The sequence below is a fragment of the Roseateles flavus genome (assembly GCF_039872765.1).
GTDB lineage: Bacteria > Pseudomonadota > Gammaproteobacteria > Burkholderiales > Burkholderiaceae_C > Roseateles_B > Roseateles_B flavus.
In genome coordinates, this window is sequence record NZ_JBDPZC010000004.1 from 56,865 (window position 1) to 111,667 (window position 54,803).

General features: G+C 70.3%; 55 protein-coding genes (2 of these 55 cut by a window edge). 23 read left to right on the top strand and 32 right to left on the bottom strand.

Annotation, left to right across the window (positions count from 1 at the left end):
* Positions 1-259 carry the start of a hypothetical protein gene (locus tag ABDJ40_RS10125; RefSeq protein ID WP_347609283.1) on the bottom strand. It extends 419 nt beyond the left edge of the window, so 259 of the gene's 678 nt are visible here — the first part of the coding sequence; its start codon is at positions 257-259; its stop codon lies beyond the left edge, outside the window.
* A gap of 100 nt (positions 260-359) precedes the next feature.
* On the opposite strand from ABDJ40_RS10125, the gene ABDJ40_RS10130 reads away from it, so the two are divergent.
* The 3 genes from ABDJ40_RS10130 (at position 360) to ABDJ40_RS10140 (ending at position 3,412) form a co-directional block, all read left to right on the top strand.
* Positions 360-1,028 carry a TetR/AcrR family transcriptional regulator gene (locus ABDJ40_RS10130; protein WP_347609285.1) on the top strand — a complete coding sequence of 223 codons (669 nt, stop codon included), beginning with the start codon at positions 360-362 and terminating at the stop codon, positions 1,026-1,028.
* 190 nt (positions 1,029-1,218) lie between these two features.
* Positions 1,219-2,550, top strand: a complete 1,332-nt coding sequence (locus ABDJ40_RS10135; protein WP_347609287.1) for an alpha/beta hydrolase — start codon at positions 1,219-1,221, stop codon at positions 2,548-2,550.
* Between the two features lie 103 nt (positions 2,551-2,653).
* Entirely contained in the window at positions 2,654-3,412 is a 759-nt protein-coding gene (locus ABDJ40_RS10140) for a hypothetical protein (RefSeq protein WP_347609289.1), read from the top strand.
* A 142-nt stretch (positions 3,413-3,554) separates the two neighbouring features.
* On the opposite strand, the gene gshA is transcribed toward ABDJ40_RS10140, so the two are convergent.
* From gshA to ABDJ40_RS10170, 6 genes are all read right to left on the bottom strand, one after another.
* Positions 3,555-5,096, bottom strand: coding sequence for a glutamate--cysteine ligase (gshA, locus tag ABDJ40_RS10145; RefSeq protein ID WP_347609291.1), 1,542 nt, complete (start codon positions 5,094-5,096; stop codon positions 3,555-3,557).
* Between the two features lie 101 nt (positions 5,097-5,197).
* Positions 5,198-6,181, bottom strand: coding sequence for a GlxA family transcriptional regulator (locus ABDJ40_RS10150; protein ID WP_347609293.1), 984 nt, complete (start codon positions 6,179-6,181; stop codon positions 5,198-5,200).
* A 22-nt stretch (positions 6,182-6,203) separates the two neighbouring features.
* A complete protein-coding gene (locus tag ABDJ40_RS10155) occupies positions 6,204-6,770 on the bottom strand; it encodes a cysteine hydrolase family protein (RefSeq protein WP_269630269.1) in 567 nt (188 codons plus the stop codon).
* 130 nt (positions 6,771-6,900) lie between these two features.
* The gene (locus tag ABDJ40_RS10160) at positions 6,901-7,449 is read right to left on the bottom strand and encodes a DUF1415 domain-containing protein (protein ID WP_347609294.1); all 549 of its coding nucleotides are present in this window, start codon (positions 7,447-7,449) and stop codon (positions 6,901-6,903) included.
* 8 nt (positions 7,450-7,457) lie between these two features.
* A complete protein-coding gene (locus ABDJ40_RS10165; RefSeq protein WP_269630267.1) occupies positions 7,458-8,645 on the bottom strand; it encodes a M20 aminoacylase family protein in 1,188 nt (395 codons plus the stop codon).
* 69 nt (positions 8,646-8,714) lie between these two features.
* A complete protein-coding gene (locus tag ABDJ40_RS10170; RefSeq protein WP_347609296.1) occupies positions 8,715-9,839 on the bottom strand; it encodes an ABC transporter substrate-binding protein in 1,125 nt (374 codons plus the stop codon).
* Positions 9,840-9,963: 124 nt separating this feature from the next.
* Here ABDJ40_RS10170 and ABDJ40_RS10175 point away from each other — a divergent pair, with 124 nt between their 5' ends.
* Genes ABDJ40_RS10175 through ABDJ40_RS10185 form a run of 3 tightly spaced genes read left to right on the top strand, consistent with a single transcriptional unit; the run spans position 9,964 to position 13,445 of the window.
* Positions 9,964-12,021, top strand: a complete 2,058-nt coding sequence (locus ABDJ40_RS10175) for a molybdopterin-containing oxidoreductase family protein (RefSeq protein WP_347609298.1) — start codon at positions 9,964-9,966, stop codon at positions 12,019-12,021.
* Positions 12,021-13,094 (top strand): aminopeptidase, encoded by a 1,074-nt coding sequence (locus tag ABDJ40_RS10180; RefSeq protein WP_347609300.1) that lies wholly within the window; start codon positions 12,021-12,023, stop codon positions 13,092-13,094. Before ABDJ40_RS10175 ends, ABDJ40_RS10180 begins: the two co-directional genes overlap by 1 nt.
* A gap of 21 nt (positions 13,095-13,115) precedes the next feature.
* Positions 13,116-13,445 carry a polyhydroxyalkanoic acid system family protein gene (locus tag ABDJ40_RS10185; protein ID WP_347609302.1) on the top strand — a complete coding sequence of 110 codons (330 nt, stop codon included), beginning with the start codon at positions 13,116-13,118 and terminating at the stop codon, positions 13,443-13,445.
* A gap of 251 nt (positions 13,446-13,696) precedes the next feature.
* Here ABDJ40_RS10185 and ABDJ40_RS10190 read toward each other — a convergent pair whose 3' ends face one another.
* Complete coding sequence (locus ABDJ40_RS10190; protein ID WP_347609304.1) at positions 13,697-13,948, bottom strand: acyl-CoA-binding protein; 252 nt, start codon at positions 13,946-13,948, stop codon at positions 13,697-13,699.
* A gap of 127 nt (positions 13,949-14,075) precedes the next feature.
* On the opposite strand from ABDJ40_RS10190, the gene ABDJ40_RS10195 reads away from it, so the two are divergent.
* Entirely contained in the window at positions 14,076-15,506 is a 1,431-nt protein-coding gene (locus ABDJ40_RS10195; RefSeq protein WP_347609306.1) for a wax ester/triacylglycerol synthase family O-acyltransferase, read from the top strand.
* A gap of 91 nt (positions 15,507-15,597) precedes the next feature.
* Here ABDJ40_RS10195 and ABDJ40_RS10200 read toward each other — a convergent pair whose 3' ends face one another.
* From ABDJ40_RS10200 to ABDJ40_RS10210, 3 genes are all read right to left on the bottom strand, one after another.
* Positions 15,598-15,924 carry a hypothetical protein gene (locus ABDJ40_RS10200; protein ID WP_347609308.1) on the bottom strand — a complete coding sequence of 109 codons (327 nt, stop codon included), beginning with the start codon at positions 15,922-15,924 and terminating at the stop codon, positions 15,598-15,600.
* A gap of 226 nt (positions 15,925-16,150) precedes the next feature.
* Positions 16,151-16,924, bottom strand: coding sequence for a tetratricopeptide repeat protein (locus tag ABDJ40_RS10205; RefSeq protein ID WP_347609310.1), 774 nt, complete (start codon positions 16,922-16,924; stop codon positions 16,151-16,153).
* Positions 16,925-16,986: 62 nt separating this feature from the next.
* A complete protein-coding gene (locus ABDJ40_RS10210; protein ID WP_269630257.1) occupies positions 16,987-17,640 on the bottom strand; it encodes a TetR/AcrR family transcriptional regulator in 654 nt (217 codons plus the stop codon).
* A 113-nt stretch (positions 17,641-17,753) separates the two neighbouring features.
* Here ABDJ40_RS10210 and ABDJ40_RS10215 point away from each other — a divergent pair, with 113 nt between their 5' ends.
* The 16 genes from ABDJ40_RS10215 (at position 17,754) to ABDJ40_RS10290 (ending at position 29,925) form a co-directional block, all read left to right on the top strand.
* Positions 17,754-18,701, top strand: a complete 948-nt coding sequence (locus tag ABDJ40_RS10215) for an ABC transporter ATP-binding protein (protein WP_347609313.1) — start codon at positions 17,754-17,756, stop codon at positions 18,699-18,701.
* Positions 18,698-19,468 carry an ABC transporter permease gene (locus ABDJ40_RS10220; protein ID WP_347609315.1) on the top strand — a complete coding sequence of 257 codons (771 nt, stop codon included), beginning with the start codon at positions 18,698-18,700 and terminating at the stop codon, positions 19,466-19,468. The genes ABDJ40_RS10215 and ABDJ40_RS10220 overlap by 4 nt, the downstream gene beginning before the upstream one ends.
* Positions 19,469-19,564: 96 nt before the next feature.
* A complete protein-coding gene (locus ABDJ40_RS10225; RefSeq protein ID WP_269630254.1) occupies positions 19,565-19,834 on the top strand; it encodes a BolA family protein in 270 nt (89 codons plus the stop codon).
* Positions 19,835-19,936: 102 nt separating this feature from the next.
* Positions 19,937-20,578, top strand: a complete 642-nt coding sequence (hisG, locus tag ABDJ40_RS10230; RefSeq protein ID WP_347609317.1) for an ATP phosphoribosyltransferase — start codon at positions 19,937-19,939, stop codon at positions 20,576-20,578.
* 10 nt (positions 20,579-20,588) lie between these two features.
* Entirely contained in the window at positions 20,589-21,899 is a 1,311-nt protein-coding gene (gene hisD / locus ABDJ40_RS10235) for a histidinol dehydrogenase (RefSeq protein WP_347609319.1), read from the top strand.
* 139 nt (positions 21,900-22,038) lie between these two features.
* Positions 22,039-23,586 carry a methyl-accepting chemotaxis protein gene (locus ABDJ40_RS10240; protein ID WP_347609321.1) on the top strand — a complete coding sequence of 516 codons (1,548 nt, stop codon included), beginning with the start codon at positions 22,039-22,041 and terminating at the stop codon, positions 23,584-23,586.
* A 96-nt stretch (positions 23,587-23,682) separates the two neighbouring features.
* A complete protein-coding gene (locus ABDJ40_RS10245; protein WP_269630250.1) occupies positions 23,683-23,901 on the top strand; it encodes a CopG family transcriptional regulator in 219 nt (72 codons plus the stop codon).
* The gene (locus ABDJ40_RS10250; protein ID WP_347609324.1) at positions 23,898-24,359 is read left to right on the top strand and encodes a PIN domain-containing protein; all 462 of its coding nucleotides are present in this window, start codon (positions 23,898-23,900) and stop codon (positions 24,357-24,359) included. The genes ABDJ40_RS10245 and ABDJ40_RS10250 overlap by 4 nt, the downstream gene beginning before the upstream one ends.
* Before the next feature lie 13 nt (positions 24,360-24,372).
* A complete protein-coding gene (hisC, locus tag ABDJ40_RS10255; protein WP_347609326.1) occupies positions 24,373-25,476 on the top strand; it encodes a histidinol-phosphate transaminase in 1,104 nt (367 codons plus the stop codon).
* A 19-nt stretch (positions 25,477-25,495) separates the two neighbouring features.
* Positions 25,496-26,095, top strand: a complete 600-nt coding sequence (gene hisB / locus ABDJ40_RS10260; protein WP_347609328.1) for an imidazoleglycerol-phosphate dehydratase HisB — start codon at positions 25,496-25,498, stop codon at positions 26,093-26,095.
* Complete coding sequence (gene hisH / locus ABDJ40_RS10265) at positions 26,095-26,745, top strand: imidazole glycerol phosphate synthase subunit HisH (protein ID WP_347609330.1); 651 nt, start codon at positions 26,095-26,097, stop codon at positions 26,743-26,745. The genes hisB and hisH overlap by 1 nt, the downstream gene beginning before the upstream one ends.
* Before the next feature lie 91 nt (positions 26,746-26,836).
* Positions 26,837-27,586: a 1-(5-phosphoribosyl)-5-[(5-phosphoribosylamino)methylideneamino]imidazole-4-carboxamide isomerase gene (hisA, locus tag ABDJ40_RS10270; protein WP_347609332.1), complete on the top strand. Its 750-nt coding sequence runs from the start codon at positions 26,837-26,839 to the stop codon at positions 27,584-27,586.
* A 63-nt stretch (positions 27,587-27,649) separates the two neighbouring features.
* Complete coding sequence (hisF, locus tag ABDJ40_RS10275; RefSeq protein ID WP_347609334.1) at positions 27,650-28,429, top strand: imidazole glycerol phosphate synthase subunit HisF; 780 nt, start codon at positions 27,650-27,652, stop codon at positions 28,427-28,429.
* On the top strand, positions 28,426-29,043 hold the full coding sequence (gene rsmD / locus ABDJ40_RS10280) for a 16S rRNA (guanine(966)-N(2))-methyltransferase RsmD (protein ID WP_430765629.1): 618 nt from the start codon (positions 28,426-28,428) through the stop codon (positions 29,041-29,043). The genes hisF and rsmD overlap by 4 nt, the downstream gene beginning before the upstream one ends.
* 107 nt (positions 29,044-29,150) lie before the next feature.
* The gene (coaD, locus tag ABDJ40_RS10285) at positions 29,151-29,651 is read left to right on the top strand and encodes a pantetheine-phosphate adenylyltransferase (protein ID WP_269630244.1); all 501 of its coding nucleotides are present in this window, start codon (positions 29,151-29,153) and stop codon (positions 29,649-29,651) included.
* Positions 29,652-29,673: 22 nt separating this feature from the next.
* Positions 29,674-29,925, top strand: a complete 252-nt coding sequence (locus ABDJ40_RS10290) for a YfhL family 4Fe-4S dicluster ferredoxin (protein ID WP_269630243.1) — start codon at positions 29,674-29,676, stop codon at positions 29,923-29,925.
* Position 29,926: 1 nt separating this feature from the next.
* On the opposite strand, the gene ABDJ40_RS10295 is transcribed toward ABDJ40_RS10290, so the two are convergent.
* The 21 genes from ABDJ40_RS10295 to ABDJ40_RS10395 all read right to left on the bottom strand — a co-directional run.
* Positions 29,927-30,469 (bottom strand): histidine phosphatase family protein, encoded by a 543-nt coding sequence (locus ABDJ40_RS10295; RefSeq protein WP_347609337.1) that lies wholly within the window; start codon positions 30,467-30,469, stop codon positions 29,927-29,929.
* Between the two features lie 4 nt (positions 30,470-30,473).
* Positions 30,474-31,295: an adenosylcobinamide-GDP ribazoletransferase gene (cobS, locus tag ABDJ40_RS10300; RefSeq protein WP_347609339.1), complete on the bottom strand. Its 822-nt coding sequence runs from the start codon at positions 31,293-31,295 to the stop codon at positions 30,474-30,476.
* Positions 31,296-31,335: 40 nt separating this feature from the next.
* Positions 31,336-32,643 carry an ATP-binding protein gene (locus ABDJ40_RS10305; RefSeq protein WP_347609341.1) on the bottom strand — a complete coding sequence of 436 codons (1,308 nt, stop codon included), beginning with the start codon at positions 32,641-32,643 and terminating at the stop codon, positions 31,336-31,338.
* Between the two features lie 9 nt (positions 32,644-32,652).
* A complete protein-coding gene (locus tag ABDJ40_RS10310; protein WP_347609344.1) occupies positions 32,653-34,203 on the bottom strand; it encodes a DUF3369 domain-containing protein in 1,551 nt (516 codons plus the stop codon).
* A 224-nt stretch (positions 34,204-34,427) separates the two neighbouring features.
* Positions 34,428-35,468 carry a nicotinate-nucleotide--dimethylbenzimidazole phosphoribosyltransferase gene (gene cobT / locus ABDJ40_RS10315; protein WP_347609346.1) on the bottom strand — a complete coding sequence of 347 codons (1,041 nt, stop codon included), beginning with the start codon at positions 35,466-35,468 and terminating at the stop codon, positions 34,428-34,430.
* 4 nt (positions 35,469-35,472) lie between these two features.
* Positions 35,473-36,312, bottom strand: a complete 840-nt coding sequence (locus ABDJ40_RS10320; RefSeq protein WP_347609348.1) for an ABC transporter substrate-binding protein — start codon at positions 36,310-36,312, stop codon at positions 35,473-35,475.
* Entirely contained in the window at positions 36,309-37,790 is a 1,482-nt protein-coding gene (locus tag ABDJ40_RS10325) for a cobyric acid synthase (RefSeq protein WP_347609350.1), read from the bottom strand. Before ABDJ40_RS10325 ends, ABDJ40_RS10320 begins: the two co-directional genes overlap by 4 nt.
* Entirely contained in the window at positions 37,781-38,848 is a 1,068-nt protein-coding gene (locus tag ABDJ40_RS10330; protein ID WP_347609352.1) for an aminotransferase class I/II-fold pyridoxal phosphate-dependent enzyme, read from the bottom strand. Before ABDJ40_RS10330 ends, ABDJ40_RS10325 begins: the two co-directional genes overlap by 10 nt.
* Positions 38,842-39,783 carry an adenosylcobinamide-phosphate synthase CbiB gene (cbiB, locus tag ABDJ40_RS10335; protein WP_347609354.1) on the bottom strand — a complete coding sequence of 314 codons (942 nt, stop codon included), beginning with the start codon at positions 39,781-39,783 and terminating at the stop codon, positions 38,842-38,844. Before cbiB ends, ABDJ40_RS10330 begins: the two co-directional genes overlap by 7 nt.
* A 21-nt stretch (positions 39,784-39,804) precedes the next feature.
* Complete coding sequence (gene cobO / locus ABDJ40_RS10340) at positions 39,805-40,374, bottom strand: cob(I)yrinic acid a,c-diamide adenosyltransferase (RefSeq protein WP_269630233.1); 570 nt, start codon at positions 40,372-40,374, stop codon at positions 39,805-39,807.
* A complete protein-coding gene (gene bluB / locus ABDJ40_RS10345; protein ID WP_347609357.1) occupies positions 40,364-41,017 on the bottom strand; it encodes a 5,6-dimethylbenzimidazole synthase in 654 nt (217 codons plus the stop codon). The genes cobO and bluB overlap by 11 nt, the downstream gene beginning before the upstream one ends.
* Positions 41,018-41,024: 7 nt before the next feature.
* Positions 41,025-43,121, bottom strand: coding sequence for a TonB-dependent receptor (locus ABDJ40_RS10350; protein ID WP_347609359.1), 2,097 nt, complete (start codon positions 43,119-43,121; stop codon positions 41,025-41,027).
* On the bottom strand, positions 43,118-47,134 hold the full coding sequence (gene cobN, locus ABDJ40_RS10355) for a cobaltochelatase subunit CobN (RefSeq protein ID WP_347609361.1): 4,017 nt from the start codon (positions 47,132-47,134) through the stop codon (positions 43,118-43,120). Before cobN ends, ABDJ40_RS10350 begins: the two co-directional genes overlap by 4 nt.
* The gene (locus ABDJ40_RS10360) at positions 47,124-47,453 is read right to left on the bottom strand and encodes a DUF2149 domain-containing protein (protein ID WP_347609363.1); all 330 of its coding nucleotides are present in this window, start codon (positions 47,451-47,453) and stop codon (positions 47,124-47,126) included. The genes cobN and ABDJ40_RS10360 overlap by 11 nt, the downstream gene beginning before the upstream one ends.
* Positions 47,450-47,908, bottom strand: a complete 459-nt coding sequence (locus tag ABDJ40_RS10365; protein WP_269630228.1) for a hypothetical protein — start codon at positions 47,906-47,908, stop codon at positions 47,450-47,452. Before ABDJ40_RS10365 ends, ABDJ40_RS10360 begins: the two co-directional genes overlap by 4 nt.
* Positions 47,909-47,925: 17 nt before the next feature.
* A complete protein-coding gene (locus tag ABDJ40_RS10370; protein WP_347609365.1) occupies positions 47,926-49,227 on the bottom strand; it encodes a cobyrinic acid a,c-diamide synthase CobB in 1,302 nt (433 codons plus the stop codon).
* 26 nt (positions 49,228-49,253) lie between these two features.
* The gene (locus tag ABDJ40_RS10375) at positions 49,254-50,105 is read right to left on the bottom strand and encodes an ABC transporter ATP-binding protein (RefSeq protein ID WP_347609367.1); all 852 of its coding nucleotides are present in this window, start codon (positions 50,103-50,105) and stop codon (positions 49,254-49,256) included.
* Positions 50,102-51,094 carry a FecCD family ABC transporter permease gene (locus ABDJ40_RS10380; protein WP_347609369.1) on the bottom strand — a complete coding sequence of 331 codons (993 nt, stop codon included), beginning with the start codon at positions 51,092-51,094 and terminating at the stop codon, positions 50,102-50,104. The genes ABDJ40_RS10375 and ABDJ40_RS10380 overlap by 4 nt, the downstream gene beginning before the upstream one ends.
* Before the next feature lie 163 nt (positions 51,095-51,257).
* Positions 51,258-52,205, bottom strand: coding sequence for an ABC transporter substrate-binding protein (locus ABDJ40_RS10385; RefSeq protein ID WP_347609371.1), 948 nt, complete (start codon positions 52,203-52,205; stop codon positions 51,258-51,260).
* 1 nt (position 52,206) lies between these two features.
* The gene (cobU, locus tag ABDJ40_RS10390; protein WP_347609373.1) at positions 52,207-52,770 is read right to left on the bottom strand and encodes a bifunctional adenosylcobinamide kinase/adenosylcobinamide-phosphate guanylyltransferase; all 564 of its coding nucleotides are present in this window, start codon (positions 52,768-52,770) and stop codon (positions 52,207-52,209) included.
* A gap of 154 nt (positions 52,771-52,924) precedes the next feature.
* On the bottom strand, positions 52,925-54,803 hold the 3' portion of the coding sequence (locus tag ABDJ40_RS10395; RefSeq protein ID WP_347609375.1) for a TonB-dependent receptor domain-containing protein. It continues 65 nt past the right edge of the window; the window shows 1,879 of its 1,944 coding nt (coding positions 66-1,944); its start codon lies off the right edge, out of view — the gene reads right to left on this strand; the stop codon is at positions 52,925-52,927.

Below are 54,803 nucleotides of genomic sequence, written 5' to 3' on the forward strand. Positions count from 1 at the left end.
GGATCCGCCACGACGAGGCGACATAGGCCAGCAGGAAGAAGCACAGCGAGCTGCGGGCGGTGGCGCGGATCTGCAGCCGCACGCTGTCGACATCGGGTGACAGGCCCAGCGTCCAGGCGCACAGCAGGAGCAGGGCGGCCGTGCCCAGTCCCCAGGTGCCCCAGGCCGAGCCCGGGCCGAAGCGGCGGCCGGGGCGTTGAGCGCGGGGATCAAGAGGACCTGCGGGCAGGGCGGCGGTGGAGGGGCTCGGGCGTGGCATGGCGTCTGGTCCGGGAGTCGAGGTGGGCGGATGCTAGGAAGCCGACTTCCCGCGCACCATTCAAAATGCGCAGTGCTTACATTGGCCGGAGCCCGACACCGTGACATCGCCCCAGCGCCCCTACCACCATGGCCGCTTGCGCCGGGCCGTCATCGACATGGCCCTGCAGATCGCGGGCGAGACGGGCGAGGACCGCGTCAGCCTGCGCGAGATCGCCCGGCGCCTGGGCGTGTCCTCCGGTGCGCCTTTCCGGCATTTCGCCAGTCACGAGGCCCTGATGCAGGCCATCGCCGAGGAGGCGCTGGAGAGCCTGCGCCTGCAGCTGGAGCGCGAGCAGCACGGGCTGGGTCCCGGGGCACTCGCGCCGCTGAAGGCGCTGGGCGCCGCCTTTCTGGACTGGGCCCTGAGCCACCCGACAGCCTTTCGCCTGACCTCGGCCCGGCGCCTCTACCGCTTTGACCGTTCGGAGCGCCTGCGTGCGCAGTTCGCCGCCCTGCGCAGCCACACCTTGCAGCGCGTGCATCAGGCCCAGGCGGCCGGCTACTTCGCGGGTCTCGTTCCCGAGCAGGTGGCACTTGGGCTGCGGGCCATGGCCTATGGCCTGGCGCGCATGCAGATCGATGGGCAGTTGCCGCAATGGGAGGTGGCGGCGGCGCAGGTGCGCCCCACCCTGCAAGCCACCCTGGCCCAGCTGATCGACAACCTCGCCGGTGCGCCACCGCCTCCGCCGCTGCGCAAAAAAGAGGCAAAGTCTGCCGGCGCCTTCTGAATCAAGGGCTTGGCGCGGCCCTCACCGGGCCACCCACACACTTGTCCACAGCCGGCGTGGATGAACTGGCACAAGGCCGGCCCGCGGATACGCCTGCTTGCGACTGTGTCCGCGCGCTCAACGTCCGCGCAAAGTTCCCGCAAATGGGCCCCTGGAGCATGCGGTCTCCCATTCAACGAGGAGACTGAGGATGACAAGAGGCAAGACCTGGCCCCATCGCCTGATGGCCGGCCTTCTGTGCATGACGGCGGGCGGCGCCTTCGCAGGCACCGCCTGCACTCAGGTGCCGCTGCAGGCCAACGGCCACTATGACTTCGCGTCCCATCTGAAGGCGGCGCCGGGCGCCTATGGCAGCACGATGTGGCAGTCGCGCGGCCTGTGCTATGCCGACGGCACGCCCTGGATCGAACGCAAGTACGGCACCGACCAGGACGCGCCCTATGACCAGCGCTATGAGATGTACCGCAGCAATGCCCTGCCCAAGCGGCAGGCGCTGCCGCTGATCATCTGGGCGCATCCCAGCGGCCCCTCGCAGGTGATGATCGAGGGCAATGCCCGGCCGGACGAGACCTCGCCGCTGATGGAGAAGCTGGTGGTGCCGGCCGTCCATGCCGGCTTCGCCTTCATGTCCATCCAGTTCCGGCACCCGAGGGCCAGCCAGTCGGTGAAGCCGGAGAACTTCAATCCCCGGGTGCCCCACACGGACATCGCCCAGGCAGTGCAATGGGTGCGCTCGCGGGCGGCGGACCTGGGCGTGGACGGGGACAACATCTTCCTGCTCGGGCAGTCCCGCGGCTCGCTGGCCCTGCTCAATGCTTTCATGCCGGACCTGCAGAACCGCAGCAGTCCCGACTGGCATGCGCAGTCCTCACGGCCGAGCGCCGTGTTCGTGGTGCAGGCCCAGACCAGCTATGAGCACGCCGAGCTGCGCGACGATTTCATCCTGCCGCGCGCCACCGTGCCCGTGCCGCCCCTCACGCAGCCGGGCTTCGACTACCGGGCCTACCTGGATCGCAACGACCCGCCCTTCATCGCCCCCGGCAGCGCCCTCGCGGCCCTGGACCTGACGGACCCGCCCTTCTGGATGCGCTACGAGCGTGCCCCGACGGACCATGGCAACCTCGCCGTGGTACCGCTGGGCTCGCGCGTGGCACCGGAGGGCCAGGACCCGATGAAGGGCGGTGTCTGCTACGAACCGCCGGCGACCGACTACCCGGCCGTGGCAGACAGCGGCTGCTTCGACGAGCACCACCCCAACTTTGGCGCGGCGCTGGCGGCGCGTTTCCTGTCCCTGAATCCCTCGCCGCAGCAGCGGGCGGCGGTGGGCATCCAGTACGGTCCGCGCCGTGTGGGCCGGGCCCAGCTCGACAAGGTCTCCAACCACTTCTACGACGACTACACCTGCTTCTTCATCCAGAACCTGACCCCCGCGGGCGCCGTGCTGCGCGCCCAGGCGGTGCCGGCCTCGCAGTCGCCGGCCTGCCGGATCACAGACCACCCGTGGCCGCCGGCCTCGCTCTGAAGACAGGGCAGAACGCGGCGCTGGCCCGCCCCGTCCGGGCGTAGCATGCGCAGGCCCGCAGCCGCCGAGGCGCAGCGGCGGGACCTTTGGAGGAGCCCCCGACATGTCGATGACCAACGATGCACGCCGCCGCCCGCAGGGGCTGGCCGCGGGCCTGCTGGCCTGCCTGGCGCTGATGGCCGCGACCGGCGCCCGCGCGGATGCCGAGCCAGCCCCGGCCTTCAAACTGACACTGGGCCACTACCACTACCACTACCACTACAGCGACCAGGGCGCCGGCACCGACTTCAACCTGCGCTGGCGCAAGGGCGACAACAGCCTCTGGCTCGGCCACTACCGCGACCCGGTCTTCGGTGGTCAGGCCCGCATCGGCGGCGACGCCTCGCTGGACCTGGGCGGGGGCTGGTCCCTGCAGCCCTCGCTTCAGGCGGCCACCGGCGGCTTCGTCGGCGGCAGCGTGAACCTGCAGTGGGGCAGCCAATGGTTCGGGTTGGTGGGCTGGGGGCGCACCAATCTGCGGCCCTACTACAACCTCAATTTCGATCCCAATGACGCCATCACCCTGGGCGCCGGCCTGCATGACGAACACGGCGGGCTCTGGTCCGCTACCTGGATCGCCGACGACCGCCTGCACACCGGGCAGCGCCACCTGCACCTGAGCGGGCGCTGGACCGTGGCCGGCCAGCGCGTGCTCGTGGACCTGCTGCGCAAGACCGGGCAGGGCGACACCGGCCCCGTGCGCGCCTGGGGCTGGACCCTGGGCCTGGACGGCCAGACCCTGTTCCTGCGCCTGGCGCGCGACCCCAAGCAGAACTTCTCCGGCAGCGACGCCACGCGCGTCTCACTGGGCCTGCGCTTCTGAGCGCTTCCGAGACTTTCGCACCGCTGCCGAGGAGGGCGGCATGGACATCGATCCCGAGGGCCTGGCCATGGGGCTGGCCGGGCTCATGGGCGGCAGCCTGCACCCGGATGTCCTGATCCGCCTGCTGTCCTGACGCCGGGGCTCAGGCCTGCAATTGGGCCGGGGCCAGGTACTGCTGCCGGAACTCTTCGAAGGACAGGGTGTCCGCGGCCTCGACCGCGGCCTGTTCGGCCAGGGACTGGCGGGCCATTTCCGCGAAGGCGGCCTGCCGTTCGGCGCTCAGGGGCTGGGCCCGCAGATGGGCGCGCGCCTGCTGCGAGCAGTGGCCGATGAAGCGGATGTGGGAATGGCCGAACTCGCGGGCCATGGTCTCCAGCACGCGGGCGGAAGGCAGCTGCTCGGGATGCTGGAAGCGCTCCCGGGCCACGGTCAGGGCCTGGGCATAGGCCTCGCCGCCCAGCTGACGGTCCAGGTGGGCGCTCAGCGGGCCCAGCTCCTCCAGGAGCTCGGCGGCCCAGTCGCGCAGCAGCACGGGCTGGCCGGCGCGCTCCAGCTGCAGGCCGGGCTCGCGGCCGCGCGAGGCCGTCAGTTGCTGGTTGCGGGCCAGGGCGGCGATCTCGGCGGGCGTGTCCGGCGGGCTGTCCGACAGCAGGCAGTGCAGCAGGAAGAGGTCGATGAAGCGCATGGTCGATGCGCTGATGCCGACGGGCTCGAAGGGGTCCAGGTCCATGCAGCGGACCTCCACGTACTCCACGCCCCGCTCGCGCAGCGCATGCAGGGGGCGCTCGCCGCTGCGGATCACCCGCTTGGGGCGGATGGTGCCGTAGAACTCGTTCTCGATCTGCAGCAGGCTGGTCGAGAGCTGGTTGTACTCGCCGCCCGGGTTCATGATGCCGATGGCCTCGTAGGCCGGATAGGGCCGCAGCAGGGCGTCCTGCAGCGAGGCGGCATAGCCCTCCAGGCTGTTGTAGCTGACGGCCAGCGTGGACTGCGCATCGCTCTGGTAGCCCAGACGGCCCATGCGCAGCGAGGTGGCGTAGGGCAGGTGCAGGGTGCCGCAGGGCGCCTTGCCCTGGGCCGGCGCGGGGAAGGGCTGCAGGCCGTGGTCCCGGCCTTCGACGAAGCTCGAACACAGGGCCGGCGAGGCCCCGAACAGCAACAGAAGCAGGAAGCTGTGGCGGCGGAAATTGCGGATCAGGTCGAAGTACTGCTCGCTCGTGATGCCGGGCAGGGACCAGTTGTAGTGGATGCCCGAGATGGTCTGCATGCGCCGGCCATAGCGGTGGCCCAGACCCATGCGATAGACGCTCTTGGCCCGCCCGATGTTGGAGTAGCCGTAGCGGCCGATGGGGATGGTCTCGTCGGCGGGCAGGAAGCAGGGCATGCTGGAGGCCCACATGGTTTCCTCGCCCAGCAGGGTGTCGACCGCCTGGTGGATTTCCGTCAGCTCGGCCTCGCAGGCCTCGGCCGTGGCGTGCACGCTGGTGATGAGCTCCAGCTGGCTTTCGCTGAAGTCGGTGGTGACATGCGGATGCGTCAGCGCCGAGCCCAGGCCCAGCGGATGCGGCGTTGCGGCCAGGGAACCCTCCGGCGCGGTGCGCAGGCTTTCCTTTTCCACGCCGCGACGCATGCCTTGCAGTCGCTCGCGGTCCAGTGCTTCCAGTCGCTGCGGCCAGTTGTTCAAGGGGGGCTCCTCTGATTGTTGTGGTTCGCCAAGTTAACAGATGGCAATGGCGCCTGCTTGACTACGGACATGGCACTTTGTGCTAGTTGACCCGAGGGGCGTCAATGCGCCAGCGCATGACGGGTGCGGCGCCATTGCTGCTCCGAGCTGAATCCGGCCAGGCGTGCGGCCTCCGAGAGGCTGGCACCCTTCTGGCGGGCCCGCTCGGCCAGTTCCAGGCGGATGGACTGCAGGTAGCGCAGGGGGGTGGTGCCCGCATGCTCGCCGAACAGCCGTCCGAGGTGGCGCGGGGTCACATGGGCCACGGCGGCCATGCGGTCCAGGTTCCAGTCCTCGGCGGGACGGGCGCTGATGGCGTCCTGCACCCGGTGCAGGGCCGGATGCAGGTGGTGCCGGTGGGCCAGCAAGGGAGAAAGCTCGGGGTCCTGGGGATTGCGCCGCAGGTAGACCACCATGGTCTGGGCCACGCTGGCAGCGATGGCATCCCCGCAGCGGGCCTGGATCAGGTGCAGTGTGAGGTCGATGCCGGCGGTGATGCCGGCGCTGGTGGCCAGGGGGCCGTCCAGCACGAAGACGCGGTTGTCCACCACCTCGGCGGCCGGGGCGCGCTCGCGCAGCTCGTCCAGCAGCTCGTGGTGGGTGGTGCAGCGCCGCTGCTGCAGCAGGCCGGCCTCGGCCGCCAGCAGCGCGCCGGAGCAGATGCTGATCACGCGGCCGGCCCCCGCCTCCAGCAGCGTGCCGCCCACCTCGTGCAGCCAGCGCAGGGTGCGCAGCTGGTCGGCACGCTCGGCGCTGCCCGCCGCTGGCTCGCCAGGCTGCATGTGGCGGCAGCCGAGCAGGAAGAGCCAGCTGTCCGGCGTCAGGGTCGAGGGCAGGGGCTCGAGGCCGCCCACCATCAGCCCCACCGAGCTCGCGGCCTGCGGCTGCGCGGCCACGTAGCGCAGGCGGAAGGCTGGCGCCAGGCCCTGGCGCTGCAGGGCCTGGTTGGCCAGGCGCAGGGCCTCGGCCGGGCCTGCCAGGTCCAGCAGCAGGGCGCGGGGCTGGACCAGGAAGACGGCGTCGATGAGGGTGTCGGGCGGGCGCATGGCGCTGAGTATGCCTGTCAGATCAGGACATGGCCTTGGCGCGCTGCAGGGCCTGCTCCACCGTGCAGATGTGGGCGAAGCGGTCCTTCAGCACGGTTTCGGTGCGCAGCTTGATGTCCGCCGGGCTCAGCACCGCGCCGCTGTCGTGCTGCATGGCGAAGGTCAGCGTGGCCTCGGTGACGTAGTCCACCAGCCAGCCTTCGTCGCTGGCATGGCGGGTGGTGGTCTCGCAGCACTGCTCGGTGCGGATGCCGGCGACGATCAGGCGCTGGATGCCCTGCTGGTGCAGCCAGATGGCCAGGCCCGTGCCCACCAGGGCGCTGTGGCGGTGCTTGATGAACTCCACCGCCGCTTCGTAGGGCACCAGGCCGTCCAGCGGGCGCACATGGCCGGACTTCAGCGCGAAGGCGTTGTCGGCGGTCTCGGGGCCGTCGTTGTGCAGGATGCGCACGATGGGGATGCCCGCTGCCTGCGCGCCCTGGAGCAGGGCGTTGCTGCGCTCCAGGTAGGCGGGCAGCTCGGCCTCGTTCCAGTAGGGGCGGTGGCGGAAGGATTCCTGGACGTCGATGAAGATCAGGGCGGTGTTCATGAGTGCATTCCTTGCGGTGGTTGGGAATGTGCTCATGGTGCCGGGGCGGCGTCCGGGCGTCGCGCCGCATGCGGACCGCTTTCGGTCAGATCCGGACATCCATCGCCGGTGTCCGGATCTGACCCCGGCCTCAGCCGTGCGTCTTCAGGCCCAGGGCCTTCCAGCCTTCGAGGCCCAGCTTCTCCAGAGTGGCGATATTGGCCTCGTAGATGGCGTCGGTGTCCGGCATGGACTCCACGGCGCGCTCGATGCTCTCCTCGCGCAGCAGGTGCAGGGTGGGGTAGGGCGAGCGGTTGGTGAAGTTGCTGATGTCGTCCAGCTCGGTGCCTTCGAACTGGAAGTCCGGGTGGAAGCTCGCGACCTGCAGGAGGCCGTCCAGCTCCAGGTCCTCGACCAGCGCGTCGGCCGCGCCCTGGAAGTCGTTGAAGTCCAGGAAGTCGGTCAGCACCAGGGGGTGGATGAGGACCGTGGTCTCGGTCTCTTCCGGATCCGTGCGGCGCAGCAGCAGCAGCTCGTGCGCCAGCTCCTTCAGCAGCTCCTCGGGCGTGGTGGCCTCGCTGACCACGTAGCGCAGCTGCTTCTTCACCTCGACCGCCTTGGCGAAGGGGCAGAGGTTCAGGCCGATGACGGCCTTCTGGACCCAGGCGCGGGTCTGGTTGATCACTTGGTCTTTGTCCATATCAGGGCTCAAGGCTTGAACCAGCTTTCCACCAGACGCACCCACATGGAGCCGCCCAGCGGGATCAGTTCGTCGTTGAAGTCGTAGCTGGGGTTGTGCAGCGTGCAGGGACCCAGGCCGTGGCCGCCCACGCGGTGGGTGCCGTCGCCGTTGCCGATCAGGAAGTAGCAGCCGGGGATCTTCTGCAGGTAGTAGCTGAAGTCCTCGGCGCCCATGGTGGGCTCGAACTCCTGCACGTTCGCGGGGCCCACCAGGTCTTCCAGCACGCCGCGCACGAAGGCGGTCTCGGCCGGGTGGTTGATGGTGGGCGGGTAGTTGCGGCGGAAATGGAACTCGACCTCGCAGTCGAAGGCCTCGGCCGTGGCGCGGGCCACCTTCTCCATGCGCTGCTCGATCAGGTCCAGCAGCTCCAGCGTGAAGGTGCGCACCGTGCCCTGCAGCTCGGCGTGGTCGGGCACGACATTGGTGGCCTCGCCGGCCCGCAGCATGGTCACCGAGATCACGCCGGCGTCCAGCGGCTTCTTGTTGCGGCTGATGATGGCCTGGAAGGCATTGACCATCTGGCAGGCCACGGGCACCGGGTCGATCCCGAGATGCGGCATGGCGGCGTGGCAGCCCTTGCCGCGGATGGTGATCCTGAACTCGTTGCTGGATGCGAAGACCGGCCCGCTCTTGAGCGCAAACTCGCCGGCCTTCATCCCCGGCCAGTTGTGGATGCCGAAGATGGCCTCCATCGGGAACTGCTCGAAGAGGCCGTCCTTGATCATCTCGCGCGCGCCGCCGCCGCCTTCCTCGGCGGGCTGGAAGACCAGGTAGACGGTGCCGTCGAAGTTGCGGTGGCGGGCCAGATGCTGGGCCGCGGCCAGCAGCATGGCCGTGTGGCCGTCATGGCCGCAGGCATGCATCTTCCCCGCATGCTGGCTGGCATGGGCGAAGGTGTTGTGCTCGGTCATGGGCAGGGCGTCGATGTCCGCCCGCAGGCCCAGGGTGCGCGTGCTGCTGCCGTTCTTCAGGATGCCCACGACGCCGGTCTTGCCCAGGCCGCGGTGCACGGGGATGCCCCAGGCCGTCAGCTGCCGGGCGATGAGTTCCGAGGTGCGTTCTTCCTGGAAGCAGAGTTCGGGGTGGGCGTGGATGTCGCGGCGCAGGGCGGTGAGGGCCGCGGCGTCCGCGAGGATGTCGGGGATGAGTTTCATGGACAGGCTCCAGGCGCCGGTGCGGGACCGGTCCCGGGGCAGTGTACCCGTCGAGCCCCGACCGACCGCTCAGCGCTTGACCTTGCCGTCACCGGTCAGCATGGAGAGCTCGACGAAGTTGGAGGCTACGCGCCGGCCGGGGCCGAACTTCACCGGGAAGCCGCCGGCGTTGTAGTTCTGCAGGCTCTCCAGGGCGCTGACCAGGGCCTCGCGGCTGCCCTTGCCATTGATGCGGCGCAGGCCTTCGCTGATGACCTTGGCGGCCAGGAAGCCCTCCATGGCGGTGTAGTTCAGCACGTGGCTGCCACCCGCCTTCTGCGCGGCGGCCTGGTATTCGGCCACGACTCCGGACGCCATGCCGAAGGGATAGGGCATGACCTGGCTGACCACGATGCCGTTGGCCTCCCGGCCCAGCTCGTCCAGCAGGGCCTGGGTGCCCACGAAGCTCACGTTGAAGAACTGGCCCGAGTAGCCGGCCCGGCGCGATTCGCGGATGAAGGCCGCGCAGCTCTTGTAGGCGCTGACCAGCACCACCGCCTCGGGCTGGGAGGCCGCCAGCTTGCGGGCCGCCTCGGCCACGTCCACGCTGTTGCGCTGCACGGTGGCGGTGGCATGCACAGTCAGCTTGCGCTGCATCAGGGCGCGCACCACGCCGTCCAGGCCGGCCTTGCCGTAGGCGTCGTCCTGGTGGAAGACGGCGATCTTGCTGAGCCCCAGCTGGGTCAGCTGCCGGACGATCAGGGCCGTCTCGTCGTTGTAGGACGCGCGCAGGTGGAACACCCACGGATTGGCCGGATCGCGCAGGGCCTCTGCGCCAGTCAGGGGTGCGAAGAAGGGGATCTTGGCCTGCTGCACCAGGGGCAGGGCGGCCAGGCAGGTGGGCGTGCCCACATAGCCGAAGAGGGCGAAGGCATGGCCGGCGATCAGCTGCTCGGTATTGGCCTTGCAGCGCTCGGGCTCGTAGCCGTCGTCCAGGGTGCGCAGCTCCACGGGCAGGCCGCCGATGCCGCCGCTGGCGTTGACGCCGTCGAAGTAGAGCTTCGCCCCGGCCTGCATCTGCAGGCCCAGCTGGGCCGCGGGGCCGCTCAGCGGTGCCGACTGGCCCAGCACGATCTTCTTCTGGTCCTGGGCCTGGCTCCACAGGGGCAGGGCGGACAGGCTGGCGAGTTGGGCAAGGGCGAGGCGGCGGTTCATGGGCGGGGACGGGACTGCAAAAAGCCGCGGAGCGTATCGCAAATCTAGGGTTTACCCTGTAACTAATTGCCGAACTTCGCCCTTGCGAAAGGCTCGGGCAGGGCGCTTGTGCAATAGTGCTCGGATGAACGCCCCCGAGCCCGCCATCGCCAGCCGTGTCGTCCACGGCGCCTGCCCGCACGACTGCCCCGACACCTGCGCCCTCAAGATCACCGTCGAGAACGAGCGGGTGGTCAAGGTCCAGGGAAGGGCGGAACACCCGTCCACCCACGGCGCCCTGTGCACCAAGGTGTCCCGCTACCCGGAGCGCACCTACCATCCCGAACGCCTGCTGCAGCCCATGAAGCGGGTCAGCGCCAAGCATGAGGCGCCGCGCTTCGAGCCGGTCAGCTGGGACGAGGCCCTGGACGACATCGCCCGCCGCCTGCGCGCCATCGCCGCGCGCGACCCCCAGGCCATCCAGCCCTACAGCTATGCCGGCACCATGGGCCTGATCCAGGGCGAGAGCATGGCCGCGCGCTTCTTCAACGCGCTCGGCGCCGCGCGGCTGGACCGCACCATCTGCGCCTCCGCCGGGGCCGAGGCGCTCAATGCGACCTACGGCAGCCGCGTGGGCATGCACCTGCGCTTCTTCGCCGAGAGCCGGCTGATCCTGATCTGGGGCAGCAACTCCATCGCCTCGAACCTGCATTTCTGGACCTACGCCAACCAGGCCAAGCGCAATGGCGCGAAGCTGGTCTGCATCGATCCCCGCAAGACCGAGACGGCCGACAAGTGCCACCAGCACATCGCCCTGCTGCCCGGCACCGACGGCGCCCTGGCCCTGGGCCTCATGCACGAGCTGATCGTGAATGGCTGGCTGGACCAGGACTACCTGGACCGCCATGTTGACGACTGGCCCGCGATGCGCGAGCGGGCGTTGCAGTGGCCGCCGCAGCGCGCGGCCGAGGTCTGCGGCATCACGGCGGACGAAGTGCGCCAGCTGGCCCGCGAGTACGGCACCACGGCCCCTGCGGCCATCCGCCTCAACTACGGCATGCAGCGCGTGCACGGCGGCGGCAATGCAGTGCGACTGATCGCGCTGCTGCCCTGCCTGACCGGCGCCTGGAGGCACCGTGCCGGCGGCCTGCTGCTGTCGGCCTCGGGCTGGGCGGCACGGGTCAAGAACAGCCAGGCCCTGGAGCGCCCGGACCTGCTGGCGGGCCGCCAGCCGCGCATGGTCAACATGAGCGCCATCGGCGAGGCCCTGCTGCGCGAGGCCTCGCCCGAGTTCGGGCCGCGCATCGAGGCCCTGATCGTCTACAACAGCAATCCCGTGGCCGTGGCGCCTGACACCGCCCAGGTCCTGCGCGGTTTCCAGCGCCCGGACCTCTTCACCGTGGTGCTGGAGCACTTCATGACCGATACGGCCGACCAGGCCGACTACGTGCTGCCTGCCACCACGCAGCTGGAGCACCTGGACGTGCACACCAGCTACGGCCACACCGATGTGCTGCGCAACGAGCCGGCCGTCGCGCCACTGGGTCAGGCCAAGCCCAACACGCAGATCTTCCGCGAGCTGGCCGCCCGCATGGGCCTGGACGACCCCTGCTTGCGCGAGACCGACGAGCAGCTCGCCGCCCAGGCCTTCACCGACGCCATCGACCAGGACCAGCTCAAGGCCCAGGGCTTCGTGAGCCTGGATGTGCCCGAGGCGCCCTTTGCCGAGGGCGGCTGGCCCACGCCCACGGGGCGGGTGCAGTGCGTCTCGCCGCGCTACGGCCTGCCGGACCACGTACCCAATCGCGAGAGCCGGCTGAGCAGCCCGGAGCTCGCGGCGCGCTACCCGCTGGCCATGATCTCGCCGCCGGCGCGCAACTTCCTCAACAGCAGCTTCGTCAACGTGAAGAGCCTGCGCGACATCGAGGGCGAGCCCCTGGTCGAGATGCATGCCGACGACGCCGCGGCGCGCCGGCTCGAGCATGGCCGCATGGTGCGCATCTTCAATGACCGCGGCAGCCTGCAATGCCGCCTGCACATCAGCGAGCGCGCACGGCCCGGCGTGGTCAACGGCCTTGGCGTGTGGTGGCGCAAGCTCTCGCCGGGCGGCGAGAACGTCAATGCCGTGACGCAGCAAGGCCTCACGGACATCGGCGGCGGCGCCACCTTCTACGACTGCCTGGTCGAGATCGCGGCCGTCTGATGGGGGGGCGGATCCGGGCCCCGGGTCGTGCCGGTCTGTGGGCGGCCCTGCTGCTGCCCTGGCTGACGGGCTGTGCCCAGCTGGGCTATCTGGGGCAGGCCGTCAGCGGCCATCTGCAGCTGGTGCAGGCGGCCCGGCCCGTGGATCAATGGCTGAGCCAGCCGGACCTGGACCCCGCCCTGAGGGAGCGCCTGCTGCTCAGCCAGCGGCTGCGCGACTACGCCACCGGCACCCTGGCTCTGCCGGACAACGCCAGCTACCGTCGCTATGCCGACCTGGGGCGGCCTGCCGCCGTCTGGAACGTGGTCGCGGCCCCGCCCTACAGCCTGCAGCTCAAGACCTGGTGCTATCCGCTGATGGGCTGCGCCGGCTATCGCGGCTTCTTCGACCGCGCCGCGGCGCAGGCCCTGGCCGAGCAGCTCAAGGCCGAGGGCTGGGAGCTGCAGGTCTATCCCGTGCCCGCCTACTCGACGCTGGGCTGGGGCAACTGGCTCGGCGGCGACCCCTTGCTCAACACCTTCATCCGCGACGGCGAGGGCGAGCTCGCCGGCCTGATCTTCCACGAACTGGCCCACCAGCAGGCCTATGCGGCCGACGACACGGAGTTCAACGAGAGCTACGCTACCGCCGTGGAGCGCATGGGCGCCCGGCGCTGGCTGGCTGAGCATGGCAGTGCGGAGGCCGCGCTGGCCTATGAGCGCCAGCGTCAGCGGCGGGACGAGTTCCTGGCCCTCGCCCTGCGCGGGCGGGAGCGCCTGGCCGGCGTCTACGGGCAAGACCTGACCCCCGAGGGGCGCGCGGCCGCCAAGCGCGAGGCCATGGCCGCCATCCAGGCCGACTACCGCCGGTGGCGCGACGGGCCCTGGCAGGGCTGGGCGGGCTATGACGGCTGGTTCGCCCGCGCCAACAACGCCGCCTTCGGCGTGCTGGCCGCCTATCACGGCCTGGTGCCGGCCTTCGAGCGCCTGTTCGTGGCCCAGGGCTCGGACTGGCCGCGCTTCCATGCCGAGGTGAAGCGCCTGGCGGCCTTGCCCAAGGCCCAGCGTCGGCTAGAGTTGGGCTCTTCCGAATGACGCTGCTGCGACCCCCTCACCATGGCTGACATCCACATCCACCGCGACCATCAACTGGGCCTCGAGAAGGCCCGCGAAGTGGCCTGGGCCTGGGCCGAGCAGGTCGAGCAGAAGTTCGACATGGAGTGCACCGTGATCGAGGGCGACACCAGCGACACCGTGGAGTTCGAGCGCTCCGGCGTCAAGGGCCAGCTGATCGTCACCGGCGACCACTTCGAGCTCGAGGCCAAGCTCGGCTTCCTGCTGGGCGCCTTCAAGTCCACCATCGAGGCCGAGGTCCAGAAGGAACTCGACACGCTCCTGGCCCAGTCCGGCGGCGGCAAGAAGCCGTCAAAGAAGAAGGCCGGCTGACGACCGGCGGCGCAGCCCGCGCAGCGCACGCATGGTGCGGATCCCACTGCGCCGGCCCATCGCCAGCAAGACCTGACCCCACCAAAAGAAACAGCCAGGCTGAAGCCTGGCTGTTTCTCCGCACGGTCGCTCAAGGCCACCTGGTTTGTATTGCGCGGCGCAGCCCGCGCCCCCGCACGGATCGTGCGGATCCGGCTCTGCCGGGCCGTCACGATCGCCCCCCAGGGGGGCTCGCGAAGCGAGTAGGGGGGTTATTTCAGATCATTGATGAGGTCGATGTATTGCTGCATCGCCTCGTCATTGCTCGTGCCCTTCAGCGCGGCCCAGGCGTCGTACTTGGCGCGGCCGACCATGTCGGTGAAGCCGGGGCGCGAGCCTTCCACGTCGCCGCTGCTGGCCTGCTTGAACAGGGCATATATCTTGAGCAGGGTCATGTTGTCGGGGCGCTCGGGCAGGTTCTTGGAATCGGCCACTGCGGCGTCGAATTGCTCTTTGAGGCTCATCTCGTCTCCTTGGGTTTTTCGGCACCAAAGTTTGGTGACAATCGGGATGGACACCGAGCATATTACCCAGCAATGTCTGGGTCAGACACTCTAGAACGAGGAGCACGCCTTGGCCGCAGCAGAACGCATGTCCCGGGTCGATACCGCCTGGTTGCGGATGGATACCGAGCAGAACCTGATGATGATCGTCGGGATCTGGACCCTGCGGCCGCGGCTCTCGCTGCAGGACCTGCGCCAGCGGGTCGAGGAACGCCTGCTGCAGTACCGGCGCTTCCGCCAGAAGGTGGTGGAGGACGCGCTGGGCGCGCAGTGGGTCGACGATGAAGACTTCGACATCGCCCGCCACGTCGTGCCCGGCACGCTCAAGCCCGCGCGCGGCCAGTCCCTGCAGCAGGCCCTGCAGGAGCGCGTCGGTGCGCTGTGTGCCGAGCCGCTGGATCCGGCGCATCCGCTGTGGCAGTTCGAGCTGGTCGAGGACATGGACGGGGAGAGCGCGCTGATCGCCCGCATCCACCATTGCATCGCCGACGGCGTCGCGCTGATCGCGGTGATGCTGTCCATCACCGACGGCGGCCAGCCTCCGCCCAAGCGCCGCCGCCACGAGCCCGTGGTCGAGGAAGACCACGACTGGCTGACCGACGCCCTGCTCAAGCCCATCACCGACCTCACCATCAAGGCCATCGGCGTCTCGGGCGCGGCCATGTCCAAGGGCGTGGACCTGATGCTGGCGGCCGACCATCCCATCGACCATTCCCTGCATGCGGCCAAGCTGGGCTATCAGGCGGTCAGCGACGTCGCGGCCTTCGCGCTGATGTCCGATGACTCGCCCACCAGCCTCAAGGGCAAGCCCGGCACCGTCAAGCGCGTGGCCTGGGATGAAGGCCTGCCGCTGGATGCGGTGAAGGCCGTGGGCAAAGGGTTCAACTGCTCGGTCAACGACGTGCTGCTGTCCTGCGTGGCCGGCGCCATCGGCCGCTACCTGCGCTCGCGGGGGGAGGCGGTGGATGGCAAGGAGATCCGCGCCATGGTGCCGGTCAACCTGCGCCCGCTGGAGAAGGCCTACCAGCTGGGCAACCGCTTCGGCCTGGTGCCGCTGGTGCTGCCCATCGGCATTGCCAACCCGGTGGAGCGGCTCTACGCGGTGCGCGCCCGCATGCAGGAGCTCAAGGGCAGCTTCCAGCCCATCATGGCCTTCGGCCTGCTCTCGGTGGCGGGTCTGCTGATCAAGCCGGTGCAGCACGCCATGCTCAACATCTTCGCCAAGAAGGCGACGGCCGTGATGACCAATGTGCCCGGCCCGGCGGAGGCCCTGAAGTTCTGCGGTGCCACCGTGGACCGCGTGATGTTCTGGGTGCCGCAGTCCGGCGACATGGGCGTGGGCGTGTCCATCCTGACCTACGCCGGCAAGGTGCAGTTCGGCCTCATCACCGACGAGAAGCTGTGCCCGCATCCGCAGGCCGTGATCGACCAGTTCGCGCCTGAGTTCAACCAACTGCTGATGCTGGCCCTGATGCTGCCCTGGGGCGACGAGCAGCTGTCGGACGTCGACGGCGCCTGAGCGGCGCGCCGCGTGCGCCCATGAAAAAAGCCAGGCTGCGGGCCTGGCTCTTTTCTTATGGGCAGGGCCGGCATGGCGCCGGCCCGGATCCTCACTTGGACTTCTGGGCCTTGGGGCGGCCGGCGGCGGTCGGGTAGGCCGACATCACGCGGGCGGGATCGGCGTTGTCCAGGTAGGCCACGTACTGGGCTTCGGTGCACTTCAGGGCCTTGCCTTCGGTGTACTCGCCGCGCAGCTGGCCCTTGGCGTAGACGAAGCGGTATTCGTTGTCGTCACGGGCGGTGTCGAAGCTCACGGTGTGCTGGGCGGCACATTCGGCACGCAGGGCCTGCACTTCGCGGTTTTCAGCCGGCTTGGCGGCCTGGGCCAGGGAGGTGCCCAGCAGGGCGGCCAGGGCGATCAGGTGGAACTTCTTCATGATGCAACCTTTGCGACGAATGCGGTGAGACGGTGCGGAGCGGGCCTCGTGGACCCGCCCGGCGGTAAAAGTGCACACAGCTTAGCGGCCCGCAGGCCTGATGACCATTGAGGGCATCCACCGAGCAGGGGCGAAATCCGTGCGCTTTCCCACGAATCGCCGGGGGTGCCCCCGCGGCTGCGGGGGGCCGGGAAGCCCCGGATCCAGGGCCTCCCCGCGCGAGGCCTCACTCCTCCAGCTCTTCCTTGGCGAGCTCCACGTCCAGGCATTCCATGGCGTCCATGGGCTCGCAGGCGGCGGCGTCGGCGTAGAGCTGCTCGGCCACGGCCATGCGCTTGTCGCCCTCCAGCATGACCAGGCCGTTGGCACGCTCGATCATGGCGATGGCGCTGGTGGGGTTGAGCTTCAGCGCCTGCTCGAACATCTTGAGGCCGGTGGCCGTGTCGGCCCCCTGGGTCTTGCCCAGCAGCTTGCCGACCTTGTCGATCACCTCGGCATGGAAGGCGCCCAGGGCGATGTGGGCGTCGGCATGCTTGGGGGCCAGCTCGATGGCCTTCTCCAGCGCCGCCTTGACCTTGCCGCCCAGGCCCTGGGCCAGGGCCTTGGCCACGCTGATGCCCTGGCTGTAGCGGCCCAGGGCATAGGCCTGCCAGTACCAGGCGTTGGCGTTCTTCGGCTCGGTCTCCTGCAGGCTCTCGGCCCGCTCGGCGACCTCCAGGAACATCTCCAGCTTGGCCTTTTCCTTCTTCTCCAGGTAGTTGGCGTAGATGGCCTGGGCCTTGTTGGCCACGGTGATGCCGGCGCTGCCCGCGGCCAGGCCGGCCTCGTAGGCCTTCTGGAACTCACCGGCGTGGAAATGGATCCAGGCCTGCTGCACGGCGGCGTCCTTGGGGAAGGGCTCGGCGTCGCCGGCGTGCAGGCGGGCCCAGTGCTTCTTCAGGCTGGCGGCGTCGTACTGGAAGGCCGCGTTGTCGTAGGGGAAGGCAGTCCACTTGGCCATCGATGTCTCCGTGTTGTGTGTGGGGTGTGCCGCCGGGGGCAGGTCTTGCGCCTGGCGGCCGGCTAGCCGTTGTAGCGGCCGGCCAGCGTGAAGAGGTGCTCGCGCGAGCCGGGTTCAAGATAGGGCAGCAGGGTGCTCAGCACATGGAAGGCGCCGCGCATCAGCGCGCTGCCGGCGCGCTCGGGCTCCAGGGCGTGGCGCGGGTCGCGCACGTATTCGTAGCTTAGCCAGTAGCTCTGCAGCACCACCATGGCCTCGGCCGTGGGGCCGGCGTCGCGGGGTTCCATGCGCAGGGCGCCGCCATGCTGCAGGCCGGACAGCACCGCGCGCATGGCCTGGCCCTTGTGCGCCAGCACGGTCTGGAAGTGCGTCTCCAGCTTGCGGTTCTTGGAGAGTAGGTCGTTGAGGTCGCGGTAGAGGAAGCGGTGCTTCCAGATCAGCTCGAAGAGCATGTGGAAGAAGAGCCAGGCGTCTTCCACGTTGCGGACGTTGTCCGAGGCGCCCAGCAGCTCGGTGAGCTCGCGCTCGTAGGCCGCGAACAAGGCGTTGATCAGCTCGTCCTTGGCGGGGTAGTGGTAGTAGAGGTTGCCGGGGCTGATGTTGAGCTCGGCCGAGATGAGCGTGGTCGAGACGTTGGGTTCACCGAAGCGGTTGAACAGGTCCAGCGTGACTTCGAGGATGCGTTCTGCGGTGCGCCGCGGCTTCTTGGTGGCCATGGAATGCTTTTAGTGGCTGTCTCGGCTGATTCTGGCACCAAGACGAGTCCCTACTCTAGGGGTTTGGCTCCAGCGCCAGCAGGAATTTGGCACGCTCCCTACAATCCGCCGCCATGCAAAGCCCCACCCCTGCAGCGGCCGCCCCCACAGGCCGCGAGCACCCGGCCCTTCGCTTCGAGGCGGTCTCCAAGACCTACCGCGGCGGCCAGGTGAAGGCCCTGGACCAGGTCTCCTTCGACATCCAGCCCGGCGAATTCTTCGGCCTCCTGGGCCCCAACGGCGCCGGCAAGACCAGCCTCATCTCCATCCTCGCCGGCCTCTCGAAGGCCAGCAGCGGCCGCGTGCGTGTGCTGGGCCATGACGTGGTGGACGACTACGCCGCCGCCCGCAAGTGCCTGGGCATCGTGCCGCAGGAGCTGGTCTTCGACCCCTTCTTCTCGGTGCGCGAGGCCCTGGAAATCCAGAGCGGCTACTTCGGCGTGCGCAACAACGGCGCCTGGATCGACGAGCTGCTGGAGAACCTCGGCCTGGCCGACAAGGCCCGCGCCAACATGCGCCAACTCTCGGGCGGCATGAAGCGCCGCGTGCTGGTGGCCCAGGCCCTGGTGCACCGCCCGCCGGTGATCGTGCTGGACGAGCCCACCGCCGGTGTGGACGTGGAACTGCGCCAGACGCTGTGGGCCTTCATCGCCCGGCTCAACAAGGAAGGCCACACCGTCCTGCTGACCACCCACTACCTGGAAGAGGCGGAGGCGCTGTGCCACCGCATCGCCATGCTCAAGACCGGCCGCATCGTGGCCCTGGACCGCACCAGCAACCTGCTGGCCGGCAAGGCCTCCACCATGCTGCGCTTCAAGACCGACGCTGCGCTGCCGCAAGACCTGACCCCTCTCTCCCGGGTGACCGGCCGCATCGTGCAGATCAAGGCGCATGACGCGGCCGAGGTCGAGAGCGTGCTGGCCCGCCTGCGCGCGGCCGGCGTGCCGGTGGAGGACCTCGAGATCGGCCGTGCCGACCTGGAGGACGTGTTCCTGGAGATCATGCAAGGAGCGCAGGCATGAGCGCCATTCGCCTGGAGGGTGCCCGCACCCTGTTCTACAAGGAAGTGCTGCGCTTCTGGAAGGTGAGCTTCCAGACCGTGGCCGCGCCGGTGCTGACCGCCGTGCTGTACCTGCTGATCTTCGGCCACGTGCTGGAGGACCATGTGAAGGTCTACGGCCATGTGGCCTACACCGCCTTCCTGATCCCGGGGCTGGTGATGATGAGCGTGCTGCAGAACTCGTTCGCCAACAGCTCGTCGTCGCTGATCCAGAGCAAGATCACCGGCAACCTGGTCTTCGTGCTGCTGACGCCGCTGTCGCACTGGGCCTGGTTCCTGGCCTATGTGGGCGCCTCGGTGGTGCGTGGCCTGGCCGTGGGCCTGGGCGTCTTCCTGGTGACCGCCTGGTTCGCGCCGCCGGGGCTGGCGCAGCCGTTGTGGGTGCTGGTCTTCGCGCTGCTGGGCGCGGGCATGCTGGGCGCGCTGGGATTGATCGCCGGCCTGTGGGCCGAGAAGTTCGACCAGATGGCGGCCTTCCAGAACTTCATCATCATGCCCATGACCTTCCTCTCGGGCGTGTTCTATTCGGTGCATTCGCTGCCGGCCTTCTGGCAGGGCGTGAGCCACCTGAACCCCTTCTTCTACATGATCGACGGCTTCCGCCACGGCTTCTTCGGCGTCAGTGACGTCTCGCCCTGGCTGAGCCTGTCCATCGTGGGCGCGAGCTTCGTGGCGGTCTCCGCCATCGCGCTGGGGCTGCTCAAGCGGGGCTACAAGATCCGCGGCTGAGGCCCGCCGCAACAGCGCCCGCGAAGCCCGCTTGCGTCAACTCAGAAGCCCCGGCCTGGCCGGGGCGGTCTGCGTCTCGGTAGAATCCCGCCCATCATGGCCGATCCCACTCCCGCTGAAGTTCAGCAATACATTGCCGACGGACTCCCCTGCCAGCTGCTGCAGGTCGAGGGTGACGGCCGCCATTTCTTCGCCACCATCGTCTCCGCGGAGTTCGAGGGCCTGTCCCGCATCCGCCGCCACCAGCGCGTCTACCAGGCCCTGGGCGAGCGCATGCGCGAGCAGATCCACGCCCTGTCCATGAAGACGCTGACGCCGGCCGAGCACGGGGCCGAGCCGGCCGCTGCCGGCCATCACCATCCCTGACACCCCATCCGCCTGATACCGGGCGGGTGGCGGTGTGGTGCCGCTCCCGGTGATCCCGCTGCCGTCCGCCGAGTCTAGAAATCCAGACCGCAAAGGACGCCCATGATCACCCTGGCCCTCTCCAAGGGACGCATCTTCGAAGAGACCCTGCCGCTGCTGAAGGCCGCCGGCATCGAGGTGCTCGAGGACCCCGAGACCTCCCGCAAGCTGATCCTGCCCACCAGCAAGCCCGAGGTGCGCGTGGTGCTGGTGCGCGCGACCGACGTGCCCACCTATGTGCAGTACGGCGGTGCGGATCTCGGCGTGGCCGGGCGCGACGTGCTGATCGAGCACGGCGGCGCGGGCCTCTACCAGCCGCTGGACCTGCGCATCGCCCGCTGCCGCATGAGCGTGGCCACGCGCGACGACTTCGACTACGCCGCCGCGGTCAAGCAGGGCTCGCGCATCCGCGTGGCCACCAAGTACACCGAGATCGCCCGCCAGCATTTCGCCGACAAGGGCGTGCACGTGGACCTGATCAAGCTCTACGGCTCCATGGAGCTGGCCCCGCTGACCGGCCTGGCCGACGCCATCGTGGACCTGGTCTCCACCGGCAGCACGCTCAAGGCCAACCGCCTGGTGGAGGTGGAGCACATCATGGAGATCTCCTCACGCCTGGTCGTCAACCAGGCCGCGCTGAAGCTCAAGCGCGAGCCGTTGCGCCAGCTGATCGACGCTTTCGCCTCCGCTACGCCTGCCGCCTGAGGGGAATGAGATGCTGAAGCTGCGACAACTCAACACCCAGGGCGCCGACTTCGAGGCCGAGTTCCAGCGCGTGCTGCACTGGTCCGCCGACACCGACGCCGCCATCGAGTCCCGCGTGGCCGAGATCCTGGCCGATGTGCGCGCCCGTGGCGATGCCGCGGTGCTGGAGTACACCGCCCGCTTCGATCGGCTGACGGCCGCATCGCTCGGTGCGCTGGAGCTGACCCGCGAGGAGCTCAAGGCCGCCTTCGACGGTCTGCCGGCCGCCCAGCGCGAGGCCCTGGAGGCCGCCGCGCGCCGCGTGCGCAGCTACCACGAGCGCCAGAAGGCCGCCTGCGGCGAGAGTTGGAGCTACCGCGACGAGGACGGCACCCTGCTGGGGCAAAAGGTGACCCCACTGGACCGCGTGGGCATCTATGTGCCGGGCGGCAAGGCCGCCTACCCCAGCAGCGTGCTGATGAACGCCATCCCGGCCCAGGTGGCGGGCGTGCCCGAGATCATCATGGTCGTGCCCACCCCCGGCGGTGAGAAGAACGCCCTGGTGCTGGCCGCCGCGTATGTGGCCGGTGTGCACCGCGCCTTCACCATCGGCGGTGCGCAGGCCGTGGCCGCGCTGGCCTACGGCACGGCCACCGTGCCGCGCGTAGACAAGATCACCGGCCCAGGCAATGCCTATGTGGCCAGCGCCAAGAAGCATGTCTTCGGCCAGGTGGGCATCGACATGATCGCCGGGCCCAGCGAGATCCTCGTCCTGGCCGACGGCACGACGCCGCCGGACTGGGTCGCCATGGATCTCTTCAGCCAGGCCGAGCACGACGAGCTGGCGCAGAGCATCCTCCTGTGCCCGGATGCCGGCTACATCGCGCAGGTGGCCGCGGCCATCGAGCGCCTGCTGCCCACCATGCCGCGCCAGGAGGTGATCCGCGCCTCGCTGGAGGGCCGTGGCGCGCTGATCCTCACGCGCTCGATGGAAGAGGCCTGCGAGATCAGCAACCGCATCGCGCCCGAGCACCTGGAGGTCTCCAGCCACGAGCCCCATCGCTGGGAGCCCCTGCTGCGCCACGCCGGCGCGCTCTTCCTGGGGGCCTACACCAGCGAATCCCTGGGCGATTACTGCGCGGGGCCCAACCACGTGTTGCCGACCTCGGGCACGGCGCGCTTCTCCTCGCCGCTGGGCGTCTACGATTTCCAGAAGCGCAGCAGCCTCATCGAGGTCAGCGAGGCCGGCGCACAGAAGCTGGGCCCCATCGCCGCAACCCTGGCCTATGGCGAAGGCCTGCAGGGCCATGCGCTGGCGGCGGAGTATCGGCTGAAGACCTGAGACCGCGCCGTCCGTGCGACGGTGTTGTTTTCGCTCTGCAAAGCCCGGCCTGCCCGGGCTTTCTTCATGGATCAGGGACTCGCCAGCCGCGGACCACTTGCCCTAGGATGGCCCATCGCCAATCCTGCGGAGGCTCGTGATGAGACTGTCGGACATGAAGGTGGGGATGCGCATCGGCCTGGGTTTCGCGGCCGTGCTGCTGATGTCGGGGCTGCTGGGTCTGCTCTCGATCTCGCGGCTGGGCCTGATCCAGGCCAATGTCAGTGACCTGGCGACGAACTGGATGCCCAGCATCAAGGCCATCGCCTCCATCGAGGACAAGCTGCAGGAGATCCGCCGCCTCGAGCTGCGCATGTGCATCATCGAGACGGTGGCGGACGTGCAGAGCACGATGGAGACCATCAAGTCTCAGCGCGAGAAGGACTTGCAGCAGCTGCAGGCGGCCTACATCTCCCTGATCTCCAGCCCCGAGGAAGAGGCGGCCTGGAAGGAAGCCAAGGCCCGTGTCGACGCCTACCTGGCGGTGCAGGACCGGCTGATCGAACAGCGCAAGGCCGGCAACCGGGCGGAGTACCAGGCTCTCGTGGTGGGGGACTCGCTGAAGTCCGTGGGCGAGGCCTCGGTCGCGCTGGCCAAAGTCATCAAGATCAACGAGGACGGCGCCGCGGCCAGCTACGTCGAAGCCAAGGGCACCTACAGCAGCGTGCGGCTCACCCTCATCGTGTTGCTGGTGCTGCAACTGGTGGCGGGCGGCCTGGTGGCGATGTTCCTGACACGCAATACCGTCGACCCCCTGCAGCGCATGGTCAGCGTGGCCGAACGGGTGGCGGGCGGCGACCTGGGCGTGGACGTGGACACCTCGCGGCGCGACGAGTTCGGCCGCCTGGCCACCGCGCTGGAGGACATGCGCCAGTCCCTGAACCGCTCCATCGGCACGGTGCGCAGCAGTGCGGAGAGCATCGCCCTGTCCAGCAGCGAGGTGGCAGCAGGCTCCAGCGACCTGTCCGCCCGCACCGAACAGATGGCCTCCAGCCTGGAGGAGACCTCGGCCACCATGCAGACCCTCAGCGAGACCGTGCGCCAGAACGCCGATGCCACGCGCCAGGCCACCAGCCTGGCTCGCGATGCCAGCACGGTGGCCGAACAGGGCGGGGCCGTGGTGGGCCGGGTGGTGGGCACGATGGAGGAGATCAACACCAGCTCGCGAAAGATCAGCGACATCATCGGCGTGATCGACGGCATCGCCTTCCAGACCAACATCCTGGCGCTGAACGCCGCGGTGGAAGCCGCGCGGGCTGGCGAGCAGGGCCGCGGCTTCGCGGTGGTGGCCGGCGAGGTGCGCTCCCTGGCGCAGCGCAGCGCGGAGGCGGCGCGCGAGATCAAGGCGCTGATCGGGACCTCGGTCGACAAGGTCGATGCCGGCACCCGCCTGGTCGCCGAGGCCGGTCAGACCATGCAGGAGCTGGTGCAGGCCGTGCAGCGGGTCAGCCACATCATCGAGGACATCAGCCGGGCGACCCAGGAGCAGAGCGTCAGCCTCACCGAGGTGGGCCAGGCGGTGAACCGGCTGGACGAGGTCACCCAGCAGAACGCGGCGCTGGTGGAGGAGTCCAGTGCCGCGGCGGAATCGCTGCGGGACCAGGCGGCCCAGCTCAGCGCGGCGGTTTCGGGCTTCAAGACGGCCTGAGCGGGCGGGCGCGCTGGCCCCGCATTCGGCGCCCGCGAATGGTGGCTTGAAGACACGAAGTTCGTGTTGCACGAACTTCGTGTTAGTCTTCGCCTCATGAAGAACGTCACCGTGACCATGGAAGACAGCGTGGCCGAATGGGCCCGGCTGGAGGCGGCGCGCCGCAATACCAGTGTCTCGCGCCTGGTCGGTGAGCTGCTGGCCGAGAAGATGCGCCATGACGACGCCTACGAGCGCGCCATGCAGGACTGGTTGCACCGCGAACGCAGCTGGTCCAGCGATGGCCAGGCCTATCCCGCGCGGGGCGCCCTGTGAGCGCCCCGCCCCTGGTCTTCGTCGACACCTCGGTGCTGATCCTCAGCGAGGACGGCGCCCGCCCCGCCGATCAGGCCCAGGCCCTGGCCTGGCTGCGCGAGCTCTGGCAGCGCCGCGCCGGCCGCGTCTCCACCCAGGTGCTCAACGACTTCTACCGCCTCGTCACCACCCGGCTGCAGCCCGCCATGCCCAATGGCGACGCCCGCGCCGAGGTGCGCCGCTACCAGCGCTGGCAACCCTGGGCCATCGACCACGCGACCGTGGAGAGCGCCTGGTCCATCGAAAGCCGCTTCGGCCTGGCCTATATGGATGCCCTGGTCGTGGCCGCCGCCAAGGCCCAGGGCTGCGAATGGCTCTTGAGCCTGGAGCTGGCCCACGGCCTGCAGCTGGACAGCGTGCAGATCCTCAATCCCCTGCAGGCCGCGCCGGACGCCCTGTTCGCCGCAGGCAAGGCCTGACCCCGGAACGCGCATGAACACCACGGACGAACTGAGCCAAGCCCTCTCCTGCATCCGCGAGGACGTGCGCCAGACCCAGGCCTACCCGGTGCAGTCCGGCGCCGGCCTGGTCAAGCTGGACGTGATGGAGAACCCCTACCGCCTGCCCGAGGCCCTGCAGCAGCAACTGGGCGAGCGCCTGGGCCGCGTGGCCCTGAACCGCTACCCGGCCGAGGGCACGCAGCAGCTGGCCGCCGCCCTGGCCCGCCACGCCAGCCTGCCGCCCGAGGGCTACGCCCTGACGCTGGGCAATGGCTCGGACGAGCTGATCTCCCTGCTGAGCCTGGCCGTGGCCCGGCCCGGCGCGGTGATCATGTCGCCCCTGCCCAGCTTCGTGATGTACGGCATCTCGGCCCAGTACCAGCACCTGCGCTTCGTGGGCGTGCCCCTGCGGCCCGATTTCGAGCTGGACGAGGCCGCCATGCTGGACGCCATCGCCACCGAGCGGCCGGCCCTGCTGTACCTCTCGCATCCGAACAATCCCACCGGCAATCTCTGGGACGAGGCGGTCATCGAGCGCCTCATCGAGGCCGCACCGGGCCTGGTGGTGCTGGACGAGGCCTACCAGCCCTTTGCCGAGCGCGACGGCCTGGGCCTGATGCAGCGCCATCCCAAGGTCCTGGTCATGCGCACCATGAGCAAGTTCGGCCTGGCCGGCGTGCGCATCGGCTACCTGATGGGCCGCCGCGAGCTGGTGGACCAGGTCGAGAAGCTGCGCCCGCCCTTCAATGTCAGCGTGCTCAATGCCGAGGCGGCGCTCTTTGCGCTGGAGCACGAGGCCGTCTACGCCGAGCAGGCGGCGGCCCTGCGCGCCGAGCGCGAGCGCCTGCATGCCGCCCTGCAGCAACTGAGGGGGGTGCAGGTCTTCCCCAGCCAGGGCAATATGCTGCTCGTGCGCGTGCCGGATGCCGCCGCCGTGTTCGCGGGCCTCAAGGCTCGCGGCGTGCTGATCAAGAACGTCTCCGGCCTGCACCCGCTGCTGCGGCAATGCCTGCGCATCACCATCGGCATGCCGGTGGAGAACCAGGCCCTGCTGAGCGCCCTGCAAGCCACCCTCATCGACTTGAACCTGCCTTGAACCTGCCGAAGTCCAGACCATGAGCACCGCCGCACGCATCGCCGAAGTCCGCCGCGACACCAAGGAGACGCAGATCCGCGTCCGCGTCAACCTTGATGGCACGGGGGAGGCCAAGCTCGCCACCGGCATCGGCTTCTTCGACCACATGCTGGACCAGATCGCCCGCCACGGCCTGATCGACCTGGAGATCGAAGCCCAGGGCGACCTGCACATCGACGGCCACCACACGGTGGAAGACGTGGGCATCACGCTGGGCATGGCCGTGGCCCAGGCCATCGGTGACAAGCGGGGCATCACCCGCTACGGCCACAGCTATGTGCCGCTGGACGAGGCGCTGTCGCGCGTGGTGATCGATTTCTCCGGCCGCCCGGGCCTCGAGATGGACGTCAAGTTCACCGCCGGCAGCATCGGCGCCTTCGACACCCAGCTGACCTACGAGTTCTTCCAGGGCTTCGTCAACCACGCCCTGGTGAGCCTGCACGTGGACAACCTCAAGGGCCACAACGCCCACCACCAGTGCGAGACGATGTTCAAGGCCTTCGGCCGCGCGCTGCGCATGGCGATGACGCTGGATCCGCGCTCTGCAGGCGTGATCCCTTCCACCAAGGGGACCCTGTGATGGCCCACCGGACCGTGGCCGTCGTTGACTACGGCATGGGCAATCTGCGTTCCGTGTCCCAGGCGGTGATCCACGCCGCCGACGGCCAGGGCGTGGAGGTGCTGATCACCTCGAAGCCGGAGGAGGTCTACGCCGCCGAGCGCGTGGTCCTGCCGGGCCAGGGCGCCATGCGGGACTGCATGCGCGAGCTGCGCGACTCCGGCCTGCAGGAGGCGGTGCTGGATGCCGCCGCGCGCAAGCCGCTGATGGGTGTCTGCGTGGGCATGCAGATGCTGCTGGAGCACAGCGAGGAGCAGGACACCCCCGGCCTGGGCCTGATCCCCGGCCAGGTGAAGCGCTTCCAGCTGCAGGGCCGCCTGCAACCTGACGGCAGCCGCTACAAGGTGCCGCAGATGGGCTGGAACCGCGTGTACCAGACCCGGCCGCATCCCGTCTTTGCCGGCGTGCCGGACGGCAGCTGGTACTACTTCGTGCACAGCTACTACACGGCCCCCACCGACTCCGCCCACCGTGCCGCCGAGACCGAGTACGGGGACCGCTTTACCTGCGCCGTGGCCCGGGATAATATTTTCGCCACCCAATTCCACCCTGAGAAAAGCGCCGCGATGGGCCTGGCCCTGTACCGCAATTTCCTGCACTGGAAGCCATGAGGACGCCGCCGGTCTCCCGCCCCTGCATGAGCACCGCTTTTCCCCGCCCCGTCTTCCCCTTCAACCTTCTCCCACCACCTGCATCTCGGCCATGCTGCTGATCCCTGCCATTGACCTGAAAGACGGCAAATGCGTCCGCCTGCAACAAGGCGACATGAACGCCTCCACCACCTTCGGTGAGGACCCCGCGGCCATGGCGCGACGCTGGGTCGACGCCGGCGCCCGGCGTCTGCACCTGGTGGACCTCAACGGCGCCTTCGCGGGCAAGCCCGTCAACGAGCCGGCCATCAAGGCCATCATCCGCGAGGTGGGCGATGACATTCCCATCCAGCTGGGCGGCGGCATCCGGGACCTCGACACCATCGAGCGCTACCTGGACGACGGCCTGTCCTACGTCATCATCGGCACCGCCGCGGTGAAAAACCCGGGCTTTCTGAAGGATGCCTGCTCGGCCTTCGGCGGCCACATCATCGTGGGGCTGGACGCCAAGGACGGCAAGGTCGCCACCGACGGCTGGAGCAAACTCACCGGCCATGAGGTGATCGACCTCGCCCGCAAGTTCGAGGACTACGGCATCGAGGGCGTGATCTACACCGACATCGGCCGCGACGGCATGCTCAGCGGCGTGAACATCGAGGCCACGGTCAAGCTCGCGCAGGCCCTGTCCATTCCGGTGATCGCCTCGGGCGGCCTCTCCAGCATCCGCGACATCGAGGCCCTGTGCGCCGTCGAGAGCGAAGGCGTCGAGGGCGTGATCTGCGGCCGCGCCATCTACACGGGCGACCTGGACCTCGCCGCCGCGCAGAAGCGGGCCGACGAGCTCTCCGAAGCCCAGGCCTGATCCCGCCCGACTCCATCACGGGGCCGCTCGCGCAGCGGCCCTTGTTCTTGAAAGACCCGCCCCATGCTGGCCAAACGCATCATTCCCTGCCTGGACGTGACCGGAGGTCGCGTGGTGAAGGGTGTCAACTTCGAATCCCTGCGCGACGCCGGCGACCCGGTGGAGATCGCCGCCCGCTACAACGAGCAGGGCGCGGACGAGCTCACCTTCCTGGACATCACGGCGACCAGCGATGGCCGGGACCTGATCCTGCACATCATCGAGGCCGTGGCCTCCCAGGTCTTCATCCCCCTGACCGTGGGTGGCGGCGTGCGCGCGGTGGCCGATGTGCGCCGCCTGCTGAATGCAGGGGCGGACAAGGTCAGCTTCAACTCCGCCGCGGTGGCCAATCCGCAGCTGATCCGCGATGCCTCCGAGAGGTACGGCTCGCAGTGCATCGTCGTGGCCATCGACGCCAAGCGCCGCCAGGGCGATGATCTCGCCGCGCGCGGCGAGGGCTGGGACGTCTACACCCATGGCGGACGCAAGAACACCGGGCTCGACGCCCTGCAGTGGGCGCGCCAGATGGCCGAGTTCGGCGCCGGCGAGATCCTGCTGACCAGCATGGACCGCGACGGCACCAAGATCGGCTTCGACCTGCCGCTCACGCGCGCCGTCAGCGACGCCGTGCCCGTGCCCGTGATCGCCTCGGGCGGCGTGGGCACGCTGGAGCACCTGGTCGAGGGCATCCAGATCGGCGGTGCCGATGCGGTGCTGGCCGCCAGCATCTTCCACTATGGCCAGCACACGGTGGGCGAGGCCAAGGCCTTGATGGCCTCGCGCGGCATCGAGGTGCGGCAGTGAAGTCCCGATCGAAACCCGAGCCCGCTCCGGCCGCACGTGCCAAGCCTCAGGGCGCGCCGCGCCTGGCGCAGGCCGAGGTCCGCATCATCGGCGGCCAGTGGAAGCGCTCCAAGCTGCCCGTGGCCCACAAGCCGGGCCTGCGCCCCACGCCGGACCGCGTGCGCGAGACGCTGTTCAACTGGCTGGGCCAGGACTTGAGCGGCTGGCGCGTGCTGGACGCCTTCGCGGGCAGCGGCGCTTTGGGCTTCGAAGCCGCCTCGCGCGGCGCAGACGAGGTGCTGCTGCTGGAGCGCGATGCCGAGCTGGCGCGCAGCCTCAACGCGTCGAAGGTCCGCCTGAAGGCTGAGACCTTGCGCGTGGAGGCCGCTGACGCCCTGGCCTGGATGACCCGCAGCGCGCCGGCCCGCTTCGAGCTGGTGATGCTGGACCCACCCTTCGACGCCGGCCTCTTCGAGCCCGCCCTGCGCGCCGCCGCGCCCCTGGTGGTGCCGGGCGGCTATCTCTACGTCGAGGCGCCCGAGGCGCTGACGCCAGCGCCCGAGCTGGGCCTGCTGCCGCACCGCAGCGGCAAGGCCGGCGCCGTGCACTACGCCCTGTTCCGCCGCGAGGGCTGAGGGCTGAGACCCCTGCCGCGGGCCGATTGCACCGGGCAGGGGATAATCGGGCCGCCGTCGCTGCCCCTTGCAGTTTCCGCCACCTTGGCGACGGCCAGGAGCCCGTGTTGACCTCTGCCACCGTGCTGACCGCCGTCTATCCCGGCACCTTCGATCCCATGACCCTCGGGCATGAGGACCTGATGCGCCGCGCCAGCCAGCTCTTCGAACGCCTGATCCTGGCGGTGGCCGCCGGCCATCACAAGAACACGCTGTTCTCGCCCGACGAGCGCCTGGAGATCGCCCGCGAGGTGGCCGCGCGCTACCCCAATGTGGAGGTGATCGCCTTCCGAGGCCTGCTGCGCGACTTCGTGCACCAGCACGGCGGCAAGGTGGTCGTGCGCGGCCTGCGCGCGGTGAGCGACTTCGACTACGAATTCCAGATGGCCGGCATGAACCGCAAGCTGATGCCCGACGTGGAGACCGTCTTCCTGACGCCCTCGGACCAGTACCAGTTCGTCTCCGGCACTTTTGTGCGCGAGATCGCCAAGCTCGGCGGCGACGTCTCGCAATTCGTCTCGCCCTCGGTCAGCGCCCGCCTCGCGGACCGCGTGGCCAAGCAGGGTTGAGGCAGAAGGCAGGAGTAGCGCCATGGCACTGATGATCACCGACGAATGCATCAACTGCGACGTCTGCGAGCCCGAATGCCCCAACGAGGCCATCTCCATGGGCGAGGAGTTCTACCAGATCGACCCGGGCAAGTGCACCGAATGCGTGGGCCATTTCGACGAGCCCCAGTGCGTGCAGCTGTGCCCGGTGGCCTGCATCCCGGTCAATCCCGAGCACGTGGAGAGCCGCGAGACGCTGATGCAGAAGTTCGTGCGGCTGACGCAAGCGGCCTGACTCAGTCCACGCGCCAGGCCTCGCCATAGTTCGGCGGCCGGGGCCAACGGTCTGCCGAGGGCTGCCGCTGCGGCTGTTCGTGCCGCCAGCGCCGGGCCAGCATCCAGCCCCCGTGGCTGACTGCCAGGGCGCCCGCCGGCAGGGCGCAGGCCGTCACGCGATCGAGCAGGGCCTGCAGGGATTCGCCGCCCTCGGGCGCGAAGCCGAGGAAATCGGCCACCCAGGCGTCCACCTCGGCCTTGGGGATGTCGTGCCAGGCACGGCCGTCCCAGGCGCCGAAGTCCATCTCCCGTAGGTCGTCTCGCGTGTGATGCGTCCAACCCCAGCGCCGCAGCCAGCGGCCGACGTCGGCGCAGCGCTGCAGGGGCGAGGTCCAGATCTCATGCGGCAGTCGATGCCGCCGCGCATGAGCCTGGATGCGCCGTGCCAGGCGCTTGGCCCGGCGCCAGTGCACGGGCACGTCGCTGCGTGCGCCGATGCAGCGCCCCTTCACGCCCTCGGGGCGGGGATGGCGCCAGACCGTGATGCCTTTGGGGCCAGCCATGGGGTCAGGTCGTGCCCAGGCTCAGGTGGGGCAGCATCGCCAGCGCGGCGAGCAGCAGCAGCAGCTCGCTGAGCTGCTGGCTGGCACCCAGGTTGTCGCCCGTGTAGCCGCCCAGGCGGCGGCGCAGCCAGCGGTGCATCCACAGCAGCGTCAGGGCTGCGGCGCCGATCTGTGCGGCCAGCATCAGCAGGACATCGCCCAGCGGCCAGGGGCCGGCCAGCAGCGGCAGCGTGAGGCACATGGCCATCAGCGCTGCGGCGGCCAGCGAGCCCGCGCCAATCTGCGTGGCCAGGGGCTTGGCCTTGGCGTGCTCGGCATCGCCCGCGTAGGGCAGGCTGCGCATCAGCAGCAGCGGGGCCAGGCGCGAGGCCATGTGGCCCCAGGCCAGCAGCAGCACGGCCAGCAGCGGCGCGCGCTCGGCCAGGGCGGCCAGGGCCGCGGCCTTGAGGCCCAGCAGCAGGATCAGGCCCAGCGCGCCGTAGCTGCCCAGGCGGGAGTCCTTCATGATCAGCAGGGCTTTCTCGCGGCTCACGGCACCGCCCAGGCCGTCGCAGGTGTCGGCCCAGCCGTCTTCATGGAAGCCGCCCGTGAGCCACACGCTGGCCGCGATGGCCAGCAGGCCGGCGATCAGCGGCGGGAAGACCAGCAGGGCGCCGCCGAAGACCGCCGCGCTGAACAGACCCACCAGCGCACCCACCGCCGGGAAATAGCGCGCGCACTGCTGCAGCCAGGCCGGCTCGAAGCCCACCCAGGCCGGGATCGGCACACGGGTGAAGAACTGCAGGGCGATGAAGAAGAGGCGGAGTTCGTGCAGCAGGCGGTGCATGCGTGGAGGTGGCCGGGCGCGCCGGCCGCGAGCCGTGCGCTCAGCCCTGCTCGGGCGGGTTCAGGGGGAGCTCGATGATAAAGGCGGTGCCCGGCCGCGGATCGGGGTCCAGGCGGATGCGGCCCTGCATCATCTGGCACAGCCGGGCCACCAGGTGCAGGCCCAGGCCCTGGTCCTGGACGGCGTCCCAGCCCTGCAGCAGCTGCTCGCGCAAAGGGGGCGGCAGGCCGCGGCCGTTGTCGCGGTAGAGCAGCCGGGCCGCGTCGCCCTCGCGTTGCAGGCTCAGGGTGATGCGGCGGTCGCCGATGCCCTCGAAGGCATGGGCGCAGCTGTTGCGCAGCAGCTTGGCCAGCAGCTGCGAGAGCTGCCCGCCACACATCACCACGGGCAGGGCCTCGGGCAGCTCCAGCGCCAGGCGGGCGCGCGCGCCCTTGAGCAGGGCGCCATGCACACGCAGGATGTTGCGCAGGTACTCGCAGAGGTCGAAGGCACTGACCTTCTGCTGGGCCTGGTCGGCGGCGTAGGTCTTGAAGCCCGAGAGCAGGTCCGAGGCGCGGCGCAGGTGGGCGCCGGCCAGCTGGCTGGCGTCTGCGATGCGCTGGGCCAGCTCGGCGGCCTCGGCCGCGGTGAGCTTGCCGCCGCGCAGGCCCTGCAGCAGGCGCTGCGCGAATTCGTCCAGCCCCGAGCAGGCGGTCACCGCCACGCCGATGGGCGAGGCGATGTCATGTGTCATGCCCGCCACCAGGCTGCCCAGGGCCGCCATGCGTTCCTGCTCGATCAGACGGCCGGTGGCACGCAGCTCGCGCTGGCCGTGCGTCATCAGCAGGTGCTGCTCGTGCTCGCGGGCCAGCAGGTTCAGCAGCTCCGCGCTGCAGCGCCCGGCCAGGGCCTGCATCAGCTCCAGCGCGAAGAGGCGGCGCTCCCAGGGGATGGGGGCGCAGTCCATGATGGACAGCAGGCCGATGACGAGGCCGTCCCCGTCCACCAGCGGCAGGCCCAGGTAGCTGTGCACGCCGATCTCGGCCAGCAGGGTGTCGGTGGGGTAGGCCTGCTGGACGCCGCTGGCGTGGTAGCAGACGGCACCGTCGGCCACGTTGCGGCAGGGCGTTCCCTGCAGGGAGTAGTTGAAGGGCGCCAGGTGACGGCCGCCCTGCCAGAACGCCAGCAGCTGGGCGCGCAGGCCCGGCGGTGTGTGCTCGATCTTGCCGATGAAGCAGGCCTGCACACCCAGCTCGTGCGCCAGGCTGGCACTGACGGCCTCGAAGAAGGGCGCGCCATGCAGCGCCCCGATGGCCAGGTTCAGTGCGCGCAGCGCCTGCTCGATGTTCGGCCCCGGCGTGCTGCTCATGGCGGCCACTCAGCTGCGGTCGGGCAGGCGCTGGTAGATCTCCTGGACGGCATCCAGGTGGCTCAGCAGCAGCTCCACCAGCGTGGGGTCGAACTGCGTGCCGGCCTGCGCCTTCACATAGGCCAGGGTCTCGTCGAAACTCCAGGCCTTCTTGTAGCAGCGGTCGCTGACCAGGGCGTCGAAGACGTCGACCAGGGCCACGATGCGCCCGGCCACATGGATCTGCTCGCCGGCCAGGCCGCGGGGGTAGCCCTGGCCGTCCCAGCGCTCGTGGTGCTCGTGGGCGATGATGGCGCCCAGCTGCAGGATGCGCTTGTCGGACTTGCTGAGCAGCTCGTAGCCGATGCGCGCATGGGTCTGCATGACCTCCCACTCTTCCTCGTCCAGCTTGCCGGGCTTGTTGAGCACGCGGTCGGGGATGCCGATCTTGCCGACGTCATGCAGCGGCGCCGCCTGCCGCATGAATTCCACGTCGCCGGCCTTCATGCCCACCAGCTCGGCCAGCAGGGCGGCGAGCTCGCCCACGCGGCGTACGTGGGCGCCGGTTTCCTTGGAGCGCTTCTCGACGGCCTCGCCGATGATGTAGACGGTGGAGCGCTGGGTGTCGGCGATCTCCTCGCGCAGCAGCAGGCTCTCGTAGGTGATGGCCACGTTGGCGCAGAAGATCTCCAGCAGCTCGCGCGCCTCGGCATCGACCGGCTCGGAGAAGACCATGTACAGCAGGCTCTCGTTGCCGCTGCTGGTGCGGTAGTAGCCGACGAAGCAGAGGTCCTCGAAGTGGCTCTGTTGGTCCTGCAGGGCCCGGTCCAGCGAGGTCCGGACCTCGTCGGGCAGGCTGTCGACCTCCTCGTCGACCAGCAGCTTGGAGTATTCCGAGGTGGCCGCCAGCACCTTGAGCCGGCCCTCGATGTGCGAAGCGGCATAGGCCGAGATGCGGCTGGCGCACAGCCCCTGGGCCTCGTAGCCCAGCAGATGCGCCACCTGCTCCAGCACCGCCGAGGCGAAGCGGCGCAGGTTCTGGCTGTCGTAGATGCGGGTGATGGCGTCGATGGAGCGGCGCAGGGCCTGGCGCGACTGATCGATGATCATGATGTCGCGGTAGGACCGCAGCGCCGAGTAGAAGACCGTGATCAGCTTGCGCTTGGTGAGCTCGGTCTTCTCCTTGTAGTCATTGATGTCGTAGGTCTTGATGACATGCTCTTCGGGCGCCTGCCCCGGCTGCCCGGTGCGCAGCACGATGCGCACATGGTGGTTCTCGAGCTCCTCGCGGATGTAGCGGGCCAGGTCCAGGCCGGCATGCTCGGATTCCATCACCACATCCAGCAGCACCAGGGCGATGTCCTGGCGGGTCTGCAGCAGCTCGCGCGCCTCGGTGGCGCTGTAGGCGTCCAGGAACTGCAGGCGTCGGCCGGCGAACTCGAAGTCCGCCATCACCAGCTGCGTGACCTGGTGCACGGCGGGGTCGTCGTCGACGATCATCACTACCCAGGGGTCGATTGCCTTCGTGCGTCCCTGAGTCACTTCCTCAGGCAGTTCGTCGGCAAACACCAAGTCGGACATCACTGGCTCCCATGTGCTGAGGCTGGGCTCATTATGGTGGCAAGTCTTGCCCTTGTGGGGCGGGCCGCGGGACCGGCTGTGGCGGGGAAGTGGCAGGTCGTTGGCGAAAAGCGTGCAGCTGTTCCGGCCTGCGGGAACTTCGCCGGGCAGGCGCGCGAGCGCTGTCGCGCGCCTGCCTCAGTTCTGGTAGGAAGTCCGGCCGCTCAGCGCGGTCCTTCCGTGCTTCAGGACTGTCGCTCACTCACGCCCGCAGAGGCAAAGCTGGCCATCTCGACCAGGATGCGGCAGGCCGACTCCAGCAGCGGCCAGGCCAGCGCCGCGCCCGAGCCCTCGCCCAGCCGCAGGCCCAGGTCCAGCAGGGGCTGGGCCTGCAGCTGCTCCAGCATCAGGCGGTGAGCCTGCTCGTTGGAGCGGTGAGCGAAGACGCAGCGTTCCAGCACGGCCGGCTGCAGCCGTGCAGCCACCAGGATGGCGCTGCTGGTGATGAAGCCGTCGACCAGGATCACGCGGCGCTCCAGCGCGGCCTGCAGCACCGCGCCGACCATCATTGCGATCTCGAAACCGCCGAAGGCCTGCAGCGCCTCCAGCGGCGAGCGGGCCTGCGGATGACGGGCCAGCACCTGGCCGAGGATCTCGGTCTTGCGGGCCAGCTGGGCGTTGTCAAGACCTGTCCCCCGGCCCACGCAGTCGGCGATGGGCAGGTCGGCCAGGCGGGCCAGCAGCAGGGCCGCGGACGAGGTGTTGCCGATGCCCATCTCGCCCAGGATCAGCACATTGCCGGGCTGAGTGGCGAGCAGCTCGCGGCCGGCGCCCAGGGCGGTCGCGCACTGGTCGGCCGTCATGGCGGGCTGCTCCAGCGCGTCGGCCGTGCCGGGCGCGACCTTGGCCTGGATCAGTCCGGGGCGCGGGGCGAAGTCATGGCGCACGCCCGCGTCCACCACCGTCAGGGCCAGTCCGTGCTGGCGGGCCAGCACACTGACCGCCGCGCCGCCGGCCAGGAAGTTCTCCACCATCTGCCAGGTGACGTCCGGCGGGAAGGCCGAGACGCCGCGCGCCGCCAGGCCGTGGTCGCCCGCAAAGACCATCAGCTGAGGCTGCTTCAGCAGGGGCGTCTCGCTGCCCAGGATCAGGCCCAGGCGCTGCATGAGCGCCTCGAGCTGGCCCAGGGAGCCCAGGGGCTTGGTCTTGCTGTCGATGCGGGCCTGCAGGCGCTGGGCCAGGGCGTCGTCATGGAGGCTGGGGATGTGGGGGATCAGGTCGGTCATGGGTCTACTGCAGGACGGTGGATTGGATGGCGGCCAGGACCTGGGGCGCACCCCGCTCCAGGGCCGCCAGGCCGGGCGCGAGGATGTCGGCGGACTTGATCTCCGCCAGGCGCGCGCCCAGCTCGGCAAAGCCGGGCCGGGCCAGCACCTTCTCAGGCACGAACTTCTTGCCGCACCAGGAGCCGAGGATGAGCTGCGGCTCGTGCGACAGCACCTCTTCATGGCTGACGATGCGCTGCTTGGCGAAGCCGGCACGGGCGCGGCCGGCGAAGATGTCGTGGCCGCCGCAGAGCTGGATGATCTCGCTGACCCAGCCGATGCCGCAGATCAGGGGATCGTCCCATTCCTCGAAGAAGACGCGCGGCCGCCAGGGCAGGGCGGCCGCAGCCTCGGCCAGGCGCAGCTCCTGGGTTACGAGGCCGGCGCACAGGGCTTCGCCCTCCACCTCCTTCTGCACCAGGGCGGCCAGCTGGCGCACCATGGCATGGATGCCGGCGATGTTGCGCTGGTCGAACCACAGGGTGGGCAGGCCGGCGGTCTCGCACTCGGCCAGCAGGGGCTTCTGCAGGTCGGAGAAGCCGATGACGAGGTCCGGCCTCACGGCCAGGATGCGTTCCAGCTTCATGCTGGAGAAGCCGCTGATCTTGGGCTTCTCGGCCCGGGCCTCGGGCGGATGCACGCTGTAGCCGGAAATGCCGGCCACGCGGTCCTGGGCACCGAGGCGGTAGAGCACCTCCACGGCTTCGGTGGAGAGGCAGGCGATGCGCTGCGGGGCGCCAGGCACAGCCGGAGCCGTGGACAGGACCGGGGACAGCGCGGGAGTCAGAGGGGCGAGGAGTGTCATGCGGAGGGTTCCAGCAATTGCATCAGGGCACCCGGTGCGAAGTGGCGGTCCACGTAATCCGCCAGACCTTCGAACACCGGCTCCAACCCTCCTGCGTCGACCCCGAACAGGGCCTTCAGCAAGGCAGGCTGCTCGAACAGGCCATGGGCATAGAGCCCCAGCACGTTCGCTTGCTGCCAACCCACGACGCTTGCGTCCCGCTCATGCAGGATCTCTTGTGCTGCGCCCAGCGATGGATGCTGGACGGTGCGGCCATGGTGAATCTCATAACCTTCCAGATCAAGTCCCTGTAAGGCCGACCAGGGTGACGCCATCGCCTTCGCAAAGGACAATGCCGCGGGCCTCAGCAGCTTCTCCCGCTCGAAGCGCGTCACCAGCGGCAGCAGGCCCAGGCCCGGCGCATTGCCGTCGATGCCATGCGGGTCCACCAGGGTCTCGCCCAGCATCTGCAGGCCGCCGCAGATGCCCATCAGCGGCTTGCCCGCCGCGGCATGGGCGGCGATGGCCGCATCCAGGCGCTGCTCGCGCAGCCAGGCGAGGTCCGCCGCCACGGCCTTGGATCCGGGCAGGATGATCCAGTCCGCGCTCTGCAGCGTGCGGGCATCGCGGGCCCAGACCAGCTGCACGCCGGGCACCTGGCGCAGGGGCTGGAATTCATCGAGGTTGGAGAGTCGCGGATAGGCCACGATGGCGATGCGCAGGCCCTGGCCGGTCGCCTGCTCGTCAAAGACGCCGTCCTCCTCCGGCAGGCCGTGGTGGCGCCACATGGGCAGCACGGCCATCGTGGGCACGCCGGTCAGCTGCTGCAGCATCTCGGGGCCGGGCGCCAGCAGGCGGGCATCGCCCCGGAAGCGGTTGAGCACATAGCCGCGGAACAGCGCCCGCTCCTCGGGCGGCAGCAGCTGGTGCGTGCCGTAGAGATGGGCGAAGGCGCCGCCGCGGTCGATGTCGGTGGCCAGCAGGCAGGCGGCCTGCACCTCGCGGGCGGTGCGCATGTTGACGTAGTCGCTGGCATGCAGATTGATCTCGGCCGGCGAGCCCGCGCCCTCGATCACCACCACCTCGTTCTCGTCCATCAGTTCATGCAGGGCCGCGCGGGCATGGGGCCACAGCAGCTCGCTGCGCTCGCGCCAGGGCGCGCGGCTCAGGGCCTCGTCGACCTCGCCCAGCACGATGACCTGCGAGGCGGTGTCGGCCTCCGGCTTGAGCAGCACCGGGTTCATGCGGACCTCGGGCCGGCAGCGTGCGGCCAGGGCCTGGAAGTATTGAGCGGAGCCGATCTCGCCCATGTGCCCGTTCAGTCCAGGCACCACGCGGGCGTTGTTGCTCATGTTCTGCGCCTTGTACGGCGCCACCTTGAAGCCCTGCCGCGCATACCAGCGGCACAGGGCCGTGGCCAGGAAGCTCTTGCCAGCACCGCTGGTGGTGCCCAGCACCATCACGGCGCGTGCGCGCCTGTTCTTGTCGTTCAGAGGCATTCGAGGTCCATCAGGGCTTGAAGCAGCACGTCCTGGCTGTCGGGGCTCTGTACCGAGAGCCGCAGCCAGCCCGGCGCGCCGAGCGATTCGGCATTGCGCAGCTTGATGCCGCGCAGGCGCAGGGCCGCCAGCAGGGTGGGGATGTGGGTGCCCGATCCCGGGCGCCACAGGGCGAAGTTGCAGACGCTGGGCCGGGCCGCCCAGCCGCGCAGGTGCAGGGCGCTGTGCTGGGCCAGGCGCCAGGGGCGCAGGCGATCGCGCTGCTGCTTCAGCGCCTGCAGGGTGTCGGGGCGCCAGGCCTCGCCCAGCAGGGCCACGCCCTCGGCCGACAGCACCCAGCTGGGCGCCAGCTGCCGCAGCCGCTGGGCGGCCTCATGCGCGCTCAGCGGGGCCTGCAGCAGGCCCGCCCGCACGCCGGTGAGGCTCAGGGCCTTGTTGGGGCAACGCAGGCGCCAGGCCTGGTTTGCGAGGGCCTGGGGCAGCTGGCTGCTGCCGTCCAGGCGCAACGCCTCGTAGGCCAGGTCGATGGCCAGCTGGGAGCCGCTGTTGACCAGGGCGTCGGCCACGCCCTGCCAGGCGGTGGCGGAGGGGCTGCTGCCGCTGGGGTTCAGGGGATCGCAGGCCCAGACCAGGGCCGGGCTCTTCATGGGCAGGCCGTCTTCCTGGGCGCACAGCTCGCGGGCGAGCTGGGTGAAGTCCTCGTAGGCATGGACCCGCAGGCCCAGTGCCTGGGCCGCGGCGGCATATTCGCCAAAGCCGGGCTGCGGCACCCACACATGGCGCAGCCCTTCCAGCGACGCCCACAACGTCAGCCGGCGGATGGCCTCGGCGCCGCCCGCGCTGGGCAGGATCAGCTCGGCAGGATGCTGGAGCAGGGCTGAGAGCTGCTCGCGCAGCTGTCCGTAGGCCGGGTCGGGATAGTGGCGGCGGTCCGCGGCCTGCAGGGCCGCCAGCACCGGCTCGGGCGTGGGCAGGGGGCTGGCATTGCTGGAGAAGTCGTGCAGCACGGGCGGCCCGCCGTCGGGTCCGCCGTGTTCCAGCAGCGGCGTGTTCACCATGCCAGGCCTCCGCGCAGACCCAGGGCCAGTCCCATCAGCAGCAGGGCGGCGAGGGCCAGGCCTTGCCAGGCTACCGTCACCGCCCGGGCGATGTCGCCGGCCGCGGGTTCGGCGCCGGGGGCGTTCAGCAGGTAGACGCCCGGCTTGCCCAGGCGCCGCTCCAGGCGCAGAGCCATCGCGCCCATGGGCCAGCCGCCATTGGGCGAGGGCGTGAGGCCGGACTGCCGCCACAGGGCCGGCCATTGCGCCGGGGGCGTCATCAGCAGGCCGGTGAGGCGGGCGGGAATCCAGGACAGCAGGTCATCCAGCCGTGCCGCGCACTTGCCCGCCCATTCCCAGGGGCCGCGGTAGCCCCACATGGCGTCGGCGGTGTTGGCAAATCGGTACAGTGCCGCGCCCGGCAGGCCGGCGATGGCGAACCAGAACAGGGGCGCCACCACGGAATCGTTGAGGTTTTCGGCCAGGGTCTCGATGCCGGCCTCGCGCACCTGGGCGGCGCTCAGCGGCCGCGTGTCCCGGCTGACCAGGCGGGACAGCTGCTCCCGGCCGGCCTCCAGCGATGTCTGCAGTGCATGTTCCACGGCCATCACCTCCTCGCGCAGCATGCGCCAGGCCAGCAAGGGCTTCAAGAGCAGGCCCATGAAAACAAAGGCCATCCCCCACCGGAGGGGGCTCTGCCAGGGGCGCAGGCCTTGCCACAGCCATTGCTCGGCCAGCAGCGCGAGCAGGACGCTCACACTGGCGCCCAGCAGCCACAGCAGCCCGCCCCAGGTGAAGGCCGGCGCGGCGGCCAGGCCCGGCAGCCAGCGCTTGAAGGCGCCCAGGTAGCGGCCCATGGCCACGACCGGGTGCGCCCACAGGGGCGGCTCGCCGAGCAGGTGGTCCACCAGCAGGGCCAGGGCCATGGCGGCGGGGAAGAGCCAGACCGTGTTCATGGCGTCCACATCAGGCCCGCATCAGTCCTCGATGCCACGCTGGGCCGGCACGCCGGCCTTGAAGTGGTGCTTGACCAGGGTCATCTCGGTGACGGTGTCCGCCAGGTCGATCAGCTCCTGCGGTGCACGGCGGCCCGTCAGCACCACGTGCACATGCGAGGGGCGCTCGCGCAGGACCTGCAGCACCGGCTCCAGCGGCAGCCAGCCGTAGCGCAGGGGGTACATGATCTCGTCCAGCACCACGAGGAAGTGCTCGCCGGCGCGTATCGTCGCCTCTGCCCGGGCCCAGCCCTCGCGGGCCAGCTCGGCGGAGTGGTCCAGGTCCTTGCTCTTCCAGGAGAAGCCGTCGCCCAGGCCTTCGATGGGCACGCCCAGCTGCTCGAACAGCCGGTGCTCGCCGAAGCGGGCGGAGGGCACCTTCATGAACTGGTAGATCTTCACGGCCTTGCCGCGGCCATGGGCGCGCAGGGCCAGGCCGAAGGCGGCCGTGCTCTTGCCCTTGCCATCGCCGGTGTGGACGAGGATCAGGCCGCGGCGCTCGGCGGTGGGGATGACGCGTTCGCGGTCGACGGGCGGGGTCTCAATTTCCATGATCGGGGGCTTTCATCAGCAGATCCTGCAGCGGGCGGCGCTGGCGCCAGCCCGCCTGCTCCAGGAGGGGTTGTTCATAGAAGGCCGGCACCGGCCCCAGGCACAGCAGGCCCAGGGGCAGGGCGCCGTCCGGCAGTTCCAGCACGCGCGCCAGGGCCTGCGGCTCGAACATGGACACCCAGCCCAGGCCCAGATTCTCCACGCGGGCGGCGAGCCAGAGGTTCTGCACCGCCGCGCCGGCCGAGCACAGCGCCATCTCCTGCGGCAGGGTGCGGCGGCCGAAGACGGTGCCGTCGTCGGGCGGCAGGATGAGGGCCAGCAGTTCGGCGCAGTCGCGCAGGCCTTCGACCTTGAGGCGCAGGAACTCGTCGGCTCGCGCGCCCAGGGCCGCCGCGGTGGCCTGGCGCTCGGCCTCCACCAGCGGGGCCAGGCGCTCGCGCCAGGCGGGCGTGGACAGGCGCATGAAGCGCCAGGGCTGCATCAAGCCCACCGAGGGCGCCTGGTGCGCGGCCTGCAGCAGCCGCGTGAGTTGCTCGTCCGGCAGGGGCGGGCCCGGCAGGAAGTGCCGGCAGTCGCGGCGCAGGGCAATGGCCTGGCGCATGGTGGCGGCCTGCTCGGGGGTGAAGGGCGGGATCAGGGACATGCGGACCTCAGAGCCTCACCCGCACACTGAAGCGCAGGCTGCGCGGTTCCATGGGATGGACCAGTCGCCCGGCCAGGCCTTCGCCACCGCCGCAGGCCGCGCCCTCGCGGCGCGTGCAGGCATGGCCCCAGTACTCGATGTCATGCGCCTTCGTGTTCAGGGCATTGAGCAGGTCCAGCCCCAGCTCCCAGCCCGGCGCGGGGCGCCAGGCCAGCTTGGCGTTGACGGTGAAGGCGCCGCCGGAGCGCTCGCTGCCGCTTTCCTCCAGCGCGTAGCGGCCGATGTAGCGCAGGCGCAGGCCGGCGCTCCAGGCGCCGCCCGGGTCGTAGCTGGCGCTGACCGAGGTGCTCAGCGGGACGGCGTTGGGCACCTGGCGGCCGCCGTTCTCGGCCTGCACGAAGCGGGCGCGGGACCAGGCGATGTCGGCATCGATGAGCCAGTCGCGGCCCAGGCGGATGTCGTTGGACCATTCCAGGCCGATGCGGCGAGAGGCGCCGCGCGCCTCGGTGACGCCCTCGTCGCCCACGAAGACCAGCTCCGAATCGAGGTCGGCCTGCCACAGGCTCCAGCTGGCCTGCCAGCCCGGGCCGAAGCGGTGGCGCAGGCCCAGCTCCTGGCTGCGCGTGCCGGCCAGCAGGGGCAGGGGATCCTGCGCGCTGCCGTCCTGCGGGTTGAAGCGGCTGGTGGCGCCGCGGGCGTCGTTGGAGCGGAAGCCGCGGCCCCAGTGGGCATAGAGCTCGGTCTCGGCATTCCAGCGGTGCACCAGTCCCAGGCGGGGGCTCAGGCGGCTGTCGCTGGCCGTGCCGCCGTTGCCGGCGTTGAACTCGCCGTCCAGGGCCTGGACCTTGGCCTGGACGCGGTCCCAGCGCGCGCCCAGCACGGCGCGCCAGGCTGGCGTCAGCGCCTGCTGCAGCTCGGCGAAGGCGCCCAGGGCGTCCTGGCGCACGCGATCCTCGCGCACGGTGCGCTGGCGCACGCGATCGACGGTGTCGTAGAGGCCCAGGGTGGCGATGCGGTCCTGGCGCCACTGCAGGCCCCAGCTGAACTGGGCGGGGGCCAGGTCTTGCCACAGGGCCAGGTGCGGCTGCTGGGCCTGCCAGGCGAAGCCCAGCACCTTGCGGCGGTCCAGCTGCTCGTGCTGGTCGCCGTCCGGGCCGCTGATGAAGCCGGAGGGCGCGGAGTAGAGCTGCAGGCCGTAGTCGATCACATAGGCCGTGGCCTGCTGCTGCCAGCTTCCCCAGCGCGTGGCCCAGTCCAGGCTGAGGCTGTGGCGGTGGGTGATGCCGCCGTCATCGGGCGAGAGCGTGCCGTAGCGGCCGATCTCGCCGGACTCGATGGCGCGCAGCGGCACGTGCTCGCTGGCCTTCCAGTGCGCGGTGTAGCCCATGAGGCTGACCGACAGCCCCTCGCGCTCGTCGCCCGTTGACCAGCGCAGCACGGCATTGCGCCGCTGCAGGCCCTCGGGCTGGTCCCAGGGGCCGTCGTTGCGGCTGGCCTCCAGGGCCGCGAGTGCCTGTCCGCCTCCCAGCGGGCGGCTGCCCGCCAGCAGGGCGCGGCGGAAGTGGTGCGGGCCCAGGCCCAGCTCGGCAAAGGGCTGGGCCAGCTCGCGCACATAGGCGATGCGCGAGGCGCCGGTGGTGGCGAAGTCCCCGTCTTCGGCGGCGAAGGCGCCCTTGCGGTAGCGCAGGCTGTCCACCAGCTCGGGCATCAGGAAGTTCAGGTCCATATAGCCCTGGCCGTGCGCGTGGCTGGCCATGTTGACGGGCATGCCCGAGAGCATCGTGGCGAAGTCGCTGCCGTGATCCAGGTTGAAGCCGCGCAGGAAGTACTGGTTGGCCTTGCCGTCCCCGCTGTGCTGGGTGACGATCATGCCGGGCATGGCCTCCAGCAGCTCGGCCGGGCGCAGCAGGGGCTTGTAGGCCAGGCGCTCGGCGCCGACCTCGCCCTGCGAGGCACTCTCCGCGCTGCCCAGCACGGCCCGGCCTTGCAGCTCCACTTTCTCCAGTTCCTGCGCATGCAATGGCTGCACCAAGGGGTAGCAGAGCGCCAGCAGCCAGGGCAGCGGGCGGGCGGGATTGCGGGACGGGACTCGGGTCAGTTTCATGCAGGCAGCGCAGCAGCGCCAGTGGAGTTGAGAGAAGGCGCTGCGCGGAACCAGCGCCAGCTGGCGCCGCAGGCCATCAGCAGGCCCATCAGCACCCAGGCCAGGGCGGTGGACAGCGGCGAGGGGCCGGCAAGGCGCGGCGGCTGGACCTGGGGCACGGGCTGCAGCTGCAGGCCGCGCACCACGGGAGGCTGGGACCGCTCGTTCGTCTGGTGGGGCTTGGGCGTGGCAGGGCGCGGCGCGGGCGCAGCCGGCTTGGGCAGCTGGCCTTGCACCCAGCGCTGCACGCCGGCCAGCTCGTCGGGCCGGCTGCGGGCGCTGCGCAGCTCGGCATAGCGCTGGGCCAGTTCGCGGCGGGTGGCGGCGTCGGGCTGCCAGTGGCCTTGCGCGGCCGCGCGGACCAGACCGGCCAGCGTCTGGGCATAGCTCTCCCTGTGCTGGGCCAGCCATTGCGGGAGCTGCAGCTGGTGCTTGTCGCGCACCAGCACGTCGAAGAGGCTTTGCCAGTGGTCGGGGCGCACGGTCTCGGGGGCCATGTTTTGCCAGCCCAGGGTGAACTGCACGGTCTTGAGGACCTGCAGTGCGCCGGCATAGCCCTCGTCGCGCTGGGCCTTGAGCCAGCCGGGGTGCAGGTAGCGGCCCTGCATCTCCAGGGCGATGGCTCGGCTGGCGCTCTCGGTCTGCTGCTCGGCGGCGTCCTGCAGCTGGCTCACGTGCAGCTGCAGGGCCTCCTTGCGGCCGGCCGCCTTGGCGGCTGCGGCCAGGCCGCCCAGGTACTGGAAGGGGTCGTCCGAGCTGAGCATGGCGTAGAGGTGGGAGCTGCGGGACATCAGTGCGGCGTCCGTGCGCTTGAGCTGGGCCGCGAAGGCGCTGCGCGCCGTGCGCTCGTCGACGGCCAGCGGCTCGCCCTTCACATAGGGCTGGCTCATGCTCTGCAGGAAGAGCTGGCCCAGGCGCGGGTCCTCGCGCTTCAGGGCGTCGGCCTGCATGGCCTCGGCCACGCCCGTGCCGTAGGCGCCCGCGCTGTTGCCGAACATCCGGGCCTGGGCCAGCTGGCGCGCCTGCGCGGGTTTCATGCCCTGCCGGCGCAGCTCCTGCTCGACCTCGCGGCTGTGGCGGGTGATGGCGTTGTCGCCTTCCTGCTCCGCAGCCGAAGCGGCCAGGGCCACGGCCTCGTCCAGCAGCTTCATCAGGCCGGGGAACTGGTCGCGGTAGGAACCGGTGATGGACAGCAGCACGTCGATGCGGGCGTGGCCCAGCGCTGCCAGCGGGATGAGGCGCAGCTTCGTCGGCCGGCCGTTCTCGTCCCACACAGGCTCGACGCCCAGCGCGGCCAGGGCTTGGGCTTCCATCAGGCCCTGATGACGCAGGGTCTCGCCGGCCCACAGCGACAGCGCCAGGCGCTGCGGCGGCTTCGGGCCCTTGACCTGCTCGGCCCACCACTGTCTGAAGAGGCGCTGGGCGGCCTCGTAGGCCTGGGGCGTGGGCAGGCGGGCCGGGTCCAGGCCGCTGAGGTTGCGGCCGGTGGGCAGGCTGTCGGGATTGCGCAGCGGGTCGCCGCCATAGGCCGCGGGCACGAAGCGGCCTTCCAGCGCCGCCAGCAGGCCCGGCAGTTCGCCCTCGTGGCTGAGGCGGCGCTCCATCTCCTGGGCGCGCAGGGCCAGCTGGTAGAGCGCGGCGCTGTCGATGGGCTTGCGGGCGGCGTGGTTGGGCACCGGGCCGTCTGGCTGGGCGGGGCGCAGGTCCAGCTCGCTGGCGGCCCGGGCGTCCTGCAGCGCGAGGTCCAGCCAGCGCGCGGGTCGTGCGGTGGCCACGCGCTCGTAGTCGATCAGGAAGGCCTCGTCGATGTCCTCGCCCAGGGCCTCGATCAGGGGCGCGCGCAGCATCTGCAGAAGGGTGCCGCGGCGCTGGGCCTCGTCCGGCACGCGGCCGAAGACAGCCAGGCCCTGGGGCTGGGAGCTTTGCGCCAGGCGGTCCAGGTACGGGTGCAGCAGCTCCAGGAAGCCGGAGAAATTGGCGGCAATCTGCTCGGCTGTCCAGCCCAGGTCCTTGTGCAACTGGTGCTCGACGAACTGCTCCACCATCTGCCGCTCCAGGCCCTGGCGCGTGGGGCCGGGGTCCACCGTCTCCCATTCGTGCATCAGCTCGTGCATGCGGGCCATGCGGGCGTTGAAGCCGGCCGGCGCGAAGCTGGGCGTGCGGTGGCTCACCATCAGCGCGCGGCCGCGGCGCTTGGCTGTGAGGGCTTCGCCGAGGTTGTCGACGATGTAGGGATAGATCACGGGCACATCGCCCAGGGGCAGCAGGGCGTCGTCGTGCACGTCCAGGCCGCGCAGCTTGCCATTGGCCCATTCCTGCGTGCCGTGGGTGCCGAAGTGGATCAGCGCATCGGCCTGCCGGGCCCAGAGGTAGACGGCCAGGTAGTGATGGGACAGCGGGGTCTTGCTGCGATGCTGCATCGCATCCCGGCCGAGGTGCTGGTCCTCTTCGCGCGGGGGCTGGGGCAGCACGGCCAGGTGCCCGAGCTGCAGGCGCGGGATCACGAAGACCGGTTTGCCCTGATGCTGACGCACGTAGCGGCTCTGCGCGGGCGGGCCCCAGCGCTGCAGCAGGGGCTGGCGCACGGTGGCGGGCAGGGTGTCGAACCAGCGCTGGTAGTCCGCCACGGGCAGGGCGGCGGCCTGGCCGCTGCGCAGCAGGGCGTCGAGATCGGCGCCCGGGTAGTAGGCGGCCAGCAGGCCCTGCAGCCCTTGGAGCCACTGGGCCTCGTCACGCGGCTCGACGGCATAGCCCGCGGCCTGCAGACCCCGGCTCAGCTGCTCCAGGCTGCGGGGCACGTTGAGGAAGCTGGCGCCGAAGTTGCTGGCCCCGGCGGGGTAGTTGTAGACGAAGAGGCTCAGGCGCTTGTCCGCCGCGGGCTTGTCCTGCAGGGCGATCAGGCGGCGCGCCTTGGCCACCACGGCGGCGGACTGGCGCTCGATGAGCTGCGGCTCGGCGCCGCCCGCGGGATGGGCCACGACCAGCACGGGGTCGATCAGTCCGGCGCTCTCCGGCTGCGCCAGGTAGAAGGGGATGTCGCTCTGGGCGAGGCCCGTGCTGCCGGCGTCCCATTGCGCGCTGTCGCCCTGGCGGAAGGGCAGCGTGGCCAGCACCGGCCTGCCCCAGCGCTCGAACAGGGTCTGCAGCGAGCCGGCCTTGGGCATCAGCGTGTGCGTGACCAGCACATCGTGCAGGGGCTGACCCTCAGGCGCCAGCAGGGCCTGCAGCTGGGTCTCGTCCAGGGGGCTGACGAAGGCCGCGAGCGCCTGCAGGCCCTGGGCCTCGAACTGGCGCAGCCAGGCGTCCAGCCAGGCCGTCTGGCCCTGGACGAAGTGGTAGCGGTGCAGCAGGATCACGACCCGCTTCCGCACGCCGCCGTGGATGCGCTGGTCGGCCCAGCGGCGGGCGGCGTCGGCATCCGGCAGCAGGGCTGGGGCGTCGGGATGGTAGAAGCCGCGCAGGGGCAGGCGCTGGGCCAGGGGCATGTCCATCTTGCGGCCGTCGGCCTGGGCCTTCAGGACCTGGAGGGCGGCCCGCGTATTGGCCGCGCCGCCGGCCTGCAGCAGGGCGCGCAGGCTGCGCTCGGTGGCGGGCGGCTCGCCGCCGGGAATCCACAGCGGCGGGCGCGCATCCAGGCCGGGCAGGTCCGCCAGCAGGCCGCGCAGGCGCGTCTCGGCCACGGCATGGGGCGCGTCGATCCACACCCAGCGCGCGGCCTGCACCAGGCCTTGCAGCTGGCGCTGGCGGGCCTGGCGTTCCCTGTCGCCCAGGGCCTCGGCCTGCAGCGGCACCTGCCAGCGCTGCAGCGAGATGCCGGCGGCCTGGGCCTCGCGCACCAGCAGCGCCTCGCGGGCCGCGGGCGTCACGTCGGTGGAGATCCACAGCAGCTGGGCCTGGGCCAGGCTGGCGAGCGTCAGCAGGCCCAGCAGCAGTCCGAGCAGCAGGGCGTGCCGCAGCAGCCGGTCAACGCGCATCCGGTGCACCTTCTTCAGGGACGTAGATGACACTCCCGTCCTTGAGCTTGTAGGCCACCCCGGCCTTCACGCCCTGGCCTTCGCTGCTGCCGCCGTTGCCGCGGTACTTGATCTCCTGGCCGTTCTTGCGCACCACGATCTCCATGTCCGGCTCACCGGCGCGGCGGATCACGGTCTCGTCCGCCTGGGACTGCTGCTGCAGGGCCACGGCTGTCAGCAGCGCGACGACCAGGACCAGGAACACGTCCACGAGGTTGACGGCCGAGAGCATGGGGTCGTCGTCCTCCTCGGCGAGGATGTGCAGGCGGTGACCACTCATGCCCAACCCCGTTCCTTCTTGATGTCCAGCAGCTCAGCGAGCAGCCAGCGGCGGCGCACGGAGTACACGACGAGCGCGATGGCCGCGGCGGTCATGGCCAGCACCACGCCGGAGAAGGCGGAGCCGAACACGGCCAGGGCCTGGTGCCCCTGGCCGGCGGCGACCTGCTGCAAGGCTGGGCCCAGGGGCACCATGGTGGCGATCAGGCCCAGCAGCGGGCTCACCCGGCCCAGCAGGCGTGCAGGCTCCAGCTGGCGCAGCACCTGCAGCTCCAGCTGCTCGAGCCGGCATTCCGGCGTGGCCTGCAGCAGGCGGCGGCCGCGGCGGCGCAGCAGGGCGTCCATCAGCGTGACACCAGCGGTCCAGAGGGCGTAGGCAAAGCCCAGGGCGACGAGGATCAGCACCGGCCACAGCAGGGCCTGGGTGATCTGGGCGAATCCGGATTCGATCAGCATGGTGGAAGCTTCAAGGTTCAGGCGCGGAAGAACTGCGCCACGGCGGCCGGGTTGGCATGGAAGTAGTGGTGTATGTAGCTGGCCCGGATACCGCCCTGCTGGTAGAGCAGCTCGCGGGTCTTGCCGCCATTGGGATTGGCGGCCTGGGCGATGGCGGGCAGCGGCGTCTCCATCGTGGAGTAATGGAAGCTGTGGCCGCGCAGCTCACCCTCGGGCCAGACGATGGACTGCAGGCCCAGGGCCGAGAGGCGGGTCTGCATGTGGCCGCTGCCGGGCAGCAGGCCGGCCAGGGGCCAGGTCTTGCCATCGGCATCGACCAGCTGCTCCAGCAGCACGAGCAGACCGCCGCACTCGGCCAGCAGGGGCTTGCCCGCGGCCTGGTGGCGGCGCAGGTCTGCGAAGAAGCGGGGGTGGGCGGCCAGGGCCTGGGCATGCAGCTCGGGATAGCCGCCGGGCAGCCAGAGGGCGTCGCAGTCGGGCAGGTCCTCACCGGCCAGGGGCGAGAAGAAACACAGCGCTGCACCGAGTTCGCGCAGGCAGTCGAGGTTGGCGGGGTAGATGAAGCTGAAGCAGGCATCGCGGGCGATGGCGATGCGGCGGCCGACCAGGGGCTGGCCGAGGTCGGCCCGGGCGGGGGCCTGGAAATCGATGGGCGCCAGCGCAGCCTCCAGGCCCTGGCCCAGCGCGCAGCCGGCTTCCCAGGCGTCCGCCCAGGCCTGGAGCTGAGCTTCGAGCCCGGGCAGCTCCAGCGCCTGGACCAGGCCCAGGTGGCGCTCGGGCAGGCTCAGCTCGGGCTGGCGGCGCAGGGCAGCCACGAGGGGCAGGTCTTGCGGCAGGCCCTGGGCCACCATGCGGGCATGCGATTCGCTGCCCACGCGGTTGGCCACCACGCCGGCCACGCGGATGTCGCTGCGGTAGCGCGCAAGGCCGGTGGCCAGGGCGGCGAAGGTCTGGGCCATGGCCGAGGCATCGAGCACCGCCAGCACCGGCAGGCCGAAGGCGGCGGCGAGGTCGGCGCTGCTGGGATCGCCGTCGAAAAGCCCCATCACGCCTTCCACCAGGATCAGGTCGGACTCGGCGGCGGCCTGCGCCAGCAGGGCCTGGCAATGGGCCAGGCCGCCCATGAAGAGGTCCAGCTGATAGACCGGCGCGCCGCTGGCCCGCTCCAGGATCATGGGGTCCAGGTAGTCCGGCCCGGTCTTGAAGACGCGCACCCGCCGGCCCTGGCGGCGGGCCTGGCTGGCGATGGCGGCGGTGAGGCTGGTCTTGCCCTGGCCGGAGGCCGGGGCGCTGATCATGAGGGCGGGGCAGGAGGGCATGGTCGGACCGGGTGTCGAGGAAGGCGTCAGGCGGGGCGTCGCAGGGGCAGCACGGGCGCGAGGTCGCCCGCGGCCGGCGGCGGGGCGGCAGGCGCGGGGCTGAAGGGCAGGGCCAGCCACTGGCCCTGCACCTGCAGGATCTGCAGACGGTCGTCGAAGACGGCCTGCAGGGCGCGGTGCGTGGCCGGATCGGCCGGAGCGCCCTGGTGGTGGACCTGGCCGGCGGCCATCACCACCAGCTCGTCGGCCTGCAAGGCGATGTTGAGCTCGTGCAGCACGCTGATCACGGTGCGGCCCTGGGCGGTGAGGTGGCGCACGCAGTCCAGCCAGTCGGCCTGGTGGGGCGGGTCCAGGTGGGCCAGCGGCTCGTCCATCAGCAGCACCTCGGCCTGCACGGCCAGGGCGCGGGCCAGCAGCACGCGCTGGCGCTCGCCACCGGAGAGGCGCTGCAGGCGGCGCTCGCGCCAGTCCCAGCACTGGGTCTGGCGCATGGCCTGGGCCACGGCCTCGTGGTCCTCGGCACTGGGCGGAGAGAGCCAGGCCTGATGGGGCAGGCGGCCCAGCATCACGACCTCGTAGGCGCTGAGATCATCGCCCCCGCTTTCGTTCTGGCCCAGCCAGGAGAGGCTGCGGGCGCGGGCCTTGGGTCCCCAGTCACCCAGGGGCCGGTCCAGGAAGTCGATGCGGCCCTGGGCGGGCAGCAGCGACGCCATGGCGCGCAGCAGGGTGGATTTGCCCGCGCCATTGGGCCCCACGATGGCCGTCCAGCGCTGTCGCGGCAGGGCGGTGTAGAGGGTCTTGAGCACGGGCTGGCCCTGCAGTTGCAGGCCCAGCAGGTCGACCTCGAAGGCCATGGGCAGGTGAAGGCCTCGGCTCATGATCTTTTCTCCGACAAGGGTCCGCGATGCATCAGCACGAGCAGATAGGCCCCGCCCAGCAGGGAGGTGACCACGCCCACCGGCAGCTCCTGCGGGGCGATGACCCAGCGGGCGACGATGTCGGCGGACAGCAGCAGGCAGCCGCCGGCCAGGGACGAGAGCAGCAGCAGCCAGCCGTGGGTGCACAGCACGCGGCTGCGTACCAGGTGCGGCGCCACCAGGCCCACGAAGGCGATCAGCCCGGCCTGGGCCACGGCCGCGCCGGTGGCCAGGGCCAGCAGCGCGATCAGGAAGAGGCGGACCAGGGACAGGCGCACGCCCAGGGAGCGGGCGGTGGCCTCGCCCAGGGTCAGCGCATCCAGCGCGCGGCTGGCACCTACGGCGCCCATCAGGCACAGCAGCAGGGCGGGGGCCAGCACCCACACCGAGGCCCAGCTCAGGAAGCCGCTGGTGCCCAGCATGAAGGCCTGCATGGGGCGCATGATGTCCGGCGTCATCAGGGTCAGCAGCGAGGTGAGGGCGAACAGCACCACGCCCACGATCACGCCGGCCAGCAGCAGGCGGATGGACTGCTCGACGCCGCGCGCCAGCAGCAGGGTCAGGCTCACGCCGGCCAGGGCACCGATGAAGGCGGTGCCGGTGAGGCCGATGCGCAGCATCAGCGCCACGGCCGCCGGGCTCACGCCGATGGCCACCAGCAGCGCGGCCACGCCCAGCGAGGCGCCGGCCGAGGCGCCCAGCAGGTAGGGGTCGGCCAGCGGATTGCGGAACAGGCCCTGCGCGATGGCGCCGCCCAGGCCCAGCAGCGCGCCGGCCAGCAGGGAGCCGATGGAGCGCGGGAAGCGGATCTGCCACAGGATCTGCTCCTGCATGGCGTCCTGGCTGGCGAGGATGTCGAAGGTGAAGCCGGTGCTGCCCACGGCCACGCCGGCCAGGCACAGTCCCGTGGCGATCAGGGTCAGCAGCAGCAGCAGGGTCCAGGGTTTCATTGCGACAGGCCTCCATGAACGGGCCGCGGGGTCTCGGTGACGGGCCGCTGCGTCTGGGCCGACCGTCCCGCCGGGGTCTGAGTGGCACCCGAGGATCCGGCTTCGCCGGGCCTGCGGGTGCGCCCCCTCGAGGGGGCTGGCGAAGCCAGTACGGGGTGGTCCATTACCTCATGCCGCCGGGCGGGGCGTTGAAGGGCGTGGTGGGCAGCGGCACCGGGCCGGCGGCGGCCTGGCGCAGGCAGCGGGCCATCAGCGCGGCGGCCTCGGCCATGCGGGGGCCGGGGCGCACCAGCACATCGGACTCGTCCGGCGTCCAGACGCAGATGCGCTGGTTCTTCACCGCCAGGATGCTGTTCCAGCCCGGGCGCTGTGGCAGCCCCGGCGCACTGCGCTGGCCCACCATGATCACCTGCGGGTTGGCGCGCACCACGTACTCCGGGTTGAGCTTGGGGAAGGGCCCCAGCTCGGCGGGGATGACGTTGCGGGCGCCCAGGCGGGTGAGCGTCTCGCCGATGAAGGAGCTGGTGCCGGCGCCGTAGGGCGCGCTGTCCACCTCGTAATAGACGTTCAGCTGCCGGGCCGCCGGCGGCAGGCTGGCGGCGGCTTCCTTGATGCCTTCGTCGATGCGCTGCCAGACCTGGGCACCGGCCTGCGGCTTGCCCAGCAGCAAGGCCATCTTGCCCAGCACGCGCTGCACATCGGCATGGGTCTTGGGCTCCAGCGCGATGACCTTGAGGCCCAGCGCCTCCAGCCGGTCGGTCAGCCGCGAGGAGATGGCCACCAGCACCACGTCGGGCTTGAGGGTGACGATGCTCTCGATGCTGGTGTCATCCATGCCGCCCAGCTTGGGCAGGGACTGGATGGAGGCGGGGTGGTTGGAGTAGCGGTCCACCCCCACCAGACGCGCGCATTCGCCCAGCGTGCAGACGGACTCGGTCAGCGAAGGCAGCAGGCTGATGATGCGCCGCGGCACGTCCGCCAGCGTGACGCCCACGCCGCGGTCATCCTTGATCTGCACCGGGGCTGCGTCCGCGGCGTGCCCGCACAGGGCCGCGGCCAGGCACAGCAGCGCGGCAGCAAAGGGTCGGGTCTTGCCCATGGGCTTGCTCATCTCAGGACTCCAGGTTCTCGACGGGGCGCGTCCAGGGCTGGCCCGCCACCATCATCGTCAGCTGCGTGCAGCGGCGTGCCACGGCCTGGTTCAGGCGGCCCAGCTCGTCGGCGTACTCGCGCACCTCGCGGCCCAGGGGCATCACGCCCCAGCCCACCTCGTTGGAGACGAAGACCACGGGCGAGGCCAGTGTGGGCAGCGTGGCCAGCAGCGCATCGCAGGCGGCCTGCCAGGCCTCGCGCCGGGGCTGGCCGTCCATGGGCATCAGCCAGTTGGTGAGCCACAGGGTCAGGCAGTCCACGATCAGCAGCCGCCCCGGTGCCGCCGCCGAGCGCAGGGCCTCGGCCAGATGCAGGGGGGCTTCCACCGTCGCAAAGCCCGCCGGGCGCTCGGCCTGGTGGCGGGCGATGCGCTGGCGCATCTCCTCGTCATGGGCCTCGGCCGTGGCGATCACGCAGACGCTGTGACCAGGCTCGCGGGCCCAGTCCAGCGCCAGGCGCTCGGCCTGCCGCGACTTGCCGCTGCGCTGCCCGCCAACGATGAGTGTGTGTGACTGCGTGCTCATGCTCGTGGACCTTTTCGCATCAATCTGCCTTCACCGAGCGACGCCCGCGGTGGGCCGTGAGGCCCGGTTCTTCGCCAGGCGGAAGAAGCCCGCAGGGCGCCCTCCGGCCAGGATCGGGCCCCTCGAGGGCGCACGAAGCGCCCAGGGGGAGTCCTTACAGCGTGGGGGTGAAGCGCACGCCGATGAAGAAGGTCCGCGGTGCCTGCGCATAGCCCTTGGCCGTCTCGTAGTCCTTGTTGAAGGCGTTGTCGATGTTGGCCTGCAGGCGCACTTGCGAGTTCACGCGATAGCTCAGGTCCAGATTGACCAGGCTGTAGCCACCCAGGGGCTTGGTGTTGGCGTTGTCGTCGAAGCGGCTGCCATGGGCCTGGATCTGCAGGCCGCCGGACCACTGGTTCAGCGTCTTCTCCAGGCGTAGGCTGGCGTGCTTCTTGGCGCGGCGGCCCAGCAGCTTGTCGGTGGTCAGGTCGCGCGGGTTCTGGAAGTCCACGGAGCCCTGCACGCGCAGGCCGGCGACCATCGTCTCGCCCTGCAGGCTCACGCCCTGCAGGCGCACCTTGGCCAGGTTGCCGTAGCAGCCGCCGTAGGTGGAGACGCAGTTCGCCGCGAAGCTGCTGTCCCAGGAGATCAGTTCGCGGATGCGGTTGTTGTAGACCGTCAGGCCCAGCTCGCTGTCGCCCTGGCTCCAATTGAGGCCCAGCTCGGTGTTGCGGCCGCGCTCGGGGTTGAGGGCGGCCACGCCGGGCTTGGGGCCGTACTCGCTGAAGCTCTGGTAGAGCGTGGGGGCGCGGAAGGCGGTGCCGGCGCTGGCCCAGGCGCGCAGGCCCGGCAGGAAGCGCCAGCCCGCGGCCACGGTGCCGGTGTTGATGCCGCCGAAGGCGCTGTCCTGGTCATGGCGCAGGTGCAGCTGGGCGTCGATGCTGCTGTTGCTGTAGAGGTAGCTGGCCGCCACGGCATTCTGGTGGCGCTTGACCTGGCCGCCGGTGGTGGGCAGCAGGCCGGAGTTGATCAGCTTGTCCTCGCGGCGTTCCAGCACGGCATTGAGCTGGCCCACGGGGAGCTTGACGGTGCCGCCCAGGGTGTACTGGCGGACCTGGGTCTCGGTCAGGTAGGTGGAGGCGTTGTTGCTGAGCGTCTCGTAGCGCTCGCGCGAGTCGCCGATGCTGGCTTCGGTCTGCCAGTCTGCATTCCACTGGGCGCTCCAGAGGGCGCGGCTGGCGTGGGTGTCATGCAGATTGCGGTCGCGCACGCCGACCTTGGGCTTGGCCGAGGCGTCGTAGTCGCTGTCCAGGCTGCTGTAGGTGTTGACCAGCTCCAGGCGCTGGCCGGCGTCCAGCTGGTAGCCCAGGCGGGCGTTGACGCTGTGGGTGCGCCAGCCGTCGACGTCGGGGCTGTAGGCGGGATCGTTGGTGACCTTGCGGATGTTGAAGCCGTCGGCCACTTCCTGGGCCAGGCTCAGGGCGTAGTCCAGGGCGCCTGCGGCACCGCTGACGCTGAGGTCGCCCTTGACCAGTCCCAGGCTGCCCACGCCGGCGCCGATCTCGACGGTGGGCGTGCGCTTGCCCTTGCGGGTGAAGACCTGGATCACGCCCGCCACGGCATCCGAGCCATAGACGCTGCTGGCCGCGCCGCGGACGATCTCCACGCGCTCGATCTGGGCCAGGGGAATGGCTTCCCAGGCAGCGCCGCCGGAGCCGGACTGCGTGTCCATGCGCACGCCGTCCACCAGCAGCAGGGTGTGCTGGGTGTTGGCGCCGCGCAGGAAGAGGCTGGTGTTGGTGCCGGGGTTGCCGTTGCGCACGAGCTCGACGCAAGACTGGCGACCCAGCAGGTCCACCAGATTGCCGAAGCCCTGGCGCTCGATGTCGGCGCGGGTCAGCACGGTGACGTCGGCCAGCACCTGGCTCAGGTCCAGCTTGGAGCGGGTGGCGGTGACCTGGACCTGGCCCAGCTTGTTGGGCGTTTCCTGCGCCTGGGTCTGTGCCGACAGGGCCAGCAGGCCCAGCGCGATCATGTTCAGGGTGGAGGAGGGA

Bases quoted from the DNA above. Each gene is read 5' to 3' on its own strand.
- ABDJ40_RS10135 (WP_347609287.1), top strand. From the start codon at position 1,219: ATGACAAGAGGCAAGACCTGGCCCCATCGCCTGATGGCCGGCCTTCTG.
- ABDJ40_RS10140 (WP_347609289.1), top strand. From the start codon at position 2,654: ATGTCGATGACCAACGATGCACGCCGCCGCCCGCAGGGGCTGGCCGCG.
- ABDJ40_RS10150 (WP_347609293.1), bottom strand. From the start codon at position 6,181: ATGCGCCCGCCCGACACCCTCATCGACGCCGTCTTCCTGGTCCAGCCC.
- ABDJ40_RS10155 (WP_269630269.1), bottom strand. From the start codon at position 6,770: ATGAACACCGCCCTGATCTTCATCGACGTCCAGGAATCCTTCCGCCAC.
- ABDJ40_RS10160 (WP_347609294.1), bottom strand. From the start codon at position 7,449: ATGGACAAAGACCAAGTGATCAACCAGACCCGCGCCTGGGTCCAGAAG.
- ABDJ40_RS10165 (WP_269630267.1), bottom strand. From the start codon at position 8,645: ATGAAACTCATCCCCGACATCCTCGCGGACGCCGCGGCCCTCACCGCC.
- ABDJ40_RS10170 (WP_347609296.1), bottom strand. From the start codon at position 9,839: ATGAACCGCCGCCTCGCCCTTGCCCAACTCGCCAGCCTGTCCGCCCTG.
- ABDJ40_RS10175 (WP_347609298.1), top strand. From the start codon at position 9,964: ATGAACGCCCCCGAGCCCGCCATCGCCAGCCGTGTCGTCCACGGCGCC.
- ABDJ40_RS10180 (WP_347609300.1), top strand. From the start codon at position 12,021: ATGGGGGGGCGGATCCGGGCCCCGGGTCGTGCCGGTCTGTGGGCGGCC.
- ABDJ40_RS10185 (WP_347609302.1), top strand. From the start codon at position 13,116: ATGGCTGACATCCACATCCACCGCGACCATCAACTGGGCCTCGAGAAG.
- ABDJ40_RS10190 (WP_347609304.1), bottom strand. From the start codon at position 13,948: ATGAGCCTCAAAGAGCAATTCGACGCCGCAGTGGCCGATTCCAAGAAC.
- ABDJ40_RS10195 (WP_347609306.1), top strand. From the start codon at position 14,076: ATGTCCCGGGTCGATACCGCCTGGTTGCGGATGGATACCGAGCAGAAC.
- ABDJ40_RS10200 (WP_347609308.1), bottom strand. From the start codon at position 15,924: ATGAAGAAGTTCCACCTGATCGCCCTGGCCGCCCTGCTGGGCACCTCC.
- ABDJ40_RS10205 (WP_347609310.1), bottom strand. From the start codon at position 16,924: ATGGCCAAGTGGACTGCCTTCCCCTACGACAACGCGGCCTTCCAGTAC.
- ABDJ40_RS10210 (WP_269630257.1), bottom strand. From the start codon at position 17,640: ATGGCCACCAAGAAGCCGCGGCGCACCGCAGAACGCATCCTCGAAGTC.
- ABDJ40_RS10215 (WP_347609313.1), top strand. From the start codon at position 17,754: ATGCAAAGCCCCACCCCTGCAGCGGCCGCCCCCACAGGCCGCGAGCAC.
- ABDJ40_RS10220 (WP_347609315.1), top strand. From the start codon at position 18,698: ATGAGCGCCATTCGCCTGGAGGGTGCCCGCACCCTGTTCTACAAGGAA.
- ABDJ40_RS10225 (WP_269630254.1), top strand. From the start codon at position 19,565: ATGGCCGATCCCACTCCCGCTGAAGTTCAGCAATACATTGCCGACGGA.
- hisG (WP_347609317.1), top strand. From the start codon at position 19,937: ATGATCACCCTGGCCCTCTCCAAGGGACGCATCTTCGAAGAGACCCTG.
- hisD (WP_347609319.1), top strand. From the start codon at position 20,589: ATGCTGAAGCTGCGACAACTCAACACCCAGGGCGCCGACTTCGAGGCC.
- ABDJ40_RS10240 (WP_347609321.1), top strand. From the start codon at position 22,039: ATGAGACTGTCGGACATGAAGGTGGGGATGCGCATCGGCCTGGGTTTC.
- ABDJ40_RS10245 (WP_269630250.1), top strand. From the start codon at position 23,683: ATGAAGAACGTCACCGTGACCATGGAAGACAGCGTGGCCGAATGGGCC.
- hisC (WP_347609326.1), top strand. From the start codon at position 24,373: ATGAACACCACGGACGAACTGAGCCAAGCCCTCTCCTGCATCCGCGAG.
- hisB (WP_347609328.1), top strand. From the start codon at position 25,496: ATGAGCACCGCCGCACGCATCGCCGAAGTCCGCCGCGACACCAAGGAG.
- hisH (WP_347609330.1), top strand. From the start codon at position 26,095: ATGGCCCACCGGACCGTGGCCGTCGTTGACTACGGCATGGGCAATCTG.
- hisA (WP_347609332.1), top strand. From the start codon at position 26,837: ATGCTGCTGATCCCTGCCATTGACCTGAAAGACGGCAAATGCGTCCGC.
- hisF (WP_347609334.1), top strand. From the start codon at position 27,650: ATGCTGGCCAAACGCATCATTCCCTGCCTGGACGTGACCGGAGGTCGC.
- ABDJ40_RS10290 (WP_269630243.1), top strand. From the start codon at position 29,674: ATGGCACTGATGATCACCGACGAATGCATCAACTGCGACGTCTGCGAG.
- ABDJ40_RS10295 (WP_347609337.1), bottom strand. From the start codon at position 30,469: ATGGCTGGCCCCAAAGGCATCACGGTCTGGCGCCATCCCCGCCCCGAG.
- cobS (WP_347609339.1), bottom strand. From the start codon at position 31,295: ATGCACCGCCTGCTGCACGAACTCCGCCTCTTCTTCATCGCCCTGCAG.
- ABDJ40_RS10305 (WP_347609341.1), bottom strand. From the start codon at position 32,643: ATGAGCAGCACGCCGGGGCCGAACATCGAGCAGGCGCTGCGCGCACTG.
- ABDJ40_RS10310 (WP_347609344.1), bottom strand. From the start codon at position 34,203: ATGTCCGACTTGGTGTTTGCCGACGAACTGCCTGAGGAAGTGACTCAG.
- cobT (WP_347609346.1), bottom strand. From the start codon at position 35,468: ATGACCGACCTGATCCCCCACATCCCCAGCCTCCATGACGACGCCCTG.
- ABDJ40_RS10320 (WP_347609348.1), bottom strand. From the start codon at position 36,312: ATGACACTCCTCGCCCCTCTGACTCCCGCGCTGTCCCCGGTCCTGTCC.
- ABDJ40_RS10325 (WP_347609350.1), bottom strand. From the start codon at position 37,790: ATGCCTCTGAACGACAAGAACAGGCGCGCACGCGCCGTGATGGTGCTG.
- ABDJ40_RS10330 (WP_347609352.1), bottom strand. From the start codon at position 38,848: ATGGTGAACACGCCGCTGCTGGAACACGGCGGACCCGACGGCGGGCCG.
- cbiB (WP_347609354.1), bottom strand. From the start codon at position 39,783: ATGAACACGGTCTGGCTCTTCCCCGCCGCCATGGCCCTGGCCCTGCTG.
- cobO (WP_269630233.1), bottom strand. From the start codon at position 40,374: ATGGAAATTGAGACCCCGCCCGTCGACCGCGAACGCGTCATCCCCACC.
- bluB (WP_347609357.1), bottom strand. From the start codon at position 41,017: ATGTCCCTGATCCCGCCCTTCACCCCCGAGCAGGCCGCCACCATGCGC.
- ABDJ40_RS10350 (WP_347609359.1), bottom strand. From the start codon at position 43,121: ATGAAACTGACCCGAGTCCCGTCCCGCAATCCCGCCCGCCCGCTGCCC.
- cobN (WP_347609361.1), bottom strand. From the start codon at position 47,134: ATGCGCGTTGACCGGCTGCTGCGGCACGCCCTGCTGCTCGGACTGCTG.
- ABDJ40_RS10360 (WP_347609363.1), bottom strand. From the start codon at position 47,453: ATGAGTGGTCACCGCCTGCACATCCTCGCCGAGGAGGACGACGACCCC.
- ABDJ40_RS10365 (WP_269630228.1), bottom strand. From the start codon at position 47,908: ATGCTGATCGAATCCGGATTCGCCCAGATCACCCAGGCCCTGCTGTGG.
- ABDJ40_RS10370 (WP_347609365.1), bottom strand. From the start codon at position 49,227: ATGCCCTCCTGCCCCGCCCTCATGATCAGCGCCCCGGCCTCCGGCCAG.
- ABDJ40_RS10375 (WP_347609367.1), bottom strand. From the start codon at position 50,105: ATGAGCCGAGGCCTTCACCTGCCCATGGCCTTCGAGGTCGACCTGCTG.
- ABDJ40_RS10380 (WP_347609369.1), bottom strand. From the start codon at position 51,094: ATGAAACCCTGGACCCTGCTGCTGCTGCTGACCCTGATCGCCACGGGA.
- ABDJ40_RS10385 (WP_347609371.1), bottom strand. From the start codon at position 52,205: ATGAGCAAGCCCATGGGCAAGACCCGACCCTTTGCTGCCGCGCTGCTG.
- cobU (WP_347609373.1), bottom strand. From the start codon at position 52,770: ATGAGCACGCAGTCACACACACTCATCGTTGGCGGGCAGCGCAGCGGC.